Annotated in this window: 8 protein-coding genes and 1 pseudogene (2 of these 9 only partly in view); 1 reads left to right on the forward strand and 8 read right to left on the reverse strand. The window is 74.4% G+C overall.

Annotated elements, in window-relative coordinates; all coding sequences use genetic code 11:
- From C9F11_RS04100 to C9F11_RS04110, 3 genes and pseudogenes are all read right to left on the reverse strand, one after another.
- Positions 1-1,736 (reverse strand): annotated as a pseudogene (locus C9F11_RS04100) (type I polyketide synthase); it reaches 12,501 nt to the left of the window's first position.
- 177 nt (positions 1,737-1,913) lie between these two features.
- Complete coding sequence (locus tag C9F11_RS04105; RefSeq protein ID WP_249402134.1) at positions 1,914-2,933, reverse strand: arylcarboxylate reductase; 1,020 nt, start codon at positions 2,931-2,933, stop codon at positions 1,914-1,916.
- Between the two features lie 88 nt (positions 2,934-3,021).
- Positions 3,022-3,993, reverse strand: a complete 972-nt coding sequence (locus tag C9F11_RS04110) for an ACP S-malonyltransferase (protein WP_138957962.1) — start codon at positions 3,991-3,993, stop codon at positions 3,022-3,024.
- Between the two features lie 847 nt (positions 3,994-4,840).
- Here C9F11_RS04110 and C9F11_RS04115 point away from each other — a divergent pair.
- Positions 4,841-5,494 (forward strand): response regulator transcription factor, encoded by a 654-nt coding sequence (locus tag C9F11_RS04115; RefSeq protein WP_138957963.1) that lies wholly within the window; start codon positions 4,841-4,843, stop codon positions 5,492-5,494.
- 78 nt (positions 5,495-5,572) lie between these two features.
- Here the strand turns inward: C9F11_RS04115 and C9F11_RS04120 are convergent, their stop codons facing one another.
- From C9F11_RS04120 to C9F11_RS04140, 5 genes are all read right to left on the reverse strand, one after another.
- Positions 5,573-6,331 (reverse strand): alpha/beta fold hydrolase, encoded by a 759-nt coding sequence (locus tag C9F11_RS04120; RefSeq protein ID WP_138957964.1) that lies wholly within the window; start codon positions 6,329-6,331, stop codon positions 5,573-5,575.
- A 184-nt stretch (positions 6,332-6,515) separates the two neighbouring features.
- Entirely contained in the window at positions 6,516-17,789 is an 11,274-nt protein-coding gene (locus C9F11_RS04125) for a type I polyketide synthase (protein WP_138957965.1), read from the reverse strand.
- A gap of 48 nt (positions 17,790-17,837) precedes the next feature.
- Positions 17,838-32,843 carry a type I polyketide synthase gene (locus tag C9F11_RS04130; RefSeq protein WP_138957966.1) on the reverse strand — a complete coding sequence of 5,002 codons (15,006 nt, stop codon included), beginning with the start codon at positions 32,841-32,843 and terminating at the stop codon, positions 17,838-17,840.
- A 31-nt stretch (positions 32,844-32,874) separates the two neighbouring features.
- Complete coding sequence (locus C9F11_RS04135; protein WP_138957967.1) at positions 32,875-47,910, reverse strand: type I polyketide synthase; 15,036 nt, start codon at positions 47,908-47,910, stop codon at positions 32,875-32,877.
- A gap of 90 nt (positions 47,911-48,000) precedes the next feature.
- On the reverse strand, positions 48,001-57,671 hold the end of the coding sequence (locus tag C9F11_RS04140; RefSeq protein ID WP_138957968.1) for a type I polyketide synthase. The gene runs 10,045 nt beyond the window's last position; only the last 9,671 of its 19,716 coding nucleotides appear in the window; its start codon lies beyond the right edge, outside the window — the gene reads right to left on this strand; its stop codon occupies positions 48,001-48,003.

A 57,671-nucleotide genomic window follows, 5' to 3' on the forward strand; every position in this document is an offset into this window, starting at 1 on the left:
TCGGCGCCGCCGGGGAAGCGGCAGCCCATCGCGACGATCGCCACGGGGTCTTCGTGCGCGGCCGTCGCGGGTGCCTCGGCGGGTGCTTCCTGCCGGGCGCCGCCGAGGAGTTCGTCCCGCAGCGCCTCGGCGAGCGCGCGCGGTGTCGGATGGTCGAAGACGGCCGTCACGGGCAGCGCCGCGGCGCCCGTGGCGGCGGCGACGCGGTTGCGGATCTCCACGGCGGTGACGGAGTCGAGGCCGAGGCCGGTGAAGGTGGCGTCGGGGTCGACGGGGCCCGGTTCGCCGAGCACGGCGGCGACTTCGTGGCCCACCAGGCGCAGCAGCCGTTCGCGCTGGGCCGTGGCGGTGAGGGGGGCCAGTTCGTCGCGGAGGGCCGTGCGCGGGTCCTCGGTGCCGGGGTCGTCGCCCGCCTCCAGCAGCTCCGCGGGGAGGTCCATGGGCCGGGCGTCGAGCCCTTCGCAGAGGGTGTCGGGGTCGGGTGTCGCGCCGCCGTGGACGTACACCTCGCCGAGCGCGGTGAGGAATTGGGTGCGGTCGCCGTGGCCGCGGCGGAGCGTGGCGCCGACGTGGGCGGTGACGCCGTGCTCGGCGGCGATCGCCTGGAGCGCGGTGGTGAGGACCGGGTGCGGGCTGATCTCCAGGAGGGTGTGGTGGCCGTCCCGGAGCAGGGCGGCGGCGGCCCGGTCGAACCGGACGGTGCGGCGCAGGTTGCGGGCCCAGTAGGCGGCGTCCAGGGCCGGTTCGGGCAGGAGGTCGCCGGTGAGGCCCGAGTAGTACGGCAGGTGGGCGGTGAGCGGCCGGACGGCGGCGAGATCGGCGTGGAGGCGGGGCACGATGGCGTCGATGTGCGGGGAGTGGGCGGCGAGCCCGACGGCGATGCGGCGCGCGTGCAGGCCCGCGGCGGTGAGCCGGGCGGTCAGCTCGGTGGCGGCGTCGATGTCACCGGACACGATCACGGAGCGCGGGCCGTTGACGGCGGCGACCCCCACCTGCCCTTCGTAGCCGCCGAGTTGGGCTTCCACGTCGGCGAGGGGCGCCATCACGGAGACCATCTCGCCGCGCCCGGACAGGGTCGCCTGGGCCTGGCTCCACAGGGCGACGACACGGGCGCCGTCGTCCAGGGAGAGGGCGCCACCGACGACGGCCGCGGAGATCTCGCCGCAGCTGTGGCCGAGCACCGCGGTGGGCTCCACGCCGTGGTCGCGCCAGAGCCCGGCCAGGCCGACGCCGACGGCGAACAGGGCGGGCTGGACGACGTCGGGCCGCTCCAGCGGGGGCGCGCCGCCGGCCGCGCGCAGCACGTCCATGAGGGACCAGTCGACGAAGGGTTCGAGGGCTTGCGCGCAGGCGTCCACGCGCGCCCCGAACCGGGGTGCGGAGTCGAGGAGCCGTGCGGCCATGGCGGGCCACTGGGAGCCCTGTCCGGGGAAGACGAAGGCGGTGCCGCCGCCGGGCCCGGCGGGCCCTTCGGCGAGGCCGGGGGCGCCGCGCCCGTCGGCGAGGGCGTCGAGGCGCTCCAGGAACGCGTCGCGGTCACCCGCCACCAGGGCGGCGCGCCGCCCGGTGGCGGTCGCGGCGCGGGCGAGGGCGAGGCCGACGTCCGCCGGGCTCCACTCCGGCAGGGCGCGCAGGTGGTCGCGCAACCGCCGCGCCTGTGCCGTCAGGGCGCCCCGCCGTGCGGCGGACAGGGTCCATAGGAGGGGGGTCCCGGCGGGGGACTCGGGCACGTTCACGCCATGGCTCCTCAGGACGTACGGGACAGGGACGGCTGGGCGCGCGCCGGTACGGCGCGGCCGTGCGGGGGCCCGCCGGGGCACGGCGGATCCGCGCGCCCGGGTACGGGCACGGCGCGCGGGCACCTCAGCGGGCGGAGGCGGGGTGACGGGGTGGGGGTCGGTGGGGGCGCTGCGTCAGTACAGGCCCTCGGGGGCGGAGTTGGTGACCTGGAGCGGACGGACGTCGGCGACGCCGTCGCAGGGCCACTGGCTGTCGATGTGCCGTACGGCCTGGTCGCGTTCCAGGACGTTCGGCAGGAAGAGGTCGTCGTGCAGGACGGTCAGGCGGACCTGTCCGCCCGCGCCGGGTGCGACGACGGCCCGCCAGTCGTCCTTGCGTACGACGGCCATCGTCACCTGCGGGTAGTTCGGCATGTACGGGATCGAGCCGCCGTCGTCCGGCACGCCGAGGCAGGCGGCGTTGCCGAGGGTGTTGCCGTAACTGATGCCGCAGAGGCCGCCGTTGAGGGCGGTGCGGAAGTCGCGGTACATGGCGGTGTTGATCTGGGTGCCGCTCAGGCGCACTCCGGCGAGGGCGCCGACGCGCTCGGGGGCGCGTCGGCACAGGGCCGCGAAGAGTGCGGGGGTGGTGTTCACGTAGTCGACGGCGCCTTGGTCCAGGGCGTCCACGATCTGGTCGAGGAGGTGGTCGGTGTACTGCTGGACGTCGGCCATGCGGCCTTCGCGGATGAGGCGTTTCACCCAGCGGGGGTCCATGTCGATGGCGTACACCCGGCCCGCGTACAGGTCGGCGACCTCCCAGACGCCGTGTCCGATGAGGTGCGGCCCGGTGGGTGTCGCCTGGAGCCAGGCGCGGCCGGGCGCGAAGCCTTCGTGGACGAAGGACCAGCGGCGCCAGAGCGCGCGGTGGCGGATCATGGCGGGGGTGTAGAAGACGCGGCAGGGCGTGCCGGTGGTGCCGCCGGTGTCCCAGACGCGCCCGGCGAGGGGCCGGGGCTCGGACCGGGGCACGAGGTCCGCGGGGTCCAGGGTGCGCAGTTCCGCCAGCGGGAAGGGGCCGAAGGCCGTGAGGTCCGCGTAGCGCGTGATGTCGAGCGGCTCGAAGTCGAGCCGCTCACGACGGCGCAGCCAGTACGGGCTGCCGTGGTCGGGGTGGAAGGTTCGCCGGACGACTCTGCGGGTCCATTCGTCCATGTCGATGCCGAGCCACTGCTGTACGACTAAGTCGGGGTCGACTTCGCACGGTTGTTCCCGCACGCCTCCTTGTACGGCCGACCGCATATCAGACTCCCTGCATGCCGGAGCCGACGAAGGAGAAGTCGATCCCCAAGTCGTAGGCCTGGCTGACGGCGAGTCGAATATGTTCTGTTGATTCCACGTGAACAACAGGGAACGGGAAGGCGAGAACGCCTTCAGGAATGGACGGGCCCACGACGATACCCAGGCGCACGTCCCGCTCCCGCATCCCCTCGTATACGTCGACGAGGCTGATCGGGTCCGTGGAATTCCGCTCGAACATATGACGTACGTCGTCCGCCGTTCTCAGTTCCCGGCGCTCCAGACAGGAAAGCAGCGGAATTCTGGGGGCAGTGAAGGGCATCTCCGCCAGATGGGGCGAGATGAAGTCGCGGAACGGCCGGCGCAGCGGGGAGTGCACGCCGATGGCGCGGTCGGGCAGCGGCACGATCGTGCCGGGCGGCGCGTCGGCGGCCAGTTCCTCGATGGCCGTACGGTGCCCGGCGAGCATCATGATGCGCTGCGACGCGTCGGCGACGGGGCCGAAGTCACCGGCGAGGTGGAGGTGCGCACGCCCGCGCCAGGGCCGCGCGGTCTCCGCGTCCTCGGTGGGCACGAAGGCGAGGGCCATGCCCTCTTCGGGGTCCGAGGGCCGTGGACCTGGGGCGTTCGCCGTCCGGGCCAGCATCGTGAACAGGGATCTGCGGTCCAGGCCCCCGGCCAGGCAGCTGGCCGTCATGGCTCCCAGGCTCAGGCCTCCGACCACGTCCGGGCGCAGCCCGGCCGCCGCGAGCAGGTCGTGCACGGCGAGGGCGAGCGCCGCTTCGCGGATGGTTCCCGCGCTCTGCCGCCGCTCGCGCCCCTCGGGCAGTTCCGCGCGCAGGATCTGCTCGGGGGTCAGTCCGGTCCACTCGGATATCTCTTCGTACAACGTCCGCACGGGAGCCGACGACTCATACAGCTCGATCCCCTGCGGTTCAGAACCCACACCGCCACCGAATAAGTACCCCAGAGCCATGCTCACTCCTGTTGCGCTTTGAACATCTCTTACCGCAGATGCCGCATGGAAGCAGCACCGACTTCCGCCGTCGCCACGGCCTTCGCAGGCCCGGGGGAGGAAATCCACAACACCCAAGAAATACGGCACAGGCCACCATCAAGTGGCTTGATCTTCAAAATTTGAGAAACGAACCTCTTTGGAGACGGGCGGGTCGAAAGCCCCTGCCAAGAAATCGAGGGCCGCCCCGAAGGGGCTGGTTTCACAGGATCGCGATTAACGTTTGAGGCAGCGACCTTAACACCGAGGCCACGGCCCCGAAAGGGCGCCTTTCAGATCCGGCCACAGCGTGCTTTTGACGCCTCTCGGCAATGCGATGCGACAAACAAGCCAGCGCCCCGCGTTCCACGCGCCACCGCACGCGCTCACCCGCCGCTGAAACACCGGGCCGCACGGCATTCGGGGCCCTCGTCCCGGAGGCCGAAACCCGCCTCTGGCATGTGCTGGGCACAGTTGCCGAGTGTGCCTCGCGACGCCCATCGAGACCGCTGGTCTATACCCACCGTCTCGGCGAGGTGACGCAAAGCCACTTGCCCCCGGCCCGGCGGGACGTCCGCACCCACCCTCACCTTCGAACACGGGGCCGCATCGCCGACACACCTCACATCGCGGTACCGGGGGCGTCAGCGGAACATCAGCCGGACGTGAGCGGCGGGCGCCAACCTGGTGGGCGACACCACGTGGCGCCGCTTGGTGCGCGAACGCGGCAGCTGCTTACCTGACAGCGGAGGAGCGAGCGGTGGACGCAGGTGGCTCCCGCCGCCTTCGCACCTCTGGACCCCCGTGGAACCTGGAGGTGCTCTAGCCCATGCAGCCGCGCGTTGAGAGCGTTCCCACGACGCAGCCGGTGCTGGTCACCGTGCACGCGTCGGACCCGATCTCCCGGGCGGGGGTGGTGAGCCAGCTCCGGCAGTGCGCCGAGATCGCGTTGACGGACGGCACGCGGCACGACCGCGCCCATGTCGCCCTGCTCGTCGTCGGCGCCGTGGACGAGGCGACACTGGTGAGTCTGCGCAGACTCGTGCACGCGCAGAGCGCCCGGGTGGTCCTGGTGGTGGACCGGATGCGCGGGGCGGACGTGCTGGATGTCGCGGGCTGCGGTGTCACCTCGATCGTGCGGCGGCGGGAGGCCACACCGGCACGGCTGCTGCGGGCCGTCCTCGCGGCCCACCGCGGCCACGGTGACCTGCCGCCCGATCTGTTAGGCAGGCTCATCGCCCAGATGGGGCGGCTCCAGAGCAGCGCGCAGGGCCCCGCGCACCTCACCCCGGCGGAGATGACACCGCGGGAGGTCGACATCCTCCGGCTGGTGGCGGACGGCCTCGACACCGCCGAGGTCGCCGCCAAACTCGCGTACTCCGAGCGGACCGTGAAGAACGACCTGCAGAATCTGACCTCGCGCCTTGGGCTGCGCAACCGGACCCACGCGGTGGCCTACGCGCTGCGCGCGGGCTACATCTGAGGCCCGCGGGCCACGCCCGAAGCCGAACGGGGGCCGGACGAGCGAGTCGTCCGGCCCCCGTTCCCGTTCCCCGCTCCGCTAGCCGACGGCCACGGCTCCGCGCAGCGCCTCGCCCACCACCGCGATCACCTCCGGCGCGCGCGAGCTGAGGTAGAAGTGGCCGCCGCGGAACTCCCGCAGCCGGAACGCGGCCGTGGTGTGGGCGCGCCACGCGTCGGCTTCCCCGACCGTCGACTTGGGGTCGTCGTCGCCCACCAGGGCGGTGATCGGGCAGCCGAGCACCGCGTCCACGGAGCCGTACGTCTCGATGGCCCGGTAGTCGCTGCGGATGGCGGGCAGCACCATGCGCAGCAGTTCCTCGTCGCCGAGCACCTTCGCGTCGGTGCCGCTCAGGGTCTTCACATCGGCCAGGAGCCCCTCGTCGTCCCGCTGGTGGACGTTCTCCACGCGCCGCGTCGACGGTGCCCGCCGGCCGGAGGCGAACAGCATCGCGAGCGTGTGCCCGTCCTCCTCCAGCCTGCGGGCTACCTCGAACGCGAGGATCGCGCCCATGCTGTGGCCGAAGAACACCACGGGCCGGTCGAACAGCGGTGCCACCACGGGCGCCATCCGGTCCGCCAGTACGCCGATGTCGTCCACGTTCGGTTCGTTGCGCCGGTCCTGGCGGCCCGGGTACTGGAGGGCCACCACGTCGCCACCGCTCGCGAGCGCGGCCGAGACGGGGTGGTAGAAGCTCGCCGATCCGCCCGCGTGCGGGAAGCAGACGAGCCGGACCGGGGCGTCCGGTGCGGGGTGGAACCGGCGGAGCCAGAGGTCGCTGCCGTCGGTAGGTGTCATGTGCGTCGTCCGTTCTGCTGTCGTGGCCGGAGCTGAGTACTGCTGTCGTGGTCGAGTCGAGTGCTGCTGTCGCGGTCGGAGCCGCGTACTGCCGTCGTGCTCGGGGCCGCGTCGGACGCGGGTCGGTTCGGTCGCGTCCGACGCGGCTCGGGCCTGGGTCACCGGTGAAGCTGGGGCCGGTGGGTCAACCGAGGGTGTCGAACCGGGCGTCGTCCAGCCAGGCCCGTACGGCGAGCGCCGTCGACTCGGAGTGCACGTCCATGATCGTGAAGTGGTCGCCGGGGACGTCGGCGTCCTCGTGGCGGTGCGGCCACTGGGGCTGCCAGGCGTCCTCGGTCTCCAGCGCCTCCGTCTCCCCGGGCGGGAACGTGGCGTGCACGAACAGCGTGGGGGCCCCGACCGGTTCGGGCTTCCAGTCCTCGAACACCCGCACGTAGCCGCTCTGTCCGGTCATCTGCGCGCCGGTCAGCAGGTCGAAGGCCTGGCTGGTGGACATGCGCTCCGACAGTGCCGCTTCGAGCCGCTTCTCGAACGAGTTCGTCGCGATGTACGTGTCCAGGAGCACCACCGCCGCCGGTGCGCGGCCCTGCCGCTCCAGGAGCGCGGCGACGGCGTTGGCCATCCAGCCGCCCGAGGAGTAGCCGAGGAGCACGTACGGCCGGTCGCCCGCCTGCCGCTCGACGGCATCGGCCTGGAAGCGGATCACCGCCTCCCGGGTCGCGGGCAGCGGCTCCCCCGCACCGAAGCCGGGGTGGGGCAGCAGGGTCACGTCCCGCTGCCCCGCGAAGACGGGGGCGAAGCGGGAGAAGTAGTGCGGCCCCGAGGGTGCCATGGTCGGCGGGAAGCACAGCAGCGGGACGCCGGGGCCGGTGGCCAGCGGGACCGGCGGCAGCGCGGCCACCTCGTCGGCCTTCTCGAACACCGGCCGCAGCCGTGCGGCCGCGTCCACCATCAGCCATCCCTCCTTGGCGATGCCGAGGTCGTAGGACTGGCGGACCAGGCCGACGAGGGTGTCCTCGGCGGCGAGGGCGGCGGGTGCGGCGGGGGCGTCCCCGGCTGTCGCGGCGAGTTCGCGCCGCAGGTATCCGGCGAGCGCCGGGCCCGTCCGCTGGTCGAACACGACGGTGGTGGGCAGGCGCAGTCCGGTGGCGCCCGCGAGCTCGTTGCGCAGTTGCAGCGCGGTCAGGGAGTCGAGGCCGAGCTGGGTCAGGGCGCCGGAGACGTCGAGCTCGTCGGGCGCGTAGCCGAGTACGGCCGCCGTGCGGTCCCGGACCAGACCGAGGAGTTCACGCTCCTGCTCCTCCTCCGTCAGCCCGGCGAGGCGCCGGGCCGGCGGCTCCTCGGCCGCGCCCGCCGCCCGGGCGGCCCGGGGGCGCGCCAGGCCGCGCAGCAGCGCGTGCACCTCGTCGGGTCCGCCGCGCAGGCTGCCCGCGTCGAGCCGCATCGGCACGACGACCGCGTCGCCCGCCGCGCAGCCGAGGTCGAACAGGGCGAGCCCCTCCTCCTCGGTCAGGCCCGTGACGCCGGAGCGGGACATCCGCGCCACGTCGCTGTCGGCCATGGCGCCGGTCAGCGTGCTGGCCGACTCCCACAGGCCCCACGCCAGCGACGTGGCGGGCAGGCCCGCCGCCCTGCGGTGCTGGGCGAGCGCGTCCAGGAACGCGTTGGCGGCCGCGTAGTTGCCCTGGCCGGGGTTGCCGAACGTACCGGCGGCGGAGGAGAACAGGACGAACGCCGACAGGTCGAGATCGCGGGTCAGCTCGTGCAGGTGCCAGGCCGCGTCGACCTTGGGCCGGAAGACCGTGTCGATCCGCTCGGGCGTCAGCGAGGCGAGCACGCCGTCGTCCAGGACGCCCGCCGAGTGCACCACTCCGGTCAGCGGGTGGTCCGCGGGCACCTCGGCCAGGAGCTTGCCCAGCGCGGCGCGGTCCGTGACGTCGCAGGCGGCGAGCGTGACCCGCGCGCCGAGTCCGGCCAGCTCCGCGCAGAGCGCGTCGGCGCCGGGCGCGGCGGCGCCCCTGCGACTGGCGAGGACGAGGTGCCGGACCCCGTGCTCCGTGACGAGGCGGCGGGTGACGAGGCCGCCGATCATGCCGGTGGCCCCGGTCACGAGGACGGTGCCACCGGGCGCGAAGGCGATCGGGGACTGCGGCGCGGACGGTCCGAACCGTGCGAGGCGCGGCGCCCTCGCGTCACCGGCGCGCACCGCCACCTGCGGCTCGGCACCGGTGAGGATGCCGGGCAGCGCCGCCCAGGACGCGTCGTGCCCGTCCACGTCGACGAGGACGAACCGGCCGGGGTTCTCGGACTGGGCCGCCCGGATCAGGCCCCACACCGCCGCGTCGGCGACGTCGGGCACGTCCTCGTCGGGACCGGCCGCGACGGCCCCGCGGGTCACGAAGACGAGGCGGGAGTCGAGGAACCGGTCGTCGGCCAGCCACTCCTGGGCCAGGCGCAGCGCGCGGAAGGCCGCGGTGCGGGCGGCGGCGACCGGCTCAGGACCGTCCTCCGCGAAGTCAGGACCGTCCTCCGCGAAGGCGGCGAGAACGAGGCCGGGCACCCCGGCCGCGGCGAGGGCCGCGAGGTCGTGGTGCTCCTCGACGGCGGCCCCGGACGCGGCGAGGCCCGCGCGGGCCTTCAGGTCGTCCGGGCCGATCACGGCGCAACCGCGGGCGGGAGCGGGGGTGGCCGCACGGGTCGGTGCGGCCACCCACTCCAGCCGGAACAGCGCATCGCGGTGGCGCGCACCCCAGTGATCCGCGGCGATCGGCCGCAGAACGAGGGATGCGACCGTCGCCAGGGGTTGCCCCTGTGCGTCGGCCAGCTCAAGGGAGACGGCGTCGGGTCCGGCCGGTGTGAGCCGGACCCGCGCCGTGGTGGCGCCGGTCGCGTGCCACCGGACGCCGTTCCAGGTGAACGGCAGCCGGGGCCGGCCGGCGTCCTCGACGAGGCCGCCGAGCGTGCAGGCGTGCAGCGCGGCGTCGAGCAGCGCCGGGTGGAGGCCGAACGACGCGGCGTCCCGGTGCTGGTCCTCGTCGAGCGCGATCTCGGCGTACACGGCGCCGTCGCCGCGCCACGCCGACCGCAGGCCCTGGAAGGCGGGTCCGTACCCGAACCCGGCTTCTTCCAGGCCGTCGTAGAGGCCGCCGAGGTCGACGCGCGCGGCGTCGGCGGGCGGCCACTGGGTGAGCGCCGCGGGGGCGGCGGGCGCCCCCGTGGTGAGGAAGCCGGTGGCGTGCCGGGTCCAGTCGGCGGCGTCCGGTTCTTCCGGGCAGGAGTCGACGTGCAGCGCCCGGCGGCCGGAGCCGTCGTCGGCGCCGACCGTCACCCGCAGGCGTACGCCGCCGCGTTCGGGCAGCACCAGCGGTGCGGCGAGGGTCAGCTCCTCCACCTCGTCCAGGCCGAGCCTGCCGCCCGCGGCGAGCGCGATGTCCGCGAAGGCCGTGCCGGGCAGCAGGACCGTCTGCGCGACGGCGTGGTCGGCGAGCCACGGGTGGGTGTCCGTGCCGATCCTTCCGGTGCACACCAGGCCCTGCCCGTCGGCGAGTTCGACGGCGGCGCCGAGCAGCGGATGGCCCGTGCCCGCCAGGCCGAGCCCTCCGGCCGCTTCCTCGACGCTCAGGTCGCGGGGCGCGTCCAGCCAGTAGCGCTGGTGCTGGAAGGGGTAGGTCGGCAGGTCGACGGGGCGTCCTGCGGGCACCGCGGCCCGCCACTCGAAGGGCAGGCCCTCCACGTACGCCTCGGCGGCCGACAGCAGGAACCGGTCGAGGTCGCCGTCGGTGCGGCGCAACGTGCCCACCACGACGGCCTCGGCGTCGACCGCCTCCAGGGTCTCGCGCACACCGAAGGCGAGCACGGGGTGCGGGCTGCACTCCACGAACACACCCACGCCCCGGTCCAGCAGACCCCGCGTGCCCTCCTCGAAGCGCACGGTGTTGCGCAGGTTCTGGTACCAGTACGCGGCCCCGACCTCGGTCCCGGTCAGCCACTCCCCCGTGACCGTGGACAGCATCGGCACCTGCGCGGCCTTGCCCTCGACTCCGGCCAGCAGGGTCGCGAGCTCCTCCCGGACGGGTTCGACGTACGGCGAGTGCGAGGCGTAGTCGATGAGGACCCGGCGGGCCCACACGTCGTCGGTCGCGCATGCCTCCAACAGCTCGTCCAGGTCGTCGGCGCCACCCGCCACCACGACCGAGCGGGGGCCGTTGACGGCGGCGACGGTGATCCGCCCCTGCCAGCGGGCGATCCGCTCCCGCGCCGCGTCGAGCGTCACCGCGAGGGACACCAACCCGCTCTGCCCCGAAAGCACCAGGGCCGCCTTGCTGCGCAGCGCCACGACCTTGGCGGCATCGGCGAGGGACAGCGCGCCCGCCACGTGCGCGGCGGCGATCTCCCCCTGGCTGTGGCCGACGACCGCGTCGGGCTCCACACCGTACGAACGCCACAGCGCGGCCAGCGACACCATCACCGCCCACAGCGCGGGCTGCACGACGTCCACGCGCTCCAGCGCGGCCGCGTCGTTCAGGACGTCGTACAACGACCAGTCCACATACGGCGCCAACGCCTGCGCACACGCGTCGAGGGAGGCACGGAACACCGGCGAGGACTTTGCCAGTTCCACCCCCATGCCCAGCCACTGCGACCCCTGACCGGGAAACACGAACGCCACCTTCCCCGCAGGCCGCGCGACACCGACCGCCACCCGAGCGGACTCCGCCCCCTGAGCCACCGCCGCCAACGCCTCGGCACCACCCCCCACCACCACAGCCCGGTGCTCGAACACCGACCGGGACAGCAGGGTGTCCGCCATGTCAGCGGAAGCGACCTCCTCCGCGGCGACGGCGAGTTGGGAGGCGTGCGCGCGCAGGGCGTCCTCGGTGCGCGCGGAGAACACGAAGGGCACCGGCGCCGACGGCGGGTCGGCCGGGGTCTCCGGGGTGGCCGGGATGTCGTCGGGTGCCTGCTCCAGGACGGCGTGGGCGTTGGTGCCGCTGATGCCGAACGAGGACACGGCGGCGCGCCGGGGGCGTGCGACCTCCGGCCACGGCGTGGTCTCGGTGACCAGCGACACCGCGCCCGACGACCAGTCGACGTGCGGCGTGGGCTCGGTGATGTGCAGGCTCCTGGGCAGCACGCCGTGGCGCAGCGCGAGGACCATCTTGATCAGGCCCGCGACGCCGGAGGCGGCCTGGGTGTGGCCGATGTTGGACTTCAGCGAGCCCAGCCACAGGGGCCGGTCCTCGGCGCGGTCCTGGCCGTAGGTGGCGAGGAGCGCCTGGGCCTCGATGGGGTCGCCGAGGGTGGTGCCGGTGCCGTGCGCCTCGACCGCGTCCACGTCGGACGTGGTCAGGCCCGCGTTGGCGAGGGCCTGCCGGATCACGCGCTGCTGGGAGGGGCCGTTGGGAGCGGTCAGGCCGTTGGACGCGCCGTCCTGGTTGACCGCGGAACCGCGTACGACCGCCAGGACCCGGTGGCCGTTGCGCCGCGCGTCGGACAGCCGCTCCAGGACGAGCATGCCGACGCCCTCGCCCCATCCGGTGCCGTCCGCGTCGGCGGAGAAGGCCTTGCAGCGGCCGTCCGGGGCGAGCCCCCGCTGACGGCTGAACTCCACGAACGTCGCCGGGCTCGCCATGACGGTGACGCCGCCCGCGAGCGCGAGGGTGCACTCGCCGGAGCGCAGCGCCTGCGCCGCCAGGTGCAGCGCCACGAGGGACGACGAGCACGCGGTGTCCACGGTCATCGCGGGGCCTTCGAGGCCGAACACGTACGAGATCCGGCCGGAGGCGACGCTGCCGGAGCTACCGACGCCGAGCTGGCCCTCGAAGCCCTCGGGGGCGCGGCGGAGCCGGGAGGCGTAGTCGTTGTACATCACGCCCGCGAACACTCCGGTGGGGCTGCCGCGCAGCGCCTTCGGGTCGAGGCCCGCGCGCTCCATCGCCTCCCACGACGCTTCGAGGAGCAGCCGCTGCTGGGGGTCGACCGCGAGGGCCTCGCGCGGCGACATGCCGAAGAACACGGGGTCGAACTCGGCGGCGTCGTGGAGGAAGCCGCCACTGCGGACGCTGCTGGTGCCGGCGTGGTCGGGGTCGGGGTCGTAGAGCGCCTCCACGTCCCAGCCCCGGTCGTCCGGGAAGTCGGACACGGCGTCGCGGCCCTCGGCGACCAGGCGCCACAGGTCCTCGGGCGAACGGACGCCGCCGGGGTAGCGGCAGCTCATGCCGACGATGGCGATCGGCTCGTCGTCGGCGGCTGCCGTGCGGAGCGTCGCTGTCCCCGCCGTTTCGCCGCCGAGCAGTTCGGCGCGCAGATGGCCCGCGAGCACCTGGGGCGTCGGGTGGTCGAAGACGAGCGTCGCGGGCAGGCGCAGGCCGGTGGCCGCGTCGAGCCGGTTGCGCAGCTCGACCGCCGTGAGCGAGTCGAAGCCGAGCTCGTCGAAGGCCCGCTCGGGCTCCACCCCGGCGGCGGAGGCGTGGCCGAGCACGGCGGCGACGGACGTGCGCACGAGGTCGAGCAGCGCCGGGAGGCGCTCGTCCTCCGGCAGCGCCGAGATCCGTGCCGCGAGGCCCCCGGCGGCCTTGGCGGCCTCGGGGCGTGCCGTGCGCACGAGGGCGCGCAGCAGCGCCGGGACGGCCTCGGGGTGCGCCCGCAGCGGCGCCAGGTCGAGGCGCGTGGGCACGGCCACGGCCGACGGCAGCGCGACGGCGGCGTCGAAGAGGCGCAGCCCCTCCTGCGGGGTGAGGCCCGCGGCCCCGGTCTGGGCCATCCGCGCGCCCATGCCGTCCGCACCGGCCCACAGGCCCCACGCCAGCGAGGTCGCGGGCAGGCCCGCGGCGCGGCGGTGCTGGGCCAGGGCGTCGAGGAACGCGTTGGCCGCCGCGTAGTTGCCCTGGCCGGGGTTGCCGAACGTACCGGCGGCGGAGGAGAACAGGACGAACGCGGACAGGTCGAGATCGCGGGTCAGCTCGTGCAGGTGCCGGGCGCCGTCCACCTTCGGCCGGAACACCGTGTCGATCCGCTCCGGAGTGAGCGAGCCGATCGTGCCGTCGTCCAGGACGCCCGCGGTGTGCACCACGGCGGTCACCGGGTGCTCGGCAAGCAGCGCCGCCACCTCGTCCCGCTCCGCCACGTCACACGCCACAACAGCGACCTCGACACCGAGCCCGGTCAACTCGTCGTACAGCGCGCCCACTTGGCCGCGCCGACTCGCCAGCACCAACCGCCGCACCCCGTGCCGCACCACCAAATGCCGCGCCACCAGACCACCGAGCATCCCGCTGGCACCCGTCACCAGGACCGCACCCTCACCGAAGCCCGACTCCGGGGACTCCGCGGGGCGGGCGCGAACGAGCCGCGGCGCGAACCAGTCGCCGCCCCGCAGGGCGAGTTGGGGCTCGTCCGGCAGCTCCTGGAGCACCGCCGCCGACCGGTCGTCGGCGTCCACGAGCGCGAAGCGGCCCGGGTGCTCGGTCTGTGCCGCGCGTACGAAGCCCCACACCGGCGCGCAGGCCAGGTCCGGGACGTCCTCGTCGGGGCCCGCCGCCACCGCGCCGGTGGTGACGAACACCAGCCGCGCCGCGCCGAACCGGTCGTCGGCGAGCCAGGCCCGCGCGAGGGACAGCGCCCAGTGCGTCGCCTCCGCGGGGCCCGCGGCCGCGGGTACGGGGGCGAACACGAGGCCGGGCACCTCGTCGTCCGCGAGGGCGGCCAGGTCCGGGTACGCGCGGGCCTCGCCGGAGAGTCGGAGGCCGTCGCCGAGCACCGCCCGGCGGGCCGGGGCACAGGCGTCGGGCCGCACCCGCGTCCAGTCCACCCGGAACAGCGAGTCGAGCCGGTCCCCGGCCAGGGCGTCCGCCGTCAGGGGCCGCAGCGACAGTGCCTCGACCGAGGCGACGGGGGCGCCCGTGCCGTCGGCCAGGGTGATCCCGACGCCCGCGGCGCCCGCCGGGGACAGCCGCCCGCGCAGCACGGACGCGCCGCTGCTGTGCAGCCGCACCCCGCGCCAGGAGTACGGCAGGTGCAGCCGCTCCGCGTCGGCGACGAAGTGGCCGAGCCCGATGGCGTGCAGCGCGGAGTCGAGCAGCGCGGGGTGCAGGCCGAAGGAGCCCGCGGCGTCCTCGTCGGCGAGCTCCACCTCGACGAACACCTCGTCGCCCCGCCGCCACGCCGCGCGCAGGCCGCGGAACGCGGGCCCGTAGCCGAGCCCCGCCGCGGCGAGGTCGTCGTAGCGGCCCGCGATGTCGAGCGGCTCGGCGCCCGCGGGCGGCCAGGTCGCCCCGAGGGCGGCCGGGGCCCGGTCACCGGCCGCGAGCGTGCCGAAGGCGTGCCGCGTCCAGGGCTGGTCGTCGGGCGCGTCGTCGGCCCGCGCGTACGCGCTCAGGGCGCGGCGCCCGGCGGCGTCCGGCGCGCCGACGGACACCTGGAGGCGCACCGCGCCGTCCTGAGGCAGGACCAGGGGCGCCGCGAGGGTCAGCTCCTCGACGAGGTCGAGTCCGACCTGGTCGCCGGCCCTGATCGCCAGCTCCACGAGGGCGGCGCCCGGTACGAGGACCACGCCGCCGACGGTGTGGTCGGCCAGCCACGGGTGGGTGGCCAGGGAGAGCCTGCCGGTGAGCAGGGCGCCCTCCTCGTCCGCGAGGGTGACCGCGGCGCCGAGCAGCGGGTGGTCGGCGGGCCGCAGGCCCACCGACGCCATGTCGCCGGCGGGCACGCCCGTGTCCAGCCAGAACCTGGTGCGCTGGAAGGGGTAGGTGGGCAGGTCGACGCGCCGGGCGTCGCGGCCCGCGAACACGGCGTGCCAGTCCAGGGCGACGCCCCGCACGTGCAGGGCCGCGACCGCCGACGTCAGCACGGTGCCCTCGGGCCTGTTCGCCCGCGCGGCGGCCACCAGGAGCGCGCCCTCGTCGACGCAGTCGCGTCCCGCGGCGGCCAGGACGGCGTCGGGGCCGAGCTCCAGGAAGTTCGCCACGCCCTGCTCGCGCAGGCACCGCATGCCGTCGAGGAAGCGCACGGCCTCGCGGGCGTGCCGCACCCAGTGCTCGGGGTCGCGCGCCTGCTCCGGGGCCAGGACGGCGCCGGTCAGGGTGGACACGATCGGGATGGCCGGCGTCCCGTAGGTGACGTTGCGGGCGACGGCGCGGAAGTCGTCGAGGACGGCGTCCACGTGCGGCGAGTGGAACGCGTGGCTGACCCTCAGGTACCGGGTCTTCCCGCCGCTCTCCCGCCAGGCCGCGTCGATCGCGGCCACGGCGTCGGCGTCGCCCGCGACCACGGTGGACTCGGGGCCGTTGACCGCGGCGACGTCCACCGTGCCGCGGCCGTGCTCGGCGAGCAGGCGCCGGACGGTGGGCTCGTCGGCGCGCAGTGAGAGCATCGCCCCGCCCTCGGGCAGCGCCCCCATCAGCCTGCCGCGGGCCGCGACGAGGGCGCACGCGTCGGTGAGGGAGAACACGCCCGACACGTGGGCCGCCGCCAGTTCGCCGATGGAGTGGCCCGCGAGGAACTGCGGGGCGAGGCCCCACGCGGTGACGAGGCGGAACAGCGCCACCTCGATCGCGAACAGCGCGGGCTGCGTGTACGTGGTGAGGTCCAGCAGGGCGGCGGCCTGGGTGTCGGGCTCCGCGAAGAGCACCTCCCGCAGGGGCCGGTCCAGATGCGGGTCCAGACCGGCGCAGACCTCGTCGAGGGCCCGCGCGAACACGGGGAACTCGCCGTACAGTTCACGGCCCGTGCCCGCCCGCTGGCTGCCCTGGCCGCTGAACAGGAAGGCGAGCCTGCCGCGGGTGCCCACCGTGCCGCGCACCAGGTGGGGCGCTTCGCCGCCGGTGGCCAGGGCCTCGACGCCGCGCAGCAGTTCCGCGCGGTCCGTGCCGACGACGGCGGCCCGGTGCTCCAGGGCGGTCCTGCTCAGGGCGAGGGCGTGGCCGACGTCCACCGCCCGGTCGTCGCGGCCGTCCAGGTGGCGCAGGAGGGCGGCGGCGCGCTCGCGCAGCGCGACGGGGTCGTTGCCGGAGAGGACCCACGGCACCGCCTCGGTCAGGACCGGCTCGACGGGCTCTTCCACGGCGTCGTCGGCGTCCTCGGCCGGGGCCTGTTCGAGGACGACGTGGGCGTTGGTGCCGCTGATCCCGAACGACGACACCGCCGTCCGGCGCGGCTGCCCCGTCTGCGGCCACGGCCGCGCGTCGGTCAGCAGCTCCACGGCGCCCTCCGACCAGTCGACGTGCCGGGAGCGCTCGCCGACGTGCAGGGTGGGCGGCAGGACGCCGTGCCGCAGGGCCATGACCATCTTGATCACGCCCGCCACTCCGGCGGCCGCCTGGGTGTGGCCGATGTTGGACTTCACGGACCCCAGCCACAGCGGCTGTCCCGCGGGGCGCTCCTGGCCGTAGGTGGCGAGGAGCGCCTGGGCCTCGATGGGGTCGCCGAGGGTGGTGCCGGTGCCGTGCGCCTCGACGGCGTCGACCTGGGCCGCGGTCAGGCCCGCGCTGTCCAGGGCCTGGCGGATCACGCGCTGCTGGGAGGGGCCGTTGGGCGCGGTCAGGCCGTTGGACGCGCCGTCCTGGTTGACCGCCGAGCCGCGTACGACGGCCAGGACCCGGTGGCCGTTGCGCCGCGCGTCGGACAGCCGCTCCAGGAGCAGCATGCCTGCGCCCTCGCCCCAGCCGGTGCCGTCGGCGTCGTCGGAGAACGACTTGCACCGGCCGTCCGCGGCGAGGCCGCGCTGCTTGCTGAAGCCCACGAACGTGTGCGGGGTCGTCATCACCGTGACGCCGCCCGCGAGCGCGAGGGTGCACTCGCCGGAGCGCAGCGCCTGCGCCGCCAGGTGCAGCGTGACCAGGGACGACGAGCAGGCGGTGTCCACCGTGACGGCGGGCCCCTCCAGCGCGAACGTGTACGACACGCGCCCGGAGGCGACGCTGCCGAGCCCGCCGGTGCCCAGGAAGCCCTCCAGGCCCTCGGGCACCGACCGCAGGCGTGCGGTGTAGTCGTGGTACATCACGCCTGCGAACACGCCCGTCCTGCTGCCGCGCAGGGACGACGCGTCGATCCCGGCCCGCTCGAACGCCTCCCAGGAGGTTTCGAGCAGTAGCCGTTGCTGCGGGTCCATGGCGAGGGCCTCGCGGGGCGAGATCCCGAACACGCCGGGGTCGAAGTCGCCCGCGTCGTGCAGGAATCCGCCCTCGGTGCGGAACACCCGGTCGGGGTCCTCGGGGTCGGACAGCTCGACGTCCCCCCAGCCCCGGTCGGCGGGGAAGGGCGTCACGCCGTCGCGTCCTTCGGCGACCAGCTGCCACAGGTCCTCCGGGGAGCGTACGTCGCCCGGGTAGCGGCAGCTCATGCCGATGATGGCGATCGGTTCCTGCTCACCGGCCTCGACCTCGCGCAGCCGCCGCCGCGTCTCGCGCAGATCGCCGGTGACCCGCTTGAGGAAATAGCGGAGCTTGTCCTCGTTTTCCATGCTGTCTCTACTCCAGGGAACGTCGAGCAAGTGGGGTGACCGGACGGGTCAGGAGATGCCGAACTCTTTGCCGAGCAGGTCGAACACCTCGTCGTCCGTGGCGGCGTCGAGGTCGTCGGCCGTCTGCGGGACGGCGTCGGCGCGGCCGTCGCGCCATGCGGCCAGGAGGGCCGACAACCGGGCGCCGACCCGGTCGTCCTCGTCGTCGCCGGGCTTGATCGCGGCGAGGCTCGCCTCGATGCGGCTCAGCTCGGCGAGCAGCGGCGCCACTCCTCCCGGCTCGTCGGCGGCGAGCGCTCCGGTGAGGTGCCCCACCAGGTCGAGCAGGGTCGGATGGTCGAAGATGAGCGTGGCGGGCAGGCGGAGCCCGGTGGCCGCGTTGAGCCGGTTGCGCAGGTCGACGGCGGTCAGCGAGTCGAAGCCCAGCTCGGTGAACGCGCGCCGCTCGTCGACCGCTTCGGGTCCGGGGAACGCGAGCACGGCCGCGACCTGCGCGCACACCAGGTCCGTCAGGGCGGACGTCCGCTCGCCCGGCGTCAGCGCGGCCAGGCGCTCCCGCAGCGCGGCGGCGGGGTCGCCTCCGGCCTGGGCCGCCCTGCGGGACGTCGTGCGCACGAGGCCGCTGAGGACGGGCGGCACCGCCGGGAGTTCCCGCACGGCCCGCAGGTCGAGGCGCATCGGCACGACGACCGGGTCGGCCCCGAGGGCCACCGCGTCGAACAGTTCGAGGCCTTGTTCGGCGCTCAGGCCCACGGCTCCGGTCTGGGCCATCCGCGCGCCCATGCCGTCCTCCGTGGCCCACAGGCCCCAGGCGAGGGAGGTCGCGGGCAGGCCCTGGGCCCGGCGGTGCCGGGCGAGGGCGTCGAGGAACGCGTTGGCCGCCGCGTAGTTGGCCTGGCCGGGCGAGCCCAGCGTGCCCGTCACCGAGGAGAACAGGACGAACGCGGACAGGTCGAGATCGCGGGTCAGTTCGTGCAGGTGCCGGGCGCCGTCCACCTTCGGCCGGAACACCGTGTCGATCCGCTCCGGAGTGAGCGAGCCGATCGTGCCGTCGTCCAGGACGCCCGCGGTGTGCACCACGGCGGTCACCGGGTGCTCGGCAAGCAGCGCCGCCACCTCGTCCCGCTCCGCCACATCACACGCCACAACAACGACCTCGGCACCGAGCCCGGTCAACTCGTCGTACAGCGCGCCCACTTGGCCGCGCCGACTCGCCAGCACCAACCGCCGCACCCCGTGCCGCACCACCAAATGCCGCGCCACCAGACCACCGAGCATCCCGCTGGCACCCGTCACCAGGACCGCACCCTCACCGAAGCCCGACTCCGCGGACTCCGGGGACTCCGCGGGGCGGGCGCGAACGAGCCGCGGCGCGAACACGTCGCCCGCACGCACGGCCAGTTCGGGCTCCGGGCTTCCGACGGCCGCCTTCCAGCCGTCCGCGTCGTCGACGTCCACGAGCACGACCCGGTCCGGGTTCTCCGCCCGCGCCGTGCGCACCAGGCCCCACACGGCGGCCGCCGCCAGATCCGGTACGTCGTCCTCGGCCGCGACGGCCACCGCGCCGCGGGTCACCAGGACGAGGCGCGACGCCGCGCACCGCTCGTCGGCCAGCCAGCCCCGCACCAGCTCCAGAGCGGCGTGCACCTGATGCCGCACCGCGTCCGTGCCGTGGGGCTCGGCGCAGTGGACCACGGCGTTCTCCGGCAGGGTCTCCCCCGCTTCCAGGGCCGAGCGCAGCGCGGCCCAGTCCGTGAACTCCGCGACCGACCGGGCGCTTCCGGACGCCGCCGCGGCCGGCACCCAGTCGAGGCGGAACAGCGACTCCCAGGCCTGCCGCGACACCGTTCCCGACACCGGGCGCAGGACCAGCGAGTCGATCGTGGCCACGGGAGCGCCCGTGCCGTCGGCGATCGTCAGGGACACGCCGTCCGAGCCCGTGGGCGCCAGGCGCACCCGCAGCACCGTCGCGCCCGAGGCGTGCAGCCGCACGCCCGACCACGAGAACGGCAGCCTGCCGGGGCCGTCGGCGTCGCCCATCAGCCCGATGGCGTGCAGGGCCGCGTCGAGGAGCGCCGGGTGCAGACCGAAGCCGCCCGCGTCCACGCCGTCCGGCAGGGTGACCTCGGCGAGCACGGCGTCGCCCGTGCGCCAGGCCGACCTCAGGCCCTGGAACAGCGGCCCGTAGTCGAACCCGCCGTCGGCCATGCGGTCGTAGAGCCCGTCGAGGTCCACGGCCTCCGCGTCCGCGGGCGGCCAGGCGGCGGAGTCGGCCGGCGGCACGTCAGGGGCGGCCACGAGCGCGCCGCTCGCGTGCCGGACCCACACGTCCGCGTCGTCGCCCCGCGCGTGCACCGTCACCGTGCGGCGGCCGGAGTCGTCCGCGCCGCCGACCCGCACCTGGACGCGTACGCCGCCGCGCTCGGGCACCACCAGGGGCGCCTCCAGCGTCAGTTCCTCCACCGCGGCGCAGCCGACCCGGTCACCGGCGTGGACCGCCAGTTCGAGGAAGGCCGTGCCGGGCAGCAGGATCGAGCCCTGGATCACGTGCTCGGCCAGCCACGGGTGGGACTCCAGCGAAAGCCGGCCGGTGAAGAGCTCCTCGTCGGAGTCGGCCGTGTCGATGATCGCGCCGAGCAGCGGGTGGCCCGCCGAGCCGAGCCCGGCGGCGTCCAGGTCGCCCGCGCCCACCCCGGCGTCCAGCCAGTAGCGCCGGTGCTGGAAGGCGTACGTCGGCAGGTCCACGCGGCGCGCGCCCCGACCGGCGAAGAAGGCCTCCCAGTCCGGCCGTACGCCCCGCGTCCACAGCTGTGCCAGCGCGGACGTCAGCGCGGACTCCTCGGTCCTGTCGGCCCGCAGCACCGGCACGAACCCGGCCTCCGGCGCCGACTCCTGTCCCAGGGCCGACAGCGTGCCGCCCGGGCCGATCTCGACGAAGGTGGTCAGGCCCTCGTCGACGAGCGCGCTGACGGCGTCGGCGAACCGCACGGACTGGCGTACGTGGCTCACCCAGTACTCCGGCGAGGCCAGTTCCTCGGCGGTCGCCCGCACGCCCGTGAGCGTCGACACGATCGGCATCGCGGGCGCCGCGTACGACACGCCGTCCAGGACCGTACGGAACTCATCGAGCATCGGGTCCATCAGCGGCGAGTGGAAGGCATGGCTCACCCGCAGCTCGGTGACCTTGCGGCCCGCCGCACGCCAGCGCTCGGCCACCGCCTCGACATCGGCGGCGACACCGGAAATGACCACGGACGACGGGCCGTTGACCGCCGCGACTCCGACGGTCTGCGGCAGCTCGGGCGCGACCTCGGCCTCCGTGGCCCGGATCGCGGCCATCGCGCCGCCCTCGGGCAGCGCCTGCATCAGCCCGGCACGAGCCGACACCACCTTCGCGGCATCGGCCAGCGACCACACCCCCGCGACGTGCGCGGCGGCCAGCTCACCGATGGAGTGACCGGCCAGGACGTCGGGGCGGATCCCCCACGACTCCAGGAGGCGGAACAGCGCGACCTCGACCGCGAACAGCGCGGGCTGGGTCACCCCCGTCTCGTTCAGCGCGTCGGCGTCCTCGCCGAACAGGACCTCGCGGACCTGGGGATCGAACTGCGCGAGCACCTGCTCCAGGGCCTCGGCGAACACCGCGTACCGGCCCGCCAGTTCACGCCCCATGCCCAGGCGCTGCGAGCCCTGGCCCGAGAACAGGAAGCCCACCCCGCCGACGGCGACGGAGCCCGCGACCAGACCGGGCGACTGCCGCCCCTCGGCCAGGGCGGTCAGGCCGTCGAGGAGCGCCGTGCGGTCGTCGCCCACGGCGACGGCCCGGTGTTCGAAGGCCGAGCGCGTGGTCGCCAGCGAGTAGCCGACGTCCGGCAGGCCGAGCCGCGGCTCGGCGGCGACGCGCTCGCGCAGCCGGGCCGCCTGCTCCCGCAGCGCCTCCTCGCTCCGGGCCGAGAGGACCCAGGGCACCACGCCGTCGGCCGGAGCCGGGGCGCGGTCGTCGTCCGGCGCGTACTCGATGATGGTGTGCGCGTTGGTGCCGCTCACGCCGAACGACGACACGCCCGCCCGCCGCAGACGGCCGGTCTCCGGCCACGGCCGGGGCTCCGTGAGGAGCTCCACGTCGCCCGCGGACCAGTCGACCTTCGACGAGGGCTCGTCCACGTGCAGGGTGCGCGGCAGGACGCCGTGGCGCATCGCCATGACCATCTTGATGACACCGGCGACACCGGCGGCGGCCTGGGTGTGGCCGAGGTTCGACTTGATCGAGCCGAGCCACAGCGGCTGGTCAGCGGGTCGGTCCTGGCCGTAGGTGGCGAGGACGGCCTGGGCCTCGATGGGGTCGCCGAGGGTGGTGCCCGTGCCGTGGGCCTCGACCGCGTCCACGTCGGAGGTGGTCAGGCCCGCGCTCGCCAGGGCCTGCCGGATCACGCGCTGCTGCGAGGGGCCGTTGGGCGCGGTCAGGCCGTTGGACGCGCCGTCCTGGTTGACGGCCGAGCCACGGACGACGGCCAGGACGGGGTGGCCGTTACGCCGGGCGTCGGAGAGGCGCTCGACGAGGAGCATGCCGACGCCCTCGCCCCAGCCGGTGCCGTCGGCGCTGTCGGAGAACGACTTGCACCGGCCGTCGGAGGAGAGGCCGCGCTGGCGGCTGAAGTCGACGAACGTGCTGGGGGTCGCCATCACGGCGACACCACCGGCCAGCGCCATCGTGCACTCGCCCTTGTGCAGCGCCTGGATCGCCCAGTGCAGGGCGACGAGCGAGGAGGAGCACGCGGTGTCGACGGTGACGGCGGGCCCTTCCAGGCCCAGCGCGTAGGCGACGCGGCCGGAGGCGACGCTGCCGGACCCGCCGGTGCCGAGGTAGCCCTCGACGTCCTCCGGGACGGAGCGGAGCCGCGACACGTAGTCGTGGTACATCACGCCCGCGAACACGCCCACGGCCTTGCCCCGGGCGGAGTTCGGGTCGATGCCCGCCCTCTCGAAGGCCTCCCAGGAGGTTTCGAGGAGGAGGCGCTGCTGCGGGTCCATGGCCAGCGCCTCCCGGGGGGAGATGCCGAAGAACGCCGGGTCGAACAGGTCGGCGTCGTGCAGGAAGCCGCCCTCGCGGGTGTACGAGGTGCCGGTGCGTTCGGGGTCCGGGTCGTAGAGGGCGTCCACGTCCCAGCCCCGGTTGGCGGGGAACTCGCTGATGGCGTCGGTGCCGTCGAGGACGAGCCGCCACAGGTCCTCGGGGGAGCCGACCCCGCCGGGGAACCGGCAGCTCATGCCGACGATGGCGATCGGCTCGTCGGTCACCGCCACCGCCGTGGGCGCGGGCGCGGCCACGGCCGGGGCGCCCGCGAGCTCGGCGCTGATGAACGCGGCGAGCGCGGCGGGGTTCGGGTGGTCGAAGACGAGCGTGGCGGGCAGCCGCAGCTCGGTGGCCGCGTTGAGGTGGTTGCGCAGCTCGACGGAGCTGAGCGAGTCGAAGCCCAGCTCCCGGAAGGCCCGGTCGGGCTCGACGGCGTGGGCCGAGCTGTGGCCGAGCACCGCCGCCGCGTGGGTGCGGACGAGGTCGAGCAGCGCCTTCTCCCGCTCGCTCTCGGTCAGGCCCGCGAGGGACTGCGCGAGCGCGGACCGGCTCGCGGGATCGGCGGTCCTGCGCGCGGTGTTGCGCACCAGGCCGCGCAGCAGGTGGAACACGGGCTGGGTGCGTGCCTGCCGCCGCAGCACGGCGAAGTCCATCGGCACGGGCGCGAGCAGCGCCCGCCCGGTGGAGCCCGCGGCGTCGAACAGGGCCAGGCCCTCGGCCGGGCCGATCGGGAGGGCGCCGCCGCTGGTGATGCGGCGTACGTCGGTGTCGTCGAGGCTGCCCGCCATGCCGTCGGCCGTGTCCCACAGGCCCCAGGCGAGGGAGGTCGCGGGCAGGCCCTGGGCGCGCCGGTGCTGGGCGAGGGCGTCGAGGAAGGTGTTGGCCGCCGCGTAGTTGCCCTGGCCGGGGCCGCCGAAGACACCGGCGGCGGAGGAGAACACCACGAAGGCCGACAGGCCGGCGTCCCGGGTCAGGTCGTGCAGGTGCCAGGCCGCGTCGACCTTCGGCCGGAACACCGCGTCGATCCGCTCGGGCGTCAGCGAGCCGATCGTGGCGTCGTCGAGCACACCGGCGGTGTGGACGACGGCGGACACCCGGTGCCGGGCCAGGAGCGCGGCCAGCGCCTCGCGGTCGGCCACGTCGCACGCCGCGAGGACGACGTCGGCGCCCTGCGCGGTGAGTTCCTCGCGCAGCGCCTCGGCGCCCTGGGCGGCGGCGCCGCGCCTGCTGACCAGGAGCAGACTGCGCACGCCGCGCTCCGCGACCAGGTGCCGGGCGACCAGGCCGCCGAGGGTGCCCGTCGCGCCGGTGACGAGCACCGCGTCCGGGCCGAAGCCGGGGTCGTCCACCACGTTCCGCCGCGCCCTGGCCAGGCGCGGGGCGCTCGCGGCCCCCGAGCGCACGGCGAGCTGCGGTTCGCCCGTCGCGAGGGCCGACGGCAGCGCGTCGACCGAGGCCGCCTCCTCGTCGAGGTCGACCAGGACGATCCGGTCGGGGTTCTCGGACTGGGCGGAGCGCAGCAGGCCCCAGACGGTGGCGTGCGCGAGGTTCGGCACGTCCTCGTCGTCGGCGGGGGCGACCGCGCGCCGCGTCACGACGGCCAGGCGCGCCGTGCCGAACCGCTCGTCGGCCAGCCAGGTCCGCACCGCGGCCAGGGCCCAGGCCGCGGCCTCGTGCGCGCCGGCGGCCGGGTCCTCGGTGGCCGCGACCGGGCACGCCAGGGCGACGAAGCCGGACAGTTCGGCCGCGGCCGACCGCGCCAGGTCCGCCAGGTCGGTGGTCCACTCCACCGCCGGGGCCCCGTCGTCGGACAGCGGTACCGGCACCCAGTCGACGCCGAACAGCGCGTCGTCGCGGTCGTCGGCGGCGGCCCGGACCGGGGCGGCCGGGCGCAGCACCAGGGAGTCGACGGTGGCCACCGGGGCGCCGGAGGCGTCCGCGACCGTCAGGGACACCCCGTTGGGGCCCGTGGGCGCGAGGCGCACCCGCAGTGCCGTGGCGCCGGCGGCGTGCAGGCGCACACCGGACCAGGAGAACGGCAGCTTGCCGGTGGCGTCGGCCGCGCCCGTGAACCCGGTGGCGTGCAGCGCCGCGTCGAGGAGCGCGGGGTGCAGGCCGAAGCCGTCCGCCTTGACGCCCTCGGGCAGCGCGACCTCGGCGAAGACCTCGCCGCCCGCGCGCCACGCGGCCCGCAGCCCCTGGAACACGGGGCCGTAGCCGAACCCTCCGTCGGCCATGGCCTCGTAGAACCCGTCCAGGTCCACGGCCTCGGCCCCGGCGGGCGGCCAGGCGGCCAGCGCGTCGCCCTCGGACCGGCCGCCCGCGCGCAGCACACCGGTGGCGTGCCGGGTCCACGCGCGTTCGTCCATGTCGCCGGTGCTGGAGTGGAAGGTCAGCTCGCGCCTGCCGGACGCGTCCTCGGCGCCGACCCACACCTGTACCCGTACCGCACCGCTCTCGGGCAGTACGAGCGGCGCCTCCAGCGTCAGTTCCTCCACCAGGTCGCAGCCGACCTGGTCCCCCGCGCGGATCGCCAGGTCGAGGAACGCCGTACCGGGCAGCAGCACCGAGCCCATGACCGCGTGGTCGGCCAGCCACGGGTGCGTCCGGACCGACAACCGGCCCGTCAGGAGCGCCCCGTCGGTACCGGCGAGGGCGACGCTCGCCCCCAGGAGCGGGTGCTCGGCCGCCCCGAGCCCGGCCGCCGATACGTCACCGAACAGAGGCAGCACGTCGGGCCAGTACCGCTCGCGCTGGAACGCGTACGTCGGCAGGTCCACGCGGCGCGTGCCCCGGCCGGTGAAGAAGACCTCCCAGTCGACGCGGACACCACGAATGTGGAGCTGCCCGGCGGCCGCCGTGACGGCCACCGCTTCGGGCCGGTCGCCGCGCAGCACCGGCACGAAGGCCGCGTCCGGCGCGGACTCCTGACCGAGCGCCGACAGCGTCCCGCCAGGGCCGACCTCGACGAACGTGTCCACACCCTCGCCCGCCAGCGCGCTCACGGCGTCAGCGAACCGTACGGACTCCCGTACGTGGCGGACCCAGTACTCCGGCGACGCCAACTCCTCAGCGCTCGACCGCGCGCCCGTGAGCGTCGACACGATCGGGATCGCGGGCGCCTCGTACGACACGCTCTCCAGCACCCGGCGGAACTCATCGAGCATCGGGTCCATCAGCGGCGAGTGGAACGCATGACTGACCTTCAACCGGGTGACCTTACGGCCCGCCGCACGCCAGCGCTCGCCCACCGCCTCCGCGTCAGCAGCGACACCCGAAATCACCACCGAGGAAGGCCCGTTGACCGCCGCGATACCCACCGTCTCCGGCAGGTCCGAGGCAACCTCTTCCTCGGTGGCCTGGATCGCCACCATCGCACCACCCGACGGCAGCGCCTGCATCAGACCCGCACGCGCAGACACCACCTTCACCGCGTCCGCGAGCGACCACACGCCCGCGACGTGCGCGGCGGCGAGTTCACCGATCGAGTGACCCGCCAGTACGTCCGGACGTACACCCCACGACTCAAGAAGACGGAACAGCGCCACCTCGACCGCGAACAACGCAGGCTGCGTCACCCCCGTCTCGTTCAGGGTTGCCGCGTCCTCACCGAACAAGACCGCGCGGACCTCGGGATCCAGGAGCGCCAGGACCTCGTCGAGGGCTTCGGCGAACACCGGGTACTGGTCGGCCAGTTCACGGCCCATGCCCAGGCGCTGCGAGCCCTGCCCGGAGAACAGGAAGCCCACCCGGCCGGGCTCGTCCGCCACGCCCGAGACCACGCCGCCGGACACCCGGCCCTCGGCCAGCGCCTCCAGCGCGGCCAGCAGTTCGTCGCGCTCGGCGCCGACCACCACCGCGCGGTGCTCCAACACCGCACGCGAGGACACCAGCGAACGCCCCACATCCGCCGGGGACAGCTCAGCCGACGCCTCCACGAAGGACCGGAGCCGCGCCGCCTGGTCCCGCAGCGCCTCCACGCTCCGGGCCGAGAGGACCCACGGCACCAGTCCGCCGCCGTACGCGGGCTCCGAGGCGGTCTCCTGTTCCGCCTCGGGGGCCTGCTCCACGATGACGTGCGCGTTCGTGCCGCTGAATCCGAAGGAGGACACGCCCGCGCGCCACGGCCGGTCGACGGCGGGCCACCGCCGGTCGTCGGCGAGCAGTTCCACCGCGCCCGCCGACCAGTCCACGTGCGGCGACGGCTCGTCCACGTGCAGGGTGCGCGGCAGCACGCCGTGGCGCATCGCCATGACCATCTTGATGACACCGGCGACACCGGCGGCGGCCTGGGTGTGACCGATGTTCGACTTCACCGACCCCAGCCACAGCGGGCGGTCCTCGGGGCGGCCCTGGCCGTAGGTGGCCAGGAGCGCCTGGGCCTCGATCGGGTCGCCGAGCTTGGTGCCCGTGCCGTGGGCCTCGACCGCGTCCACGTCGGAGGTGGTCAGGCCCGCGCTCGCCAGGGCCTGACGGATCACGCGCTGCTGCGAGGGGCCGTTGGGCGCGGTCAGGCCGTTGGACGCGCCGTCCTGGTTCACCGCCGAACCACGGATCACGGCGAGCACCTCGTGGCCGTTGCGCCGGGCGTCCGAGAGGCGCTCCACGAACAGCATGCCGACGCCCTCACCCCACCCTGTGCCGTCCGCGCCCGCGCCGAAGGCCTTGCAGCGGCCGTCCTCGGCGAGGCCGCGCTGGCGGCTGAACTCGATGAACGAGCTGGGCGTCGACATCACGGTGACGCCGCCCGCGAGGGCCATCGCGCACTCGCCCTTGTGCAGCGCCTGCACCGCCAGGTGCAGCGCCACGAGGGACGACGAGCACGCCGTGTCCACCGTGACGGCGGGGCCTTCGAGGCCGAAGGTGTACGAGAGGCGGCCCGAGGCGACGCTGGCGGCGTTGCCGGTCGCGGCGTAGCCGCCCACGTCCTCGGTGGCACCGGCGAGGACCCACCCGTAGTCCTGCATGTTCGAGCCGACGAACACGCCGACCCGTTCACCGCGCAGGGAGTCCGGGGCGATGCCCGCCCGTTCGAAGGCCTCCCAGGAGGTTTCGAGGAGGAGGCGCTGCTGCGGGTCCATGGCGAGGGCTTCGCGCGGCGAGATCCCGAAGAAGCCCGCGTCGAAGGCGCTCACACCGGAGAGGAACGCGCCCGACCGGGAGTAGGAGGTGCCCACGGAGTCCGGGTCGGGGTCGTAGAGGCCCTCCAGGTCCCAGCCGCGGTCGGCCGGGAAGTCCGACACCGCGTCCCCGCCCGCCAGGAGCACCCGCCACAGGTCCTCCGGGCTCGTCACGCCGCCGGGGAACCGGCACGCCATCCCGACGATCGCGATCGGCTCGTCGGACACGCCCGCCACGGTGACCGGGGCGGGCGCGGCCGGGGCCGCGCCGCAGAGCTCGTCCCGCAGATGGGCGGCCAGCGCGGCCGCGTTCGGGTAGTCGAAGACGAGGGTCGTGGGCAGGGCGGCCCCGGTGACCTCGTTGAGCCGGGCGCGCAGCTCCACCGCCGTGAGCGAGTCGAAGCCCAGCTCCCTGAAGGCGCGCGTCGCGGGGAGCGCGTCGCCGGAGGCGTGCCCGAGGACGGCGGCCGCCTCGTAGCGGACGAGGTCGGTGAGCTGCCGCTCCTGCTCGGCCTCGTCGAGACCGGCGAGCCGCTGCGCCAGGGCCGACGAGCCCTGTTCCACCGCGGCGGTCTCGAACGCGGCCCGCACCTGCGGCAGTTCGCTCAGGAGGGGGCTCGGGCGCTGCGCCATGAACGTGCCCGCGAACCGCTCCCAGTCCACGTCGGCGATGGCGACGTTCCCGTCACCGCTTTCGAGGGCCGTGGCCAGGCCCACGATCGCGACGGCCGGGGCCATCGACGGCAGGCCCCGGCGCCGCAGCTGCGCGGCGGCGTCCCGGCCCGCGTTGGCGACCATGCCGCCGTCGGCCCACGGGCCCCAGGCCACCGCCGTGGCGGGCAGACCCGTGGCCCTGCGGTGCTCGGCCAGCGCGTCCAGGTAGGCGTTCGCCGCGCCGTAGGCGGCCTGGGCGCCGCTGCCCCACACGCCGGAGATCGACGAGAACAGCACGAACGCGTCCAGCGGCGTGTCCGCGAGCAGTTCGTGCAGGTGCCTGGCGCCGACGGCCTTGGCCGCCAGCACGTCGGCGAACCCGCCCGGGTCGGCCGGGTCGACGTCCGCGAGGAGGGCGGAGCGCTCGATGCCCGCCGCGTGCACGACCGCGTCGAGCGCGGGAACACCGGCCAGCAGCGCCGCCACCGACGCGCGGTCCGTCATGTCGCAGGCGGCGAACGTCACCCGCGCGCCCGACTCCACGAGGGCGGCTTCCAGCTCCGCGGCGCCCTCGGCCTCGGCGCCGCGGCGGCTCGCGAGCACCAGGTGCTCGGCGCCGTGGGCCGCCAGCCAGCGCGCCACGTGCCCGCCCAGGGCGCCGAGGCCGCCGGTGACGAGGACCGTCCCGCGCGGCGTCCAGCCCGCCCCGGACGCCTGGCCCAGCGGCGCGGGCACCAGCCTGCGGCCGAGGATCCCGTCGCCCCGCACGGCGACCTGGTCCTCCCCGCCCGTGCCGGCGAGCACCGAGGCCAGCAGGTCACCGGCCGACTCGTCGAGTGCCTCCGGTACGTCGACGAGGCCGCCCCAGCGACCGGGCTCCTCCAACGCGGCCGCCCGGCCAAGGCCCCACACCATCGACTGCTCGAACCCGGCCACGGTGTCGGCCGGGTCCGCCGCCACCGCGCCCGACGTGACGCACCACAGCGGAGCCGGGGCTCCGTCGGCACCGAGCGCCCGCAGCAGCCCGACCGTGGCGCCGACGCCCGCGGGCACCACCGACGCGCCCGCGTCAGCGAGCGCGAGGAGCGAGACCACCCCGCTCACCGCGGGCGCCTCGGCGAGGCGCTCCGCCCAGTCGACGGCCTCCGGGTCCACGCGCAGGACGCGCGCCTCGGCGCCGTTGCGGGCCAGCGCGTCCCGCACCCACTCGGCCCGGTCCTCGCCCGTCGGCGCCACGACCAGCCACGTACCGTCGAGGTGCCGGGAGGCGGCGGCCACCGGCCGCCACTCGACGCGGTACCGCCAGCCCTCCACGGCGGTCCGCCCCTGCTGCTCCCTGCGCCACGCGGAGAGCCGGGGAAGGACCGCGCTCAGCGGGGCGTCGGACGACACGTCCAGCGTACGGGCGAGATCGGCGATGTCGCCGTCCTCGACGACGCCCCAGAACCGCGCCTCCACCGGGGACAGCGCCTCCACGGCCGCATCGGCGGGCACGGCGTCCAGCCAGTACCGCTCTCGCTGGAAGGCGTACGTCGGGAGGTCCACGGGCCGCGTGCCGCGACCGGTGAAGAAGACCTCCCAGTCCACCCGGGCACCACGCACGTGGAGCTGCCCGGCGGCCGTCGTGACGGCCAGGGCTTCGGGCCGGTCGCCGCGCAGCACCGGCACGAAGGCGGCCTCCGGCGCGGACTCCCGCCCCAGGGCCGACAGCGTCCCGCCGGGGCCGACCTCGACGAACGTACCGACGCCGTCTCCGGCCAACGTACCGACGGCGTCGGCGAACCGCACCGACTCGCGGACGTGCCGGACCCAGTACTCCGGCGACGCCAAGTCCTCAGCGCTCGCCCGCGCGCCGGTGAGGGTCGAGACGATCGGGATCGCGGGCGCCTCGTACGATACGCCGTCCAGGACCGTACGGAACTCATCCAGCATCGGATCCATCAGCGGCGAGTGGAACGCGTGGCTGACCTTGAGCCGGGTGACCTTGCGGCCCGCTTCGCGCCAGCGCTCGCCCACCGCTTCCGCGTCAGCGGCGACACCCGAAATCACCACGGAGGACGGGCCGTTGACTGCCGCGATGCCTACGGTCTCCGGCAGGTCCGCAGCGACCTCTTCCTCGGTCGCCTGGATCGCCACCATCGCACCGCCTGCGGGTAGCGCCTGCATCAGCCCCGCACGCGCCGACACCACCTTCACCGCGTCCGCCAGCGACCACACACCCGATACGTGCGCGGCAGCGAGTTCACCGATGGAGTGACCGGCCAGGACGTCGGGGCGGATCCCCCACGACTCAAGGAGACGGAACAGCGCCACCTCGACCGCGAACAGGGCGGGCTGGGTCACTCCGGTCTGGTTCAACGCCTCGACGTCGTCGCCGAGTAACACCTCGCGCACGGACGGGTCGAACTCCGCGAGCACCTGGTCCAGGGCCTCGGCGAACACCGGGTACCGGCCCGCCAGTTCACGGCCCATGCCCAGGCGCTGCGAGCCCTGCCCGGAGAACAGGAAGCCCACCCGGCCGGGCTCGTCCGCCACGCCCGAGACCACACCACCGGGCGTCCGGCCCTCGGCCAGCGCCTCCAGTGCGGCGAGCAGTTCGTTCCGCTCGGCGCCGACCACCACCGCGCGGTGCTCCAACACCGCACGCGAGGACACCAGCGAACGCCCCACGTCCGCCGGGGACAGCTCAGCCGACGCCTCCACGAAGGAGCGGAGCAGCGCGGCCTGCGCCCGGAGCGCCTCCGCGCTCCGGGCCGAGAGGACCCACGGCACCGGCCCGCCGCCGTACGCGGGCTCCGAGGCGGTCCCCTGTTCCGCCTCGGGGGCCTGCTCCACGATGACGTGGGCGTTGGTGCCGCTCACGCCGAACGAGGACACACCGGCGCGCCACGGCTGCTCCGTCTCCGGCCACGGCCGGGACTCCGTCAGGAGTTCCACCGCACCGGCGGACCAGTTGACGTGCGAGGACGGCTCGTCCACGTGCAGGGTGCGCGGCAGGACGCCGTGGCGCATCGCCATGACCATCTTGATGACACCGGCGACACCGGCGGCGGCCTGGGTGTGGCCGATGTTCGACTTGATCGAGCCGAGCCACAGGGGGCGCCCCGCGGGGCGGCCCTGGCCGTAGGTGGCCAGGAGCGCCTGGGCCTCGATCGGGTCGCCGAGCTTGGTGCCCGTGCCGTGGGCCTCGACCGCGTCCACCTGTGCCGCGGAGAGCCGCGCGCCCGCGAGCGCCTGACGGATGACGCGCTGCTGCGAGGGGCCGTTCGGGGCGGTCAGGCCGTTGGACGCGCCGTCCTGGTTGACGGCCGAGCCGCGGATCACGGCGAGCACCTGGTGGCCGTTGCGCCGGGCGTCCGAGAGGCGCTCCAGGAGCAGCAGGCCGACGCCCTCGCCCCATCCGGTGCCGTCGGCGCCGTCGGCGAACGCCTTGACGCGGCCGTCCGCGGCCAGGCCCCGCTGGCGGCTGAAGTCGATGAACACGCCCGGCGTCGACATCACGGTGACGCCGCCCGCGAGGGCGAGCGGGCACTCGCCGTGCCGCAGGGCGTGCACCGCGAGGTGCAGGGCGACCAGGGACGACGAGCAGGCGGTGTCGATGGTCAGCGCGGGGCCTTCGAAGCCGAAGCTGTAGGCGACGCGGCCCGACAGGACGCTCGCCGCGTTGCCCGTGCCGAGGTAGCCCTCGTAGCCCTCCGGGGCGCCGGTCGCCATGCGGGCCAGGTAGTCCTGGCCGTTGGTGCCGACGAACACGCCCGAGCGGCTGCCCCGCAGCGCGTTCGGGTCGATCCCGGCCCGTTCGAACGCCTCCCAGGAGGTTTCGAGGAGCAGCCGCTGCTGCGGGTCCATCGCCGCTGCCTCGCGCGGCGAGATGCCGAAGAAGCCGGGGTCGAAGTCCGCCGCGTCGTGGAGGAACGCGCCCTCGCGGGTGTAGCAGGTCCCCTGCCGGTCGGGGTCGTCGTCGAAGAGGGACTCCAGGTCCCAGCCGCGGTCGGTGGGGAACGCGGAGACGGCGTCGCGGCCGTCGAGGAGGAGGCGCCACAGGTCCTCCGGCGACCGCACGCCGCCGGGGAACCGGCAGCTCATGCCGACGATCGCGATCGGCTCGGCCTCGCGCTCCTCGGCCTCGCGCAGCTTGCCGCGCACCTCCTGGAGGTCCACGGAGGCCCGCCGGAGGTAGTCGAGGTACTTCTCCTCGTTGGACATGTGTTCGGACCCTTCAGGTGTGTTCATCAGCTCAGGACCTACCGAGTTGTTCGTCGAGCAGCGAGAGCAGCTCGTCCGCCGTGGCCGTGCGCGCGTCCGTGGCGGACTCGGCGGGTTCCGTGCGGGTGTGCGCCTCGTCCCACATGGACAGCAGCGCGCGGAGGCGGGCGCTGACGGCGGCGTTCTGCTCGTCGTCCGGCGTCAGGAGGGACAGTGCGGACTCCAGGCGGTCCAGCTCGGCGTCGATGGTCGGCGCCCCGCCGCCCGGCAGTTCGTCGAGGACGTGCGCGGCGAGCGCGGACGGCGTGGGGTGATCGAAGATGAGCGTCGCGGGCAGGCTCAGACCGGTGTGGGAGTTGAGGAGGTTGCGGAACTCGACCGCGGTGAGCGAGTCGAAGCCCAGCTCCTGGAAGGCCCGGCCGGGCTCCACCAGTTTGGTGCCGTCGTGGCCGAGGACGGCGGCGGCCTGCTCCCGTACCAGGTCGAGGACGGCGCGCTCGCGCTCGGGGCCGGAAAGGGCGGTGAGCCGGGCCGCCGTGTCGACGGGCGCGGCCGTCTCGGCGGTGGCCCGGTCGCGCTGCCCGCCGGACAGTTCCGCGAGGAGCGGGCTCGGCCGCACCGACGTGAAGCCCGCGGCGAAGACGTCCCAGTCGATGTCCGCCACCATCGCCGTCGGGTCGCCCTGGCGGACGGCCCGGTCGAGGGCGGCGATGGCCTGTCCGGGCTCCATCGGGGGCATGCCGCGGCGGCGCAGCTGGTCGCCGAGCGGCCCCTCGGCCATGCCGCCGCCGCCCCACGGCCCCCAGGCGACGGCGGTGGCGGGCAGGCCCGCGGCCGCGCGCCGGTCCGCGAGCGCCTCCAGGAAGGTGTTGGCGGCCGCGTAGTTGGCCTGCCCGGGGCCGCCGAGCGCGCCGGACGTCGAGGAGAACATGACGAACGTCGACAGGTCGTGCGCCCGGGTCAGTTCGTCCAGGTTGACGGCGGCGTCGACCTTCGGCCGCAGCACGGCGTGCAGGCGGTCCTCGGTGAGCGCGGACAGGACGCCGTCGTCCAGGACGCCCGCCGCGTGCACGACCCCGGTGAGCGGGTACTCGGCGGGCACCGAGGCCAGCAGGTCCGCCAGCGCGTCCCGGTCGGCCACGTCGCACGCGGCGATCGTGACGCGGGCGCCCAGCGCGGTCAGTTCCGCGCGCAGTTCCTCGGCTCCGTCGGCCTTCGGCCCGCGCCTGCTGGTCAGGAGCAGGTGCTCGGCGCCCTGCGCGATCAGCCACTTGGCGATGTGCGCGCCGAGGGCGCCGGTGCCGCCGGTGACCAGGACGGTGCCGGTGGGCGCCCAGTCCTTGGCGCGCCCGGCGGTGGCCCGCACGATCCTGCGGGCCACCACTCCGCCCGCGCGCAGCGCGACCTGGTCCTCCCCGGTCCCGCCGGACAGGACGCCCGCGAGGCGGGCGCCGGCGCGCTCGTCCAGGGTGTCGGGCAGGTCGACCAGGCCGCCCCAGCGCTCGGGGTGTTCCAGGCCGACGACCCGGCCGAGCCCCCACACCATCGCCTGGTCGGGCCGGACGGACGTGTCGGAGGTGCCCGTCGCGGCCCCGCCCCGCGTCGCGCACCACAGGGGCGCGGCGAGGCCGGTGTCGCCGAGGGCCTGGACCAGGGCGAGGGTCGCGGCGAGGCCGCCGGAGGGCAGCGCGGGGTCGAGCGCGAACAGCGACAGGACGCCCGCGACGGGTTCGCCGGTCGCCGTCCGGGCCGCGAGGGAGGCCCGGTCCACGGCCTCGCCGGTCCTGACCGGAAGGACCTTCGCGCCGTGCCTGCTCAGCGCGGCGGCGACGGGTTCCTCACCGGTGCCGTCCCGGCTGACCAGGAGCCAGGTGCCCGTGAGCGCCGCGGTGGGCTCGCTCACCGGCCGCCAGGCGACGCGGTAGCGCATCCGGTCGACCGCGGAGCTCTCGGCCTGCTCGCGCCGCCACGACGAGAGCCGGGGCAGCACGTCCCCGATCGGGTCGTCGGGGGAGACGGCCAGCTCGTCCGCGAGCTCACCGAGGTCTCCGTCCGCCACGGCGGCCCAGAACCGCGAGTCGACGGAACCGGTGACGTCCCCCGAAGGTGCGGCGGCCGGGGCGGGCCAGAACCGCCGGCGCCGGAAGGCGTAGGTGGGCAGGTCGACGTGCGTGCCGTCGGCGGTCAGTTCGGCCCAGTCGACGGCGGTGCCGAGCACGTGCAGCCTGCCCACAGCCATCACCAGCTCGGCCGCCTCGGGCCGGTCGCTCCGCAGCGCGGGCACGAACACGGCGTCGGCCGCGGTCTCCTGGCCGAGGGCCGTGAGCACCCCGCCGGGACCGATCTCCAGGAACACGTCCGCGCCCTGCGCCCGCAGCGTGCCGACGGCGTCGGCGAACCGCACGGACTCCCGTACGTGCCGCACCCAGTACTCCACGGATCCCAGTTCCGCCGCGGTGGCCTGGCCGCCCGTCAGCGTGGACACGATCGGCATCGTCGGCGCCTGGAAGTCCACGCCTTCCAGGACGCGGCGGAAGTCGTCGAGCATCGGTTCCATGAGCGGCGAGTGGAACGCGTGGCTGACCTTGAGCCGGGTCACCTTGCGCCCCGCCGCACGCCACCGCTCGCCCACCGCCTCCGCGTCGGCGGCGACTCCGGAAATCACCACCGACGTCGGCCCGTTCACCGCGGCGATGCCCACGGTCCCGGGCAGGTCCGCCGCGACTTCGGCCTCGGTCGCCTGGACCGCGATCATCGCGCCGCCCGCGGGCAACGCCTGCATGAGACGGCCCCGGGCCGACACCACGGCGGCGGCGTCCGCCAGTGACCACACGCCTGCCACGTGGGCGGCGGCCAGCTCGCCGATGGAGTGCCCCGCAAGCAGGTCGGGGCGCACCCCCCAGGACTCCAGGAGGCGGAACAGCGCCACTTCGACCGCGAACAGCGCGGGCTGCGTCACCCCGGTCTCGTTCAGCGCGTCGGCGTCGTCGCCGAACAGGACCTCCAGGAGGGGCCGTTCGGAGTGCGCGTCGAGGTGGCGGCGGACCTCGTCGAGCGCGTCGGCGAACACCGGGAAGCGCCCGTACAGTTCGCGTCCCATGCCGAGGCGCTGCGCGCCCTGTCCGGCGAACAGGAACGCCAGGCGGCGTCCCGCCGCGACGCCGGAGACCAGGCCGCTCGCGGCCCGCCCGTCGGCGAGCGCCTTGAGGGCCGTGAGCAGGCCTTCGCGGTCCTGCCCGACGACGACCGCCCGGTGGTCGAGGGCGGCCCGGGACCCCGCGAGCGTGGTGGCGACGTCGGGCAGGTCCAGCTCCGGGTGCGCCACGAGGTGGGCGCGCAGCCGGTCGGCCTGCGCCCGCAGCGCGTCGTCGCCCCGCCCGGAGAGGAGCACCGGCAGCGCGGACGTGTCCGGCGCGGGCCCGCTCGCCGACGTGCCGGGCGCGGGGGCCTCCGTGACGGGCGCCTGCTCGATCACGGCGTGCGCGTTGGTGCCGCTGAACCCGAAGGAGGACACGCCGAACCGGCGCGGCCTCGCGGCGTCCGGCCAGGGGCGGGCCTCGGTGAGGAGCTCCACGTCTCCGGTCGACCAGTCGACCTGCGGGGTGGGCTCGGCGACGTGCAGCGTCTTCGGCAGGACGCCGTGGCGCATCGCCATGACCATTTTGATGATGCCGCCGACACCGGCGGCGGCCTGGGTGTGGCCGATGTTCGACTTCAGCGACCCCAGCCACAGCGGCCGGTCCTCGGGCCGGTCCTGGCCGTAGGTGGCGAGGATCGCCTGCGCCTCGATCGGGTCGCCCAGCATCGTGCCGGTGCCGTGGGCCTCCATGACGTCCACGTCGGACGCGGTCAGGCCCGCGCTCGCCAGGGCCTGCCGGATCACGCGCTGCTGCGCCGGACCGTTCGGGGCGGTCAGGCCGTTGGACGCGCCGTCCTGGTTCACCGCGGAACCGCGTACGACGGCGAGCACCTGGTGGCCGTTGCGCCGGGCGTCGGAGAGCCGCTCAAGGACGAGCATGCCGACGCCCTCGCCCCAGCCTGTGCCGTCCGCGTCCGACGAGAACGGCTTGCACCGGCCGTCGGCGGACAGGCCGCGCTGGCGGCTGAAGTCCAGGAACGCGCCCGGCGTCGACATCACCGCGACGCCGCCCGCGAGGGCCATCGCGCACTCCCCCTGGCGCAGCGCCTGCGCGGCCAGGTGCAGGGCCACGAGCGACGACGAGCACGCGGTGTCCACCGTCACCGCGGGGCCCTCCAGGCCGAAGGTGTAGGACAGCCGGCCGGCCATGACGCTCGCCGCGTTGCCCGTGCCGATGTACCCCTCGACGCTCTCCCCGCTCACCACCAGCGCCGTGACGTAGTCCTGGATGCTGGTGCCCGCGAAGACGCCGATGTCGCGCCCCCGCACCGAGTTCGGGTCGATCCCGGCCCGCTCGAAGGCCTCCCAGGAGGTTTCGAGGAGCAGCCGCTGCTGCGGGTCCATCGCCAGGGCCTCGCGCGGCGAGATCCCGAAGAACGCCGAGTCGAACTGGTCGACGTCGTGCAGGAAGCCGCCCTCGCGGGTGTACGTGGTGCCCAGGTGGTCGGGGTCCGGGTCGTACAGCGCGTCCAGGTCCCAGCCGCGGTTGCCGGGGAACTCGCTGATGGCGTCGGTGCCGTCCAGGACGAGCCGCCACAGGTCCTCGGGCGAGTCGACCCCGCCGGGGTAGCGGCAGCTCATGCCGACGATCGCGATCGGCTCGTCCGTCACGTCCGCGACCGCGTGGGCGGGCGCCGCCGCGACGGGCGTGCCCGCCAGCTCGGCGCCGATGAACGCCACGAGCGCGGCGGGGGTCGGGTGGTCGAAGACGAGCGTGGCGGGCAGCCGCAGCTCGGTGGCCGTGTTGAGCCGGTCCCGGAACTCGACGGCGGTCAGCGAGTCGAAGCCGAGCTCCTTGAACGCCCGCTCGGGGGCGATGACTTGGGAGGAGCCGTGGCCCAGCACGGCGGCCACGTGGCCGAGCACCAGGTCGAGGAGCGCCTTCTCCCGCTCGGCTTCGGTGAGGCCCGCGAGGGACTGTGCGAGCGCGGAGCGGGCGGCCTCGGGTGCGGCGGTCCTGCGTGCCGTGCCGCGTACGAGACCGCGCAGGAGGTGCGGCACCGGCTGGGTACGCGCCTGGCGGCGCAGGGCCGGGAGGTCCAGCGGCATCGGAGCCACCGTGGCCCGTCCGGTGGAGCCCGCCGCGTCGAACAGGGCCAGGCCCTCCGCCGGGCCGATCGGGAGAGCGCCGTTGACCGCCGGTCGTACGTCGGCGCCGTCGGGGCTCTCGCCCGTACCACCCTGGGCGACCCACGGGCCCCAGGCGAGGGAGGTCGCGGGCAGGCCCTGGGCACGCCGGTGCTCGGCGAGCGCGTCCAGGAAGGTGCTGGCCGCCGCGTGGTTGCCCTGGCCGGTTCCGAAGACGCCCGAGGCCGAGGAGAAGAGCACGAACGCCGACAGCTCCAGACCGGAGGTCAGTTCGTGCAGGTGCCAGGCCGCGTCGGCCTTCGGCCGGAACACCGCGTCGATCCGCTCCGGCGTCAGCGAGGCGATCGTGCCGTCGTCCACCACGCCCGCCGTGTGCACCACGGCAGAGACCTGGTGCCCGGCGAGCAGGGCCGCCACCGCATCGCGGTCCGCTACGTCGCAGGCGGCGAGCACGACTTCGGCGCCCTGCGCGGTGAGTTCGTCGCGCAGGTCCTCGGTGGCCGCGTCAGGTCCGCTCACCAGGAGGAGGCTCCGTACGCCGCGCTCCGCGACCAGGTGGCGGGCGACCAGACCGCCCAGCGTGCCCGTCACGCCGGTCACCAGGACCGTGCCCGTACCGAAGCCCGGGTCGTCCACCGCGGACTGCGCCGCCCTGACCAGGCGAGGTGCACGGGCCTCGCCGGAACGCACCGCGAGCTGCGGCTCCCCCGTGGCCAGCACCGAAGGCAGCACCTCCAGCGAAGCCGCCTCATCATCCAGGTCGACCAGCACGATCCGGTCGGGATTCTCCGACTGAGCCGACCGCACCAGACCCCACACCGCGGCCTGCGCCAGATCCCCCACACCCTCATCAGGAACGGTGCTCACAGCTCCCCTGGTCACGAGGACCAGACGCACCGCCGCCAACCGCTCGTCGACGAGCCACCTCTGCACCACGTTCAACGCCCAGCACGCGGCCTCACGCGCACCCACCACCGGACCGGAAACGGAGTCCACCGGGCACGACAGCACAACGAAGTCCGACAGCTCGCCGTCCTGTGGCTGAGCCAGTGTCTCCAGATCGGACCACTGAGTCGTCGGTACGTCTCCGTCGGGCAGGGCGACCGGCGTCCAGCCGACGCCGAACAACGCGTCGCTCGGCTCGTTGCGCACGGCCTCGTCGGGCGCGGCCGGGCGCAGGACCAGCGAGCCGACCGTGGCCACGGGAGCACCCGCCCCATCAGCGATCGCCAGCGACACCCCGTCTGCCCGGGCGGGCGTCAGCCGCACCCGCAGCACGGTCGCCCCCGCAGCGTGCAGGCGCACACCCGACCACGAGAACGGCAGCCTGCCCGCCCCATCGGCCTCACCCATCAACCCGATGGCATGCAGCGCCGCATCAAGAAGCGCCGGATGCAGACCGTAGCCCTCCGTCTTCACGCCCTCTTCCGGCAGCGCGACTTCGGCGAACACCTCGTCGCCCGCGCGCCACGCGGCCCGCAGCCCCTGGAACACCGGTCCGTAGCCGAAGCCACCGTCGGCCATGGCCTCGTAGAACCCGTCCAGGTCCACGGCCTCCGCCCCGGCGGGCGGCCACGCGGCCAGGGAGACCCCGTCGGCAGGCCGACCCTCACGCAGCACGCCGCTGGCATGCCGGGTCCACGCGCGCGCCTCGTCCACCTCGCCGGTGCTGGAGTAGAGGGTCAACTCGCGCCTGCCCGCAGCGTCCTGGGCGCCGACCCACACCTGCACGCGCACCGAGCCGTCCCCGGGCAGCAGGAGAGGCGCCTCCAGCGTCAGCTCCTCCACCAGGTCACACCCGACCTGGTCCCCCGCACGCACCGCCAGCTCCACAAAGGCCGAACCCGGAAGCACCACCGAACCCATGACCTCGTGATCAGCCAGCCACGGGTGCGACTGCACCGACAACCGGCCCGTCAGCAACACACCATCCGTCCCGGCCAGCGCGACACTCGCACCCAGCAACGGATGCTCCGCAGCACCCAGACCCGCCGCCGACACATCCCCCACCGACGGCAGCACGTCCAGCCAGAAACGCTCCCGCTGGAACGCGTACGTCGGCAGGTCCACCCTCCGCCCACCACGACCGGCGAAGAACACCTCCCAGTCCACCCGCACGCCCCGGGCGCACAGCTGAGCCACCGCCGACACCAGCGCGGACTCCTCAGGACGATCGCCACGCAGCACCGGTACGAACCCGGCCTCCGGCGCGGACTCCCGCCCCAGGGCCGACAGCGTCCCACCAGGCCCGACCTCGACGAACGTGCCCACACCCTCGTCCACCAACACGCTGACCGCGTCGGCGAACCGCACCGACTCCCGCACGTGCCGGACCCAGTACTCCGGCGAGGCGAGGTCCTCAGCGCTCACCCGCGCACCCGTGAGCGTCGAAACGAGCGGAATCGCGGGCGCTTCGTACGAGACGCTCTCCAGCACGCGGCGGAACTCATCCAGCATCGGGTCCATCAGCGGCGAGTGGAACGCGTGGCTGACCGTGAGCCGGGTGACCTTGCGGCCCGCCGCACGCCAGCGCTCGCCCACCGCCTCCGCGTCAGCGACGACACCCGAAATCACCACCGAAGAAGGTCCGTTGACCGCCGCGACACCCACCGTCTCCGGCAGGTCCGAGGCAACCTCTTCCTCGGTCGCCTGGATCGCCACCATCGCACCACCCGACGGCAGCGCCTGCATCAGACCCGCACGCGCCGACACCACCTTCACCGCATCCGCCAGCGACCACACACCCGCAATGTGCGCGGCGGCCAACTCGCCAATGGAGTGACCCGCCAGCACATCCGGGCGCACCCCCCACGACTCCAGGAGACGGAACAGCGCCACCTCGACCGCGAACAACGCAGGCTGCGTCACCCCCGTCTCGTTCAGGGCAGCCGCGTCCTCACCGAACAAGACCTCGCGGACCTCGGGATCCAGGAGCGCCAGGACCTCGTCGAGGGCCTCGGCGAACACCGGGAATCTGCCCGCAAGTTCACGGCCCATGCCCAGGCGCTGCGACCCCTGGCCCGAGAACAGGAAGCCCACCCGGCCGGGCTCGTCGCCGACGCCCGCAACCGCAGCACCGGTCGTCCGCCCCTCGGCCACGGCCTCCAGCGCGGCCAGGAAATCCGGCCGGTCCGCAGCGACCACCACCGCGCGGTGCTCCAGCGCCGCCCGCGAGAACACCAGCGCGCGGCCCACGTCCGCCGCCGACAGGCCCGACGACGCCTCCACAAAGGACTTCAGCCGCGCGGCCTGCTCCCGCAGGGCTACCGGGCTCTTGGCCGACAACACCCACGGCACCACCGCACCCTCGGGCAGCGGCTCCGGAGCTTCCTCCCCCTCAGTGACTGGGGCCTGCTCGATGACGGCGTGCGCGTTCGTACCACTGAACCCGAACGACGACACACCAGCCCGCCACGGCCGATCCACCACCGGCCACGCACGCTCACCCGTCAACAACTCCACCGCACCCGCCGACCAGTCCACATGCGAGGACGGCTCATCCACATGCAGCGTGCGCGGCAGCACACCATGACGCATCGCCAGCACCATCTTCATCACACCCGCCACACCAGCGGCAGCCTGCGTGTGACCGATGTTCGACTTCACCGACCCCAACCACAACGGCCGGTCAGCAGGACGGTCCTGGCCATAAGTCGCAAGCAGCGCCTGCGCCTCAATCGGGTCACCCAACTTCGTACCCGTGCCATGCGCCTCCACCGCATCCACATCGGACGGAGACAGACCCGCACTCGCCAGCGCCTGACGGATGACGCGCTGCTGGGAGGGGCCGTTGGGAGCGGTCAGGCCGTTGGACGCGCCGTCCTGGTTCACCGCGGAACCGCGTACGACGGCGAGCACCTGGTGACCGTTGCGCTGCGCGTCCGACAGGCGCTCCACGACCAGCATGCCGACGCCCTCGCCCCAGCCGGTGCCGTCCGCGTCGTCGGAGAACGCCTTGCACCGGCCGTCCACCGAAAGCCCCCGCTGACGGCTGAACTCGATGAAGGCACCCGGCGTCGACATCACCGTCACACCGCCGACCAGTGCCAGTTCGCACTCGCCCGACCGGAGCGCCTGAGTCGCGAGATGGAGCGCGACGAGGGAGGACGAGCACGCCGTGTCCACCGTGACGGCGGGGCCCTCGAAACCGAAGGTGTAGGAGAGGCGGCCGGAGATGACGCTCGCCGAGATGCCCGTACCGGCGTAGCCCTCGACGGTCTCCCGCGCGGCCATCAGCAACGCCGCGTAGTCCTGGCCGTTCGTACCGACGAACACACCCGAGCGGCTGCCCCGCAGTGCGTTCGGGTCGATCCCGGCCCGCTCGAAGGCCTCCCACGACGTCTCCAGGAGCAGTCGCTGCTGGGGGTCCATCGCCAGGGCCTCACGCGGGGAGATCCCGAAGAACGCCGGGTCGAAGTCCGCGACGCGGTCGAGGAAGGCACCCATGCGGGAGTACGACGTTCCCGTGCCGTCGGGGTCGGGGTCGTAGAGCGCCTCCAGGTCCCAGCCACGGTCGGACGGGAACTCCGTCACGGCGTCGCCGCCCTCGGCGATCAGGCGCCACAGGTCCTCCGGGGACTCGACCCCGCCGGGGAAACGGCAGCTCATCGCGATGATCGCGATCGGCTCGTCGGTCACGCCCGGCGCCGCCGGCCCGCCGGACACGACGTCGACGACTCCGCCCAGGAGCTCGGCACCCAGATGTGCCGCGAGGGCGGCAGGCGTCGGGTAGTCGAAGACCAGTGTGGCGGGCAGGGCCAGCTCCGTCGCCGCGCCGAGGCGGTTGCGCAGCTCGACGGAGCTGAGCGAGTCGAAGCCGAGCTCCTTGAAGGCACGTTCGGGCGCGATCGCCTGGGCGGAGCTGTGCCCGAGCACGGCGGCCACGTGGCCGAGCACCAGGTCGAGCAGGGCGTTGTCCCGCTCGGCTGCGGTGAGGCCCGCGAGGGACTGTGCGAGCGCGGAGCGGGCGGCCTCGGGTGCGGCGGTCCTGCGTGCCGTGCCGCGTACGAGGCCGCGCAGGAGGTGCGGCACCGGCTGGGTACGCGCCTGGCGGTGCAGCACCGGCAGGTCCAGCGGCACCGGCGCGAGGAGGGCCCGTCCGGTGGAGCCCGCCGCGTCGAACAGGGTCAGGCCCTCGGCCACGCCGAGTGGCAGCACTCCGCTCCTCGCCATGCGTCGCACGTCGCCGTCGTCGAGGCCGCCCGCCATGCCGTCGGCCGTGTCCCACAGGCCCCAGGCGAGGGAGGTCGCGGGCAGGCCCTGGGCGCGGCGGTGCTCGGCGAGCGCGTCCAGGAAGGAGTTGGCGGCCGCGTAGTTGCCCTGCCCCGGGCCACCGAACACACCGGCCGCGGAGGAGAAGAGGACGAACGCGGAGAGGCCCAGGCCTGCGGTCAGTTCGTGCAGGTGCCAGGCCGCGTCGGCCTTCGGCCGGAACACCGTGTCGATCCGCTCCGGCGTCAGCGAGCCGATCACACCGTCGTCCAGCACGCCCGCCGTGTGCACCACGGCAGAGACCTGGTACTCGGCCAGCAGAGCCGCCACCGCATCGCGATCCGCGACGTCACAGGCCGCGAACATGACTTCGGCGCCCTGCGCGGTGAGTTCGTTACGCAGCTCCTCGGCGCCCTCGGCCGCCGCGCCACGACGGCTCACCAGGAGCAAGCTCCCTACGCCGCGCTCCGCGACCAGGTGCCGGGCGACCAGGCCGCCCAGCGTGCCCGTCGCGCCGGTCACCAGGACCGTGCCCGTACCGAAGCCGGGGTCGTCCACGACGGGCTGCGTGACCCGGGCCAGCCGGGGCATCCGGGCCTCGCCGGAACGCACCGCGAGCTGCGGCTCCCCCGTGGCCAGCGCGGCGGGCAGCACCTCCAGCGAAGCCGCTTCGTCGTCGAGGTCGACCAACACGATCCGGTCCGGGTTCTCCGACTGAGCCGACCGCACCAAACCCCACACCGCGGCCTGCGCCAGATCCCCCACACCCTCATCAGGAACGGTGCTCACAGCTCCCCTGGTCACGAGGACCAGACGCACCGCCGCCAACCGCTCGTCGACGAGCCACCTCTGCACCGCGTTCAACACCCAGCACGCCGCCTCACGCGCACCCACCACCGGACCGGACACGGAGTCCACCGGGCACGACAGCACAACGAAGTCCGGCAGCTCGCCATCCCGCGACCCGGCCAACGCCTCCAGATCCGACCACTCGACCCTCGGAGCATCGCCGTCAGACGCGGGTACCGACACCCAGTCGATGCCGAACAGCGCGTCCCGGTCCTGCCGCGTCAGCGTCTCCGGCACCGGGCCCAGCACCAGCGATTCGACTCCGGCGACGGGAGTGCCCGCCCCGTCGGCGACCGTCAGCGACACCGCGTCCGGCCCGGCGGGCGCCAACCGCACCCGAAGGGCCGTCGCCCCCGCAGCGTGCAGCCGCACGCCCGACCACGACACCGGCAGCCGAGCCGGATCACCGTCGCCGTCCGCCGCACCCACCACGTGCAGCGCCGCGTCGAGGAGCGCCGGATGCAGACCGTAGCCCTCGGCCTCCGCGTCCTCCGGCAGTGCGACCTCGGCGAACACCTCGTCGCCCGTGCGCCACGCGGCCCGCAGCCCCTGGAACACCGGCCCGTAGTGCACACCGCGACCGGCCACGCGGTCGTAGAACCCGTCCAGGTCCACGGCTTCCGCCCCGGCAGGCGGCCACGCGACCAGGGAAGCCTCGGCGGGGCGCCCGCCCTCGCTCAGCACGCCCACGGCATGCCGGGTCCAGGAACGCCCCTCGTCCGGTTCGCCCGCGCTGGAGTGGAGAGTCAGATCGCGCCTGCCCGAGGCGTCCTGGGCGCCGACCCACACCTGCACGCGCACCGAGCCGTCCCCGGGCAGCACCAGAGGCGCCTCCAGCGTCAGCTCCTCCACCAGGTCACACCCGACCTGGTCCCCCGCACGCACCGCCAGCTCCACAAAGGCCGAACCCGGCAGCACCACCGAACCCATGACCTCGTGATCAGCCAGCCACGGGTGCGACTGCACCGACAACCGGCCCGTCAGCAACACCCCATCCGTACCGGCCAGCGCGACACTCGCACCCAGCAACGGATGCTCCGCAGCCCCCAGACCCGCCGCCGACACATCCCCCACCGACGGCAGCACGTCCAGCCAGAAACGCTCCCGCTGGAACGCGTACGTCGGCAGGTCCACCCTCCGCCCACCACGACCGGCGAAGAAGGCCTCCCAGTCGAGCCGTACGCCCCGCGTGTACAGCTGTGCCACGGCCGACACCAGCGCGGGCTCCTCGGCCCGGTCGGCCCGCAGCACCGGCACGAACCCGGCCTCCGGTGCGGAGTCCTGTCCGAGGGCCGCCAGCGTCCCGCCAGGGCCGACCTCGACGAACGTGCCCACGCCCTCGTCCACCAGCGCACTTACGGCGTCGGCGAACCGTACGGACTCCCGCACGTGCCGGACCCAGTACTCCGGCGACGTCAACTCCTCGGAGCTTGCCGCCCTGCCCGTGAGGGTCGACACGATCGGGATCTCCGGAGCCGCGTACGACACGCTCTCCAGCACCCGGCGGAAGTCATCCAGCATCGGGTCCATCAGCGGCGAGTGGAAGGCGTGGCTGACGCGGAGCTTGGTGACCTTGCGGCCCGCCGCACGCCACCGCTCACCCACCGCCTCCGCGTCAGCGGCGACACCCGAAATCACCACCGAAGAGGGGCCGTTGACCGCCGCGATACCCACCGTCTCCGGCAGGTCCGCAGCGACCTCGGTCTCCGTCGCCTGGATCGCCACCATGGCACCGCCTGCGGGCAGCGCCTGCATCAGACCCGCACGCGCCGACACCACCTTCACCGCGTCCGCCAGCGACCACACACCCGACACGTGCGCGGCGGCCAACTCGCCGATCGAGTGGCCCGCCAGCAGGTCGGGGCGCACACCCCACGACTCCAGGAGACGGAACAGGGCCACCTCGACCGCGAACAGCGCGGGCTGCGTCACCCCCGTCTCGTGCAGCGCGTCCGCGTCCTCACCGAACAGGACCTCGCGGACCTGCGGAGCGAACTCCGCGAGCACCTGTTCCAAGGCCTCGGCGAACACCGGGAACCGGTCGGCCAACTCCCGCCCCATGCGCAGGCGTTGTGAGCCCTGGCCCGAGAACAGGAAGCCCAGCAGGCCCTTGGCGACGGTCCCGGTGAGGGCTCCCGCCGTCTGTGTGCCCTCGGCCACAGCGGTCAGAGCGGTCAGCCGGGTTTCCGGGTCGTCCGCGATGACGACCGCGCGGTGGTCGAAGGACGCTCGCGTCGTGGCGAGGGAGAGACCGACGTCCACGGGGTGCAGTCCGGTCACGCCCGAGCGGAGCCGCTCGGCCTGCTCCCGCAACGCCTCGGCGCTCCGGGCCGAGAGCACCCACGGCACCACGCCGTCCGCCGGACCGGGCGCCGCTTCGGGAGCGGACTCCTCGGCGTCGGGGGCCTGTTCGATGATGGTGTGCGCGTTGGTGCCGCTCACGCCGAACGACGACACGCCCGCGCGCCGCGGACGGCCCGTCTCCGGCCACGCCTTGGCCTCCGTCAGGAGCTCCACGGCGCCCGCCGACCAGTCCACGTGTGTGGAGGGCTCACTCACGTGCAGGGTGCGCGGCAGCACGCCGTGGCGCATCGCCATGACCATCTTGATGACACCGGCGACACCGGCGGCGGCCTGGGTGTGACCGAGGTTGGACTTCACGGAGCCGAGCCACAGCGGGTGTTCGGTCCGGTCCTGGCCGTAGGTGGCGAGGAGCGCCTGGGCCTCGATGGGGTCACCGAGGGTGGTGCCGGTGCCGTGGGCCTCGACCGCGTCCACATCGGTGGCGGTCAGGCCTCCGCTCGCCAGGGCCTGGCGGATGACGCGCTGCTGGGAGGGGCCGTTGGGAGCGGTCAGGCCGTTGGACGCGCCGTCCTGGTTCACCGCTGAACCGCGTACGACGGCGAGGATCTGGTGACCGTTGCGCTGCGCGTCGGAGAGGCGCTCGACCAGGAGCATGCCGACGCCCTCGCCCCAGCCGGTGCCGTCGGCACTGTCGGAGAACGCCTTGCACCGGCCGTCGGAAGCGAGGCCGCGCTGGCGGCTGAACTCGATGAAGGCACCGGGCGTCGACATCACCGTCACACCACCCGCGAGCGCCAACTCGCACTCGCCCGACCGGAGCGCCTGAGTCGCGAGATGGAGCGCGACGAGGGAGGACGAGCACGCCGTGTCCACCGTGACGGCGGGGCCCTCGAAACCGAAGGTGTAGGAGAGGCGGCCGGAGATGACGCTCGCCGAGATGCCCGTACCGGCGTAGCCCTCGACGGTCTCCTGTGCGGCCATCAGCAACGCCGCGTAGTCCTGGCCGTTCGTACCGACGAACACACCCGAGCGGCTGCCCCGTAACGCGTTCGGGTCGATGCCCGCGCGTTCGAAGACCTCCCAGGAGGTTTCGAGGAGGAGGCGCTGCTGCGGGTCCATGGCGAGGGCCTCGCGCGGGGATATCCCGAAGAAGCCCGCGTCGAACCGCATCGCCTCGTGCAGGAATCCACCCTCACGCGCGTAGGTGGTGCCCGAGTGGTCGGGGTCGGCGTCGTACAGCGACTCCACGTCCCAGCCCCGGTCGGCCGGGAACCCGGACACCGCGTCCGCACCGGACTCGACGAGGCGCCACAGGTCGTCCGGCGACTCGACCCCGCCGGGGAAGCGGCAGCTCATGCCGACGATCGCGATCGGCTCGCTGTCCTTCTCCTCGACCTCGCGGAGCCGTTGCTTGGTCTGCCTCAGGTCCGCGGTCAGGCGCTTCAGGTAGTCGAGGACTTTGTCGTCGGTCGACATGTGCTTGCTGCCCCTTTGGGTGAGATTCCGTACCCGTGCTGATGAGGGTCCGTGCCGGATGGTCTTGCTGACGGTCCGAGAACCGGCTGGTCAGGACTTTCCGAGCTCCTCGTCGATGATGTCGAAGACGTCGTCGAGGGTCGCCGAGGTCAGATCGTCCGCCTCGGCCTCGGGCTCCTTGTCGTCCCACGTGGACAGGAGCGACCGGAGCCGGAGCCGGATGTCTCCGGCGAGTTCGTCGTCCGCGTCGAGCTTGGAGATGGTGACCGACAGTTTGTTGAGTTCGCTGAGCACTCCGGCGGCGGCCGTGCCGCCGTCGGCGAGCACCGTCGTCCGCAGGTGGGCGGCGAGCGCCGCCGGGTTCGGGTGGTCGAACACCAAGGTGGCGGGCAGGCGCGCGTCCACCTCGGCGTCGAGCCTGTTGCGCAGCTCCACTCCGGTCAGCGAGTCGAACCCGAGCTCCTTGAACGCCCGGTCGGCCTCGACGGCGTCCGGTCCCGCGAAGCCGAGCACGGCCGCGGTGTGGGTGCGTACGAGGTGCACGAGCGCCCGGTCCTGCTCCGCCTCGGTGAGCCCGGCGAGCCGCTGGGCGAGCGGCACCGTGCCGGAGCCGGAGCCGGACCGCGCGGCCCGGCGCGCGGGGGTGGGCACCAGGCCGCGCAGCATGGGCCCCACCCGCTCGGGGTGGGCCCGCAGCGCGGCCAGGTCGATCGCGGCGGGCACCGCGGTCGCGGCGCCGCTCGCGCGGGCCGCGTCGAACAGGGCCATGCCGTCCTCGGAGGACAGGGGGACCATGCCGCCCCTCGCCATCCGCTGTACGTCGGCGTCGTCGAGGTGGCCGGTGATGCCGCTGGCCTCGGCCCACAGGCCCCAGGCCAGCGAGGTCGCGGGCAGTCCGGCGGCCCTGCGGTGCTGGGCGAGCGCGTCGAGGTAGGCGTTGGCGGCCGCGTAGTTGCCCTGGCCGGGTCCGCCGAACACACCGGCGACGGCGGAGAACAGGACGAACGCCGTGAGGTCCGTCCCCAGGGTCAGCTCGTGCAGGTGGTGCGCGGCGTCGGCCTTGGGGCGCAGCACCGTGTCGACGTGCTCCGGGGTCAGGGACCCGATCACGCCGTCGTCCAGTACGCCCGCGGTGTGCACGACGGCGGTCACGGGGTGCTCGGCGAGGAGGGCGGCGACCGCGGCGCGGTCGCTCACGTCGCACGCCACCACCGCGACCCGCGCGCCGAGTTCCGCCAGCTCCCGGCGCAGTTCCTGCGCGCCGGGCGTGGCCGCGCCGCGCCTGCCGGTGAGGACCAGGTCGCGGACGCCGTGGCGGGTCACGAGGTGCCGTGCGGTCACGCCGCCGAGCACGCCGAGACCACCGGTGATCAGCACCGCGCCGTCGGAGGCGAACGCCGCCGGCTCGGGCGCGTCGGCGGGCACGGCGAGCCGGGCGAGCCTGGCCACCGTGGCGGTGCCGTTCCTGACGGCGATCTGGGGCTCCCCGGTCGCCACGGCGGCGGGCAGCCTGGTCAGGGACCTCTCGTGCTCGTCGACGTCGACGAGCACGAAGCGCGCGGGGTGCTCGGACTGTGCCGCCCGCACCAGGCCCCACACGGGGGCGCGCACCAGGTCCGGGACATCCTCGTCCGGTCCGGCCGCGACCGCGCCGCTGGTCAGCAGCACGAGCCGGGACTCGGCGAACCGGTCGTCCGCGAGCCACTGCTGGAGCAGGCCGAGGGTGCGGCCCGTCGCCTCGCGGGGCGTCGTCGCGCCCTCGCCGGGCGTCACGGCCACGCACCGGGGCACGGGCACACCGGTGTCGACGGCGGCGATGAGCTCGGCGAGGTCGCCGTACTCGTCGACGGGTTCCCCGGCCGCGGTGAGCGCGTGGGCGGGCCTGGCGGTGTCGCCGCCGAGGACCGCCCAGGTGCCGCCTTCGGGAGCGGCGTCCGGCACGGGGACCCACTTGACCTCGAACAGCGAGTCGCGGTGGGCGGACCGGGCGAGGTTGAGCTGGTCGGCCGAGAGGGGCCGCAGGCTCAGCTCGTCGACGGCGGCGACCGGCTCGCCGGTGCCGTCGGCGACGAGGACCGCCACGGCGTCCACGCCGACCGGCGTCAGCCGGACCCGCAGCGTCGTCGCGCCGGTCGCGAGGAGCCGTGCTCCGGCCCACGAGAACGGCAGGCCGTGCGCGCTCACTCCGAGTCCGACGGCGTGCAGCGCGCCGTCGAGGAGGGCCGGGTGCAGGCCGTAGCCGTCGGCGGCGACGCCGTCGGGCAGCGTCACCTCGGCGAACACCTCGTCGCCCTTGCGCCAGGCCGTGTGCAGGCCTTGGAAGGCGGGGCCGTGGTCGACGCCGGAGGCGGCGGCGACGGTGGCGCGGTGGTCGTCGAGGTCGACCGGTTCGGCCTCGCTCGGCGGCCAGGCGACGAGGTCGTCGGTGACGGGCTCCGCCCCGGCCGCGAGGGCTCCGGTGGCGTGGCGGGTCCAGTCCCCGCCTCCGTCGCCGCGGGAGTCCACGGTGAACGCCCGCCTGCCCGACGCGTCCGGCCCGTCGAGGCTCAGCCGCACCTGGACGCCGTCCCGCTCGGGCAGCACCAGGGGTGCTTCGAGGACCAGGTCGTCCAGGGACGCGCAGCCGACGTGGTCACCGGCGCGCAGCGCGAGGTCCACGTAGGCCGCGCCGGGCAGCAGCGCGGCGCCCAGGACGCGGTAGTCGGCGAGCCACGGGTGGGTGCGCAGGGAGAGCCTGCCGCTGAACACGAGGCCTTCGGAGTCCGCGAGTTCGGTGACGGCCACGAGGACGGGGTGGTCCACGTGCCCCAGGCCCGCCGAGGTCACGTCACCGGAGGCGGCGTGCGAGGCGGTGGGCCAGAAACGCTCGCGCTGGAACGGGTACGTGGGCAGGTCGACGCGCCGCGCACCGGGCAGTTCCCAGTCGACCCGGCCGCCGCGGACGAACAGGCCGCTCGCCGAGGCCAGCAGGCGGGCCGGGCCTCCGTCGCCGCGCCGCAGCGATCCGACCACCACGCCGTCGGGGCCCGCCAGTTCGCCGAGACCGGCCGCGAGCACCGGGTGCGGGCTCGCCTCGACGAAGGTCGTGAAGCCCTCAGCCACCAGGGCGGAGACGGAGTCGGCGAACTCCACCGTCTGCCGCAGGCTCCGGTACCAGTACGCGGCGTCCAGGTCCCGGGTGTCCAGCCAGCCGCCGGTGAGCGGGGAGAAGTACGGCACGTCGGCGGAGCGCGGGGCCACGTCCGCGAGGCCCGCGAGGAGGTCCGCCTCGACCCGCTCGACGTGGTGGGAGTGCGGGGCGTAGTCGGCCAGGACCCGCCGCGCCCACACGCCCTTGCCGGCGCAGTCCCGCACGAGTTCGTCGAGGGCGTCGGCGTCGCCGGAGACGACCACCGAGGCGGGGCCGTTCACGACGCCCACGGCGAGCCGCCCCTCCCAGGGTTCCAGGAGTTCCCGTACGGCGTCGACGCCGAGCGCGACCGACACCATGCCGCCGTGACCGGCGAGGACGGTCAGCGCCTTGCTGCGCACGACGGCGAGGCGCGCCGCGTCCTCCAGGGACAGGGCGCCCGCGACGCACGCCGCCGCGATCTCGCCCTGCGAGTGTCCGAGGACGGCGCTCGGTTCGACGCCCCACGACCGCCAGGCGGCGGCGAGGGACACCATGACCGCGAACAGGGCGGGCTGGACGACGTCGAGGCGTTCCATCAGCTCGGGGTCCCGGATCGCGGCGAGCAGCGACCAGTCGACGCGCTCTTCCAGCGCCCGCGCGCACTCCTCCATCCGCGCGCGGAACACCGGCGAGGAATCGAGCAGCTCCAGTGCCATGCCGACCCACTGCGAGCCGTGGCCGGGGAACACGAACACCACACCGGAACCGCGGTCTTCGGCCACACCGGTGACGACGTTCGGTGCCTCGCGGCCGTCGGCAAGGGCGCTGAGGCCGGAGAGGAACTCCTGCCGGTCCAGGCCCACCAGGACGGCCCGGTGGTCGAACGTGGAGCGGGCGCGCAGCGAGTGCGCGACGTCGGCGACCGAGACGTCCGGCTCCTGGTCGAGCCGCTCCCGGAGCCGCTTCGCCTGCTCGCGCAGTGCCTCGCCGGAGCGCGCCGACAACACCCACGGCACGACACCGTGTGCCACCGGCTCGGCGTCGTCGACGGACGTCGCCTCGGGGGCCTGCTCGATGACGGCGTGCGCGTTCGTACCACTGAACCCGAACGACGACACACCAGCCCGCCACGGCCGACCCACCACCGGCCACGCACGCTCACCCGTCAACAACTCCACCGCACCCGCCGACCAGTCCACATGCGAGGACGGCTCATCCACATGCAGCGTGCGCGGCAGCACACCATGACGCATCGCCATGACCATCTTGATGACACCCGCCACACCAGCGGCGGCCTGCGTGTGACCGATGTTCGACTTGACCGAACCGAGCAACAACGGCTGACCCGCAGGCCTGTCCTGGCCATAGGTCGCAAGCAGCGCCTGCGCCTCGATCGGGTCACCCAACTTCGTACCCGTGCCATGCGCCTCCACCGCATCCACATCGGACGGAGACAGACCCGCACTCGCCAGCGCCTGACGAATCACCCGCTGCTGCGAGGGACCATTCGGAGCCGTCAGACCATTCGACGCACCGTCCTGATTCACCGCAGAGCCACGAACGACAGCCAGAACCTCATGACCGTTGCGCTGAGCGTCCGACAGACGCTCCACGACCAACATGCCGACGCCCTCACCCCAGCCAGTGCCATCAGCACCGTCGGAGAACGCCTTGCACCGGCCGTCCACCGAAAGCCCCCGCTGACGGCTGAACTCGACGAACGCGGCGGGCGTCGACATCACCGTCACACCACCCGCGAGCGCCAACTCGCACTCGCCCGAGCGCAGCGCCTGCACGGCCAGGTGGAGCGCGACCAGGGACGACGAGCACGCCGTGTCCACCGTGACGGCCGGACCCTCGAAGCCGAAGTTGTAGGACAGGCGGCCGGACATGACGCTCGCCGCGCTGCCCGTCGCCACGTGTCCGCCCACGTCCTCGGCGGCCCCGTCGAGGACCATTCCGTAGTCCTGCACGTTCGAGCCGACGAAGACGCCCACGCGCTCGCCGCGGATGGTGTTCGGGTCGATGCCCGCCCGCTCGATCACCTCCCAGGAGGTTTCGAGGAGGAGGCGCTGCTGCGGGTCCATGGCGAGGGCCTCGCGCGGGGATATCCCGAAGAAGCCCGCGTCGAACTCCGCCACGCGGTCGAGGAAGGCGCCCCTGCGCGAGTACGTCGTGCCCACGCCCTCGGGGTCGGGGTCGTAGAGCGCCTCCAGGTCCCAGCCGCGGTCGGCCGGGAAGTCCGTCACCGCGTCCCCGCCCGCCAGGAGTACGTCCCACAGGTCCTCCGGGCTGGTCACTCCGCCGGGGAAGCGGCAGGCCATCGACACGATGGCGATCGGCTCGTCGGTCTTGCCCGCCACGACGGTGTCCCGCGCCGGGTGCGGGCCGCCGTGCGGTTCCACGACCTCCGTCAGGAGGTGCTCGGCCAGTGCCGCGGGGCTGGGGTAGTCGAAGACCACGGTCGCGGGCAGGGCCAGGCCGGACGCGACCGTCAGCCGGTTGCGCAGCTCCACGGCGGTCAGCGAGTCGAAGCCCAGCTCGCGGAAGGCCCGGTCGGGTTCGACCGCGCCGGCCGAGGCGTGCCCCAGGACGGCGGCGGCCTGCGCCACCACGAGGGCGCGCACCAGGTCCCGCTGCTTCGCCGCGTCCAGGCCGGTGAGGCTGCGGCGCAGTTCGGCGCCCTCCTCGTCCTGCTCCTGGGGCCCGGCGGGCCGGTCCGCGACCGCGGCGCGCGCCTCGGCCACGCCGTCGAGCAGCGGGCTGGGCCTGCCGATCGTGAACGCGGGGGCGAACCGCTCCCAGTCGACGTTCGCCACGACCGTGCTCGCCGTGCCGCTGCCGACCACGTCGGCGACGGCGCCCACCGCGAGCTCGGGCGGCAGCGCCTGGAGTCCGCGCCGGGACAGCTGCCGCTGCGCCTCGCCGTCGGCCATGCCGCCGCCGGCCCAGGGGCCCCAGGCCACCGCGGTCCCCGGCAGGCCGTGCGCGGTGCGGTGCTCGGCGAGCGCGTCGAGGTAGGCGTTCGCGGCGCTGTAGGCCACCTGGCCGCCGCTGCCCCACGTACCGGCGATCGAGGAGTACGACAGGAACGCGTCGAGGGGCGTGTCGGCAAGGAGTTCGTGCAGGTGCGCGGCGCCCGCCACCTTGGCGGTGACCACGTCCGCGAAGCCCGCGAGGTCGGTCTCCGCGGCGGGGACGCTGTCGTTGAGACCGGCGGTGTGTACGACGGCGCGGACCGGGTCACCGGCGGCCGCCAGGCCGTCGAGCAGGGCGGCGAGCCCGTCCCGGTCGGCGATGTCGACGGCCGCGACGGTGACGCGCGCGCCCAGCTCGACGAGCTCGGCCCGCACCTCAGCGGCGCCTTCGGCCGATTCGCCCCGGCGGCTCGCCAGGACGACGTGCTCGGCGCCGTTCGCCGCCAGCCAGCGGGCGGCCCGGGTGCCCAGGGCGCCGAGCCCGCCGGTCACCAGGACCGTGCCGCCCGGCGTCCAGCCGGAGCCCGCGGCGGCCCGTTCGGCCCGCCGGAGCCTGCGGGCGAACACTCCGGCCTCGCGCACGGCGACCTGGTCCTCCGCTCCGCCCAGCAGCCCGCACAGCCGTGCGGCCGCCCGGTCGTCCACGGTCTCGGGCAGGTCGACGAGGCCGCCCCAGCGGCCGGGGTGCTCCAGCGCCACGGTCCTGCCGAGGCCCCACACCATCGACTGCCCGAAGCCCGTGACCGTGTCGTCGGCGACGGCCGAGACCGCGCCCGAGGTCACGCACCACAGGGGCGCGGACACGTCCGCGTCACCGAGGGCCCGGACCAGCGCGAGGGTGGCCGCTACACCGTTCGGTACGGCGGGGTGGCCGGGGTGCGCCGACTCGTCGAACGCCAGCAGCGACAGGACTCCGCTGATCTCTTCTCGTGCCTCTCCTCGCGTGAGGGCGGCGCGCAGTGCGTCGGCCAGCTCCGCGCGGTCCGTCGCTCCGGTGGTGACCGTGACGAGCGCCAGGCCACAGGCCTCGAGGAGCTCGCCGAGCGCGTCGGCACGCCCGTCGTCCTGGGGCGTCACGACCAGCCACGGGCCCGAGGGAGGTGTCGTCGCCGGGTGGCCGAGGGCCTGCCAGCCGACGGTGTAACGCCACTTGTCCACCGCGGACTTCTCGCGGCTCTGGCGCCGCCACGACGACAGCAGCGGCAGCACGGTACGCAGCGAATCGCTCACGCCGTCGTCGGTGATGCCCAGGGACGACGCGAGTGCCGTCGCCTCCTCGCTGTCCACCGCGGCCCAGAACCGCGCCTCGTCCTCGTCGAGGACGGCCTCGCCCGCGCTGGGCCGGGCATCCAGCCAGTAGCGCTGGTGCTGGAAGGCGTACGTCGGCAGGTCCACGCGCCGTGCGCCGCTGCCCGCGAAGTAGGCACTCCAGTCGACCGCCACGCCCCGCGCGTGCAGCGCGCCGACCGTGGTGACGAGGGCGGCCTCCTCCGGCCGGTCACTCCGCAGCACCGGCACGAAGGCCGCGTCCGGCGCGGACTCCTGACCGAGCGCCGACAGCGTCCCGCCAGGGCCGACCTCGACGAACGTGCCCGCACCCTCGCCCGCCAGCGCGCTCACGGCGTCAGCGAACCGTACGGACTCGCGTACGTGCCGGACCCAGTACTCCGGCGACGCCAACTCCTCAGCGCTCGCCCGCGCGCCCGTGAGCGTCGACACGATCGGGATCGCGGGCGCCTCGTACGAGACTCCTTCCAGAACCGTACGGAAGTCATCGAGCATCGGGTCCATCAGCGGCGAGTGGAAAGCATGGCTGACCGTGAGCCGGGTGACCTTACGGCCCGCCGCACGCCACCGCTCGCCCACCGCCTCCGCGTCAGCGGCGACACCCGAAATCACCACCGAAGAGGGGCCGTTGACCGCCGCGATACCCACCGTCTCCGGCAGGTCCGAGGCAACCTCTTCCTCGGCGGCCTGGATCGCCACCATCGCACCACCCGACGGCAGCGCCTGCATCAGACCCGCACGCGCCGACACCACCTTCGCCGCATCCGCGAGCGACCACACACCCGATACGTGCGCGGCGGCCAACTCGCCAATGGAGTGACCCGCCAGGACGTCCGGACGTACACCCCACGACTCCAGGAGACGGAACAGCGCCACCTCGACCGCGAACAACGCAGGCTGCGTCACCCCCGTCTGGTTCAACGCCTCGACATCGTCCCCGAACAACACCTCACGCACCGACGCGTCGAACTCACCCAGCACGCCATCCAGCGCCGCGGCGAACACCGGGAACCGCTCAGCCAACTCACGCCCCATGCCCAGGCGCTGCGAGCCCTGGCCCGAGAACAAGAAGCCCACCCGGCCGGACGCATCCCCCGCACCCGTGACCACAGCGCCGCTGGCCTGGCCCTCGGCCACAGCCGTCAACGCGGCAAGGAGCTCGGACCGGTCGGCGCCGACCACCACCGCGCGGCGCTCCAGCGCCGACCGTGACGTCGCGAGCGAGTAGCCGACGTCAACGGGTGCGTGCTCGTCCACCACGGACAACAGCCGCTGGGCCTGGCCGCGCAGCGCTGCCTCGTCGCCCGCCGACAGCACCCACGGAACGAGGCCCTCGTAGGCAGGCTCCGTTGCCGGTCCCTGCTCAGTGGCCTGCACCGGGGCCTGCTCGATGACGGTGTGCGCGTTCGTACCACTGAACCCGAACGACGACACACCAGCCCGCCACGGCCGATCCACCACCGGCCACGCACGCTCACCCGTGAGCAGTTCCACAGCACCCGTGGACCAGTCCACGTGCGAGGACGGCTCATCCACGTGCAGCGTGCGCGGCAGGACGCCATGACGCATCGCCATGACCATCTTGATGACACCAGCAACACCGGCCGCGGCCTGCGTGTGACCGATGTTCGACTTGATCGAACCGAGCAACAACGGCTGGCCCTCGGGCCGGTCCTGGCCGTACGTCGCAAGCAGCGCCTGCGCCTCGATCGGGTCACCCAACTTCGTACCCGTGCCATGCGCCTCCACCGCATCCACATCGGACGGAGACAGACCCGCACTCGCCAGCGCCTGACGGATCACGCGCTGCTGCGAGGGGCCGTTGGGCGCGGTCAGGCCGTTGGACGCGCCGTCCTGGTTCACCGCTGAACCACGTACGACGGCGAGCACCTGGTGCCCGTTGCGCTGAGCGTCCGACAGGCGCTCGACCAGGAGCATGCCGACGCCCTCGCCCCAACTGGTGCCGTCGGCACTGTCGGAGAACGCCTTGCACCGGCCGTCCTGCGCGAGGCCGCGCTGGCGGCTGAACTCGATGAAGGCACCGGGCGTCGACATCACCGTCACACCACCCGCGAGCGCCAACTCGCACTCGCCCGAGCGCAGCGCCTGCACCGCCAGGTGCAGCGCCACCAGGGACGACGAGCACGCCGTGTCCACCGTGACGGCCGGACCCTCGAAACCGAACGTGTACGACAGGCGGCCCGAGGCCACGCTGGCCGCGTTGCCGGTCGCCATGTAGCCGCCCACGTCCTCGGCGGCGCCGCCCACGACGAGCCCGTAGTCCTGTGCGTTCGAGCCCACGAAGACGCCGACGCGCTCGCCGCGCAGCGACGCCGAGTCGACCCCGGCCCGCTCCAGGAGTTCCCAGGAGGTTTCGAGGAGGA

It is taken from the genome of Streptomyces sp. YIM 121038 (genome assembly GCF_006088715.1).
Taxonomy (GTDB): Bacteria; Actinomycetota; Actinomycetes; order Streptomycetales; family Streptomycetaceae; genus Streptomyces.

Excerpts from the sequence above, each read along its gene's own strand:
- C9F11_RS04105 (WP_249402134.1), bottom strand. The coding sequence starts at position 2,933 with ATGGACGAATGGACCCGCAGAGTCGTCCGGCGAACCTTCCACCCCGAC.
- C9F11_RS04110 (WP_138957962.1), bottom strand. The coding sequence starts at position 3,993 with ATGGCTCTGGGGTACTTATTCGGTGGCGGTGTGGGTTCTGAACCGCAG.
- C9F11_RS04115 (WP_138957963.1), top strand. The coding sequence starts at position 4,841 with ATGCAGCCGCGCGTTGAGAGCGTTCCCACGACGCAGCCGGTGCTGGTC.
- C9F11_RS04120 (WP_138957964.1), bottom strand. The coding sequence starts at position 6,331 with ATGACACCTACCGACGGCAGCGACCTCTGGCTCCGCCGGTTCCACCCC.
- C9F11_RS04125 (WP_138957965.1), bottom strand. The coding sequence starts at position 17,789 with ATGGAAAACGAGGACAAGCTCCGCTATTTCCTCAAGCGGGTCACCGGC.
- C9F11_RS04130 (WP_138957966.1), bottom strand. The coding sequence starts at position 32,843 with ATGTCCAACGAGGAGAAGTACCTCGACTACCTCCGGCGGGCCTCCGTG.
- C9F11_RS04135 (WP_138957967.1), bottom strand. The coding sequence starts at position 47,910 with ATGTCGACCGACGACAAAGTCCTCGACTACCTGAAGCGCCTGACCGCG.